This window comes from Streptomyces sp. NPDC102462 (assembly GCF_044765425.1).
In the GTDB taxonomy this organism is placed as follows: Bacteria; Actinomycetota; Actinomycetes; order Streptomycetales; family Streptomycetaceae; genus Streptomyces.
The window spans coordinates 23,473-64,140 of sequence record NZ_JBIWKB010000053.1 but is presented as its reverse complement, the minus strand read 5'-3'; the positions used below and the strand labels follow the sequence as shown (position 1 = coordinate 64,140).

Genomic DNA, 40,668 nt, shown 5'->3' with positions numbered 1-40,668 from the left:
CGCAGGGAGCAGAAGCCATCTGCAGGTGTGCGCCCAGAGCGAGCCCGCGCACACCCCAACATTGATCGGCTACACCACGGCGAGAGACGCCATCGATACCGGGCTCAAGGGGCGCGTGCTCGGGTGTGACCACGGTGAGCGTGGTGTTTGATGCGATGACCACTTCAGCTGCGACCCCCGCATCGCCGAAGGCCACAGAGGTCGTGGTAAGCAGATTCTCGCCGAAGACGGACAGGGACGTGGCGGTGAGAGGCCCCGTGCTAGGGGTTAGGGAAGTGACTTTCGGCGGGCCGATTTAGAAGAACGGCAGCGAGTTGCTCGTCTGACCCCCCGCGGTCACAGAGACGTAGTACTGGCCGGCAGGGAGTTCCGGGATCATGCAGGTGACACTCGTGCTGGTGACACTGGTCGGCGTGACTGAACCGGCGCCGAAATTGACCCTGATCACGAACGACAGCCCCGTTCCGGTGATGGTCATGGGCACAGCATGATGGCTCTGGGTTGGGCTGATCGAAGTGATGACGGGCGCCATGACGCCTCCTTTTGATTTGATGCGAGTCACGAAACAGACCGCGCAAGATCGCGGATCCACCCGCCGTCCATCAGTGGTTAGGGCCACGAACGACGCACGGCAAGTCACACCCAAGGAAGCGCAACCCGCTTACTCGGATACCTTTACTAAGTAACCAGCGAACTAATCTGTGGCCGCGGGAAGAAAATTCTTTCACCTCTCAGGGCGAGCGCATGCTGACTCGCGCCTGCAAGCGTGCACTACTGGCATTCATCGGGCAGACCGGTGTGCTCATTCACGCCTCAGCGCATAGCGCCAAACACCGGGCGTGTCGTCCCACCGCCTACGGCCAACCAGCCTTGGGCAGGGACCAGTTGACTGGATTCCCGAGGGGCCGTGTGATGGCGAAGCCGAGTTCGTGCAGAGTCCAGAAGGGGCAGCGCGTCACCGTTAGCCGACTCAAGTCCTGACGCCGCTGGTCCCCTCTCGCCTGCGGGCGGGAGGGGTTCATTCGTGCGTTCAGGGTTAGTTCAGGGCTTCGATCGCCTTGAGGACCAGGCCGCGCGCCTCAGCCCCGTACACGGCCATGCCGCGCAGCTGCTCGAACGCCTTCAGGTAGAGGGCGATCTCTGACGGCTGGGTGACGTTCACCTCCGCGGAGAGCAGTTCGACGGACACCAGCGTGTCGTCGTGCACGTCGAACGTCTCCTGCGGCCACAGCGCCCGCTCGCGCGTCCCCGTAGGGATGATGCCGAACGACACCTGCGGCAGAGCGCCGGCGGTCAGCAGGTAGCCCAGCTGGGCAGCCATCGCGTCCGTGTCGCCGAGCTGGTAGTAGAGCACGGACTCCTCGACGACGAACACGAAGCGATGCCCGGGTTGGTGAATGACCTGCGACCGTTCCAGGCGTGCCGCCGCGGCCTCTGCCCCGTCGTCGGGAACCTCCAGGAAGCGGGCGTTCATTGACAGCAGGGCCTTTGCGTAGCCCTCTGTCTGAAGCAGGCCGGGAACCAGGACAGGCGAGTAGACGCGGAGTAGTTCCGTGGCCCGGTACAGCTCGGTGTAGCTGTCCTGGAGCTTGGCGAGGCCGGTGCGGACCCGCTGCCGCCACTCACGGTACAGAGACTCTGCATGCTGGGAAGCTGCGATGAGATCTGCCGCTTGATCGACGGCCTCGGTGGCGCGGCACCACAGGCGGATGTCCGTGGGTGAGGGCGGGGTGCGGGCGTTCTCGATCCGGGACGTCTTGGCGTGGTGCCAGCCGCAGCGGGAAGCCAGCTCAGTGACCGTCAGACCGGCGTTTCGTCTCAGATCCCGCAACCGTCGCGCCACGTTCTCGCGGGCGGCCTGCGCTGAGGATGACGGAGAGATGGGCATGAGCTGGCCGTAGTGCTTTCTGTCAGTGGATCTCGTAGTGGTCGTGCGGGATAGCACGCTCCCATACCGCTTCGAACGCGTCGACGCACTGCTTGACGATGCTGGGTTCCGTCCGCAACTCCGTGTCTGGGTCTGCCCAGTTGCCGTCACCGGTGAAGTGGTTGAACAGGACGTGCGTCCCGTCGAAGATCCACAGGTCGGCGCCTGGCAGAAGCAGGTCGACGGCCTGACGGCGGGGCAGCCACCGGACCTCTTCCCCGGCCGTGACGTTGACGACGGTCCCGGCGTGCTCGTAGCGGATGTAGTCGGTGACGGGTTCGGACACGACCCGGGCGCGGCGCACGACGACGCCGCGGGCCACAGCACGGGAGATCATGTCGACCCAGGGCGCCCAGTACTCCGAGGCAGGATCGGCGTCCCGCTGGCCCGTGGTCAGCCAGGCATCGAAGTCGTCGGACTCGTCGCCGACGGCGTACTGGTCGCGCATCTCCAGGTGCACGGCGGAACGCTGGGCCGCCTCCATCAGCTCGTCAAAGCTGGGCACGTTCTGCGGCATTGCATGCCTCCCTCAGAATCGAGATCAGGCGGGCGGGGATGCGGAGGACCGCCTCGTGGTCGGGGATACCGGGTGCGTGCCCGGGCGCCGGCGTCTGGAGGCACTGGATGCGGGTGGCGTCGTCGGCGATGTAGCTCTGGAGCACGATGTCCGCGGTCTCCTGGTCCACCCAGACGGTGGGTGATCCGTTCTTGCCGGTGTCGGGGTCGATCCCGATGAACTGTAGGGGCATGGTCCTCTCCCGGGTCGTCATGGTGCGCCGTTGTGCACCAACCTCGTGCCGCGTCTGGATGGCGTCAAGGGCGCGAACGAGCCACGTAGCACGGTGAAGGCTCGTGCGCACATCCATGCACATTGCTGGCTGTGGCTATGTGCATGCTCCTAGCGTCGGCAGGCACGACGAAACCCCGGCGAGGCGGCGGGCCTCCCGGGGCACGGTCAACGCCGCTGAGGAGCGTCGACATGGCAGAGACTACGCAGACCCAGCCCACCCCCGACACCCCCACCGCCTATGGCTGGTGCACGTGGCACAAGGGCGCCGCCGACGATATCCGGCTGATCAGCGCGATCGAGCAGGGCTCCGGTCCCGGGGTGAGCCTGTTCGCCTGCGGCCCATGCCGCGACCTGTACGGCCTGGTCCCGCTCACCGACCGACCGTGAACCCCGCCTTCGCGAACGCGGTCGAGATGCTGCCCATGCCCCGCACCGAGTTCACGGCCGCGCAGCTCGACGGCACCGCCTGCCCGTGGTGCGCACAACCCCCGCAGGTGCCGCTGGGGCCCCGGCTGCGGGTGACAGAGGGGCGCCTGGACCGCTGGTTTCCGCACGCCTGCCTGCCGTGCACTCAGCGGGAGGCCGCGCGGGTGCACGCGGTCCACGTCACGGTGTGCCCGCGATGCACGCACCGCGACTACTGCCCCGACGCGCGCGCCCTGCGCTCCCTCGCGCTGGCGTCCTGAGACGCCGCCCGCCCCTGATCACCCCCGGCAACGCGACATCGCGCCCTGCCCGGGGCCGCAAGAAAGTCCTGTGAAACCAAGGGAGAATGCCCATGACGATCACCTCCGAGGCACCCATCCGGCAGGCCGTGCCGGAGTTCCTGGAGCTGGAGATCACCGGCAGGTGCCAGCTCACCTGTCCGTCCCTCTGCTACGCCAAGGCCGGCCCCACCGAGGGCCACGGCAGCATGACGGCCGACGACTGGAAACGCCTCATCAGCGAGGCCGCCGAGATCGGCGTGAAGAAGGTGCAGTTCATCGGCGGCGAACCGACCATGCACCCCGACTTCGAGGCACTGGTGCACCGCGCCCTGGCCCTCGGCCTCGCCGTCCAGGTCTACAGCAACCTGTACCGCGTCAAACCGGAGCACTGGGCCCTGTTCCAGCACCCGCGAGTGTCGCTGGCGACGTCGTACTACAGCGACTTGGCCGAGGAGCACGAGCGGGTCACCGGCCGGAAGGGCTCGCACGGCGCGACCCGCGCAAACATCATCCGGGCCGTCAAGCGGGGTATCCCGCTGCAGGTCGGCATCGTCGAGGTGTTCGAGGGGCAGCGCACCGCGCAGGCCCGTGAGGAGCTGCTGGCGCTCGGCGTCCGCACGGTGAACACGGACCGGGTCCGCAGCGTGGGCCGGGGTGAGGTCCACGTCCCGAGCACCAAGGACCTGTGCGGGCGCTGTGCGGACGGACGGGCCGCGGTCATGACCGACGGGACGGTCACCCCGTGCGTGCTGGGCCGCTTCCTGGACACCGGGAACGCGAAGACCGACGGGCTCGGCGCGGTGTTCGCCGGGAAGCGGTGGGCGGACACCGCGGCCGGCATCCCACGGCGGACGGCGTCGGCAGCGTGTACGCCCGACGACTCCAGCGACTGCGACCCGTCGAACACGGAAACCTGCGACCCTGCTTACGACTAGGACGAGAGGGCAGTGAAGCGATGAAGTGGCAACCGCCGGCCCGGCGCCTGGCGCACGAGGTCGTACGGCCGGAGTCCCGCTGGCACGCGGCCGTGGCCAGAGTGCCGCGGCACCAGTTCGTACCCCGCTGGTGGGAACCCGACGGCGAGGCGTGGAGGCTCCGCACTGGCCCCGACGACCCGGCCATGTGGCTGAAGGCCGCCTACAGCGACCAGACGCTGGTGACCCGGGTCGACGCCCACCATGCCGACAACGCCAGCGGCGGCGACGTCCTGGCCGCCGGTCAGCCGACCTCGTCGTCGACGCTGCCCAGCCTCGTCGTGCGCATGTACCGGCACGCGATGATCTCCGACCACGACCAGATCCTCGTCACCACCGGCACCGGGTACGGCACCGCCCTCGCGTGCGCCCGGCTCGGCGCCGGCCAGGTCACGAGCATCGACGTCGACGAGCACCTGGTGCAGCTCGCCACGGACCGGCTCACGCTCCAGGGCGAGACCCCGCGGATGGAGGTCTGCGACATCACGGGGCCACTGCCCGGCGAGTACGACCGGATCATCTCCACCGTGTCCGTGCGGCCCGTCCCCGTCTCGTGGCTGCGGGCCCTGCGGCCCGGCGGCCGACTGGTGACCACGATCGCCGGCACCGGGCTGATCCTCACCGCGGACAAGAACGCGGACGGCGGCGCCACCGGCCGCATCGAGTGGGACCGCGCCGGGTTCATGCGGACCCGGCACGGCGACGACTACGACCACCCCGACGAATCGGTGTGGAAGGAGGCAGGAGACGGCGCGGGCGAGGAGACGTCCACCAGCCGCTATCCGCTGCTCAACCCGCAGGATGCATGGGACGTCATGTCGATGCTGGAGCTGAAGCTCCCCGGCATCGAGTACCGGGCCCGTGACGAGGGTGGCACGCGCACGGTGTGGCTGCTGTACCCCGACGGCTCATGGGCCCGCGCCACGGCGACCGGGTTCCTCGACTCACCGGTCGTCCACGAGAGCGGACCGCGGCGTTTGTGGGCGGAGCTGGAACGCATCCGCCACCGCCTCAACCGGTCCGGCGCGCTCCCCGTCTACGGCGCCCGCGTCACCATCGCCCCGGACGGCACGACCACTCTCACCCGCGGGTCCTGGAGCGCCACCCTGTAGCCCCCACCCCCGCAGACGCCCTCCCCCGACTTGCTCCCCAGGCGGACGGGGTGAGGGCAGCAGCGCCCCCGCGGGTTGCGGGGGCGCTGCACGTTTTTGTGATCACGGTTGGGCGCTTTTCTACTCAGCCTCAAGGCGACCTCCACCGCGCCCATTGCCGCCTGTTCCCATGGGAACAGCGACCCACATCCAGCGTCATTCAGCATCATCGAACGGCATCGAATGTCATCCTTTTGTCCGCATTCGGAGCATCATTGCAGGTCACAATATGTTCAAGAATCAGGTTCGAGTCCCGTCACTCACCCTGAACGCCCAAGGGCCGACCTGAAGAACAGGTCGGCCCCTGGTGTTTCTCGCGACCATAGCCCTTGCCGCGCGATTCATACGCCCCGGAGTGCGGGCGGGGTGGTCCGCCGGCACTCCGGGGCGTCGGTGTTCAGCTTGGCCTGGACGGGGTTTCCTTGACCTGGTCGACGATCGCTCGGGTGGTGATCGCGCTGGTGAAGGTGATGGTGCCCGGCTTGATCAGAAGGTCTTCGGGGTTGCTGTTCTCGCCCTTCTGCACCTGGACCCTGCGCTGGCCGAGGAACGTGTAGGTCTTCTTGTCGAAGATCCACTCGGTGCGCTCGCCGCTGACCTCGTCCAGCCTGGCCACCGCCACCCCGTGGCGTCCGACCGCGTCGACCGCGTCGTCCACCGTGACCACGCCGGGGATCTTGGCCGCGGCCTTGTAGAGGGCGGCCTCAAGCCCGGCGGGCGGGTAGGACTCCCCGATCAGATCCCCGATCATCTCGAAGGCCGCGTGATCGGGGCTGTTGCCCTGGCCCTTGCTGTCCTCGTAGACCTTCTTGAGCAGCGCGTCGGGGTCGGTGGACAGCGTGACGAGGTCGTTGTACGCGCCCGCGCCGGCGTACGGCGAGTCCAGGGTCTCGCCTCCGTCGGGGCTGTTGCCCGGTTCGATCAGCCAGCCCTTCTTTCCGTCGGGCGACTCCCAGACCTGCCTCCGGTGCAGCTTCTCGCTGACCACGCTGTGCTTGTCGTCGACCGTCTTCACATAGGTGTCGGCCGTCGTCGACTCGATGTAGAGGTACTGGTCGTCGCGCACCTGCGGGGTGGGGGCCTTCGCGGCGGCCAGGGAGATCCGGTCGAGCAGCGTGGTGGTACCGCTCGCGCTGGCGGTGCCGATGTCGGTGGTCAGCACGGGGCCGGTGGCGACGCCGGGACCGGTATCGGCGTCCCGTCCGGTGAGCAGGCCACCGGCGGCGATCGCGCCGGCCAGGGCGCACGCCGCCACGGGCAGGACGATCGCCGGGCGCAGGAACCGGTTGCGCAGCTTTGGAGGGCGGGCGGGGGCGGTGGTGCGGTGGTCGTCGTGGACCTGGGCCATCAGGCGCTCCTTGTGGAACTGGTGGCGGCCCGCCGGCAGATCCCGCTCCACCGGTGGCAGGAGGTCTTCGGTCTCCTGCCACTCGGCCGGATGCGGTGAGGGACTGGCGTTCATCGGATTCCTTTCCGTGCGGACCGGACCGCGTTGGCGCGATCGCCTCTTACCTGTCGGGGTGGTGCGGCGAGTTCCCGTTCGTCTCCCGCCAGTTCCGCGTCGGCGAGTCCGCGCAGTCTCTTGCGAGCCCGGGACAGCCGGGAGCGGACGGTGCCGACGGGGATGCCGAGGGTGCGCGCGGCGTCGACGTACTCCATGCCCTCCCACAGGCACAGGACGAGGACCTCGCGTTCGGGGCGTTTCAGCGCGCCGAGAGCGGTCAGCGTGGCGCTGATACGACGCCGGTCGTCCACCTGGCCGGCCACCTCATCGGCATGGTCGCGGATATCGGCGGCCGCGGCGGCCGACGCGGCAGCCGCGGCCCGGTAGCGCCGGTTGCTGCGGCAGTGGTTGCGGGCGACGTTGGTGGTGATGCTCAGCAACCACGGCCGCAGCGAACCCCCTTCCGTGTCGACCTTCCCGCGCAACCGCCATGCCTCCAGGAAGGTCGCGGACATGACGTCCTCCGCGACGGACCAGTCCGCGGTCAACCGGAACGCGTGGTTGTACACCGCGCGCGCGTAGGCGTCGAAGAGGGCCGCGAAGGCGTCGGGATCCCCGGCTCTTGTCCGGGTTCGCAGATCTGTGGTCACTCCTGTCGGCTGTCCAGCACCTGATGGTGAGTTCCAGTGGCGTACATCACCTCGATACCGCCACCTCGCTGGGCCCGGCCTCACTTCAGGTGCCGGGCGAAGAACCGGGCCGCGTCGTCCGCCTCGAACCACGGGGTACCGGTGTGCCCGCCCAGATTGGCGTGCAGCGTCTTCTCCTTGGTGCCGAAGGCGTCGAACAGGTCGAGGACCGGCTGCCGTTCCATCCCTTCGTCGTCCCACTGCATGAGGAACTGCAAGGGAACGGCGACCTGCCGGGCCTCCTCGCGCAGGGTGGCGGGCACGAAAGTCTGGCCGAAGAAGGCGGCGGCCGAAATGCGCGGTTCCACCACCGCCAGCCGAATGCCGATGGCGACCATCCCGTCGTATCCGACCGGGCCGCCGATCTCGGGCAGTGTAAGGAGGGCGTCCAGGGTGGTCCGCCATTCCGGGACCGCCTTGTCGACCAGCGGGACGATGAAGGCGTCGACGATCTCGTCGACCGGCTCGCCGGCCTGCACCGCCCGGCGGAGGTCGGTGCGGAACTGCTCGTCGGCGGCGGAACGCGGCCGGTCACCGCACCCGGGGGCGTCGATGGCCGCCACCGCGAAGCCGTACTCCGCCGCGTAGTGCCGGGCCCGGCTCACCAGCCTGGGCAGCCGCTTGTGCAGGCCGCCGGGGTGGCCGATCAGGATCAGCGGGGCCGGTGCGGATCCGGGCGTCCACAGGACACCGGGGATCTCGCCGAGGGTGAATTCGCGTTCGAGGACGCCGTCGTCGAGGCGCTGTTCGGAAGTGAATCGCACGGTCGTGCCTTTCGGGAGTGCTCTGGAACGGCGCTCCCGGACGACCTATCGTCCGACCGTGACCCCGGAGGGGAGCCCCCATGTCGATACGTTCACGGGTACCACCTCCTTGTTCTCTCGCACGGCCTCCGGAAAGGTAGCAGTGGCCGCCGTGGTCCGCCAACGGGTTTACGACGGCGCGAGGAGTTCCAGAGTGTCCGCCCCGCCCCCCCGTGCACGAACCGAGCCGCCCACCGCGCCCCCCTCGGCGCAGGCCGTTCGCCGGTGCGGCTCGCCGGTGGCCGACATGGCCCGGTCCGGCGCGCTGCGCGCGTTCGTCGTGGTCACGACGACGAACGGATGACCAGTTCCGTCGTGAGGACCGCGTGCCGGCGTTCCAGGCCGCGGGAGACCGCGGGGCGGCGGTCGGCGATGTCCGTCAGGAGCAGATCGAGCATGGCGCGGCCCATCTCCTCGATGGGCTGGCGGACGCTGGTCAGCGGCGGGTCCATGTGCCGGGCGATGGCCGAGTCGTCGTAGCCGACCAGGGCCACGTCGTCGGGGATGCGGCGGCCCGCCTCGCGCAGCACCTGCCGGGCGCCGGCCGCGGTGACGTCCGAACCGGCGAACACCGCGTCCAGGCCGGGGTCGCGCTCCAGCAGCCGGGCCATCGCGCGCCGGCCGCCGCCCTCGGTGAAGTCGCCGGATTCGATGAGGAGTTCGTCCACCGGGTGGCCGGCGTCGCGCAGGGCGTCGCGGTAGCCGTCGACGCGCCGCTGGGCGCCGTACACGTCGAGGCGGCCGGTGATGTGGGCGACCGTGCGCCGCCCGCGGGCGAGCAGGTGCTCGACGGCCGAGCGGGCGCCGCCGTAGTTGTCGGAGTCGACCGAGGTCAGCGTCTCCGCCGCGGACCGCGGGCCGCTGATCACCGCGGGGATCTCCAGTTGGGCCAGGAGATCGGGCAGCGGGTCGTCGGCGTGCACGGACACCAGGAGCACGCCGTCCACGCGGTGTGCCGCGAGGTACTGGGCGAGCCGTTGCCGTTCGCGGTCGCTGCCCGCGAAGATCAGCAGCAACTGCATCTCGGTGTCGGAGAGTTCGGCGCCCACTCCGCGCAGGATGTCCGAGAAGTACGGTTCCGCGAAGAACCGGGTCTCCGGCTCGGGGACGACCAGGGCGACGGCGTCGGTGCGGTTCGCGGCGAGCGCGCGGGCCGCCGTGTTCGGCACGTACCCCAACTCGGCTACGGCCGCCTCCACGGCCGCGCGCGTGGCGTCGCTGACCCGGGGCGAGCCGTTGATCACCCGGGAGACCGTGCCACGGCCCACGCCGGCCCGTGCGGCGACCTCTTCAAGGGTCGGCCGACGGCCACTGCGCCCCCGCGTTCCGTGGCTTGCCATGGCCTCCGCCTCTCTGGACCGGCAATCTGCCTGGTGTGGAATGTAACAGCCCGGCGTGTGGACTTCGCTGTGTGCCGGTGCCGTCACGGCCCCGGCGGAGTACGCGGGAGTTAGTTAACAGGCAGATAACTGAACGCATTTCGCCGCGTCCGCTCCCTTGACACCCCCGCTCGAACCGACGACTCTTCAACTCATCACTTGTGGGAGCGCTCCCACAGTACCTGACACATACACGTCCCGCACGTTCCCCGCCCGAGCCGCAGCGAGTACGAACGGGCCCAACAGAGCAGTTGGCCGGGGGGTCGGCACGTCAGGCAACAGGAGGACTCAATGCGCACGAGTACCCGCCGGTCCCGCAGGCTGGTGGCCTTCGCGGCCGTCGCCGCGCTGACTACGGGAGTGCTGGCCGGCTGCTCCAACGACTCCGACGACGGTTCGTCGAAATCGAGCGGTGGCAACGGCGACGGCACGGGCAAGACCACTTTGACCATCGGGACCTTCGGTGTCTTCGGCTACAAGCAGGCCGGCCTCTACGACGAGTACATGAAGCTCCACCCCGACATCACCATCAAGGAGAACGTCACCACCCGCACCGACGTCTACTGGCCCAAGGTGCTCACCCGGCTCCAGGCCGGTTCCGGCACCGATGACATCCAGGCCATCGAAGTCGGCAACATCACCGAGGCCGTGCAGACCCAGGCCGACAAGTTCGTGGACCTCGGCAAGGAGGTCGACAAGTCCCAGTGGCTGGACTGGAAGCTGGCCCAGGCCACCACCAAGGACGGCAAGACGATCGGGCTTGGTACGGACATCGGCCCGATGGCCATCTGTTACCGCAAGGACCTGTTCAAGAAGGCCGGCCTGGAGACGGACCGGACCAAGCTCGCCGCGCAGTGGAAGGGCGACTGGGCCAAGTACGTCGAGCTGGGCAAGGAGTACATGAAGAAGGCGCCGTCCGGCACCAAGTTCGTGGACTCCGCCTCCTCGGTCTACAACGCGGCCCTCGGCGGCGCGAAGGAGCGCTACTACGACGACGGCGGCAACGTCGTCTGGGACAAGTCCGCGGGTGTGAAGACGTCCTGGGACGTGGCGATGACCGTGGCCACCAGCGACATGTCCGCGAAGCTGAAGCAGTTCGACAAGCCCTGGGACCAGGGCTTCGCCAACGCCACCTTCGCCACGGTGGCCTGCCCGGCCTGGATGATGGGCTACATCCAGGAGAAGTCCGGTGACTCCGGCAAGGGCAACTGGGACGTGGCGGCGGCCCCGACCGCGGCCAACTGGGGCGGCTCCTTCATCGGCGTGCCGACGGCGGGCAAGCACCAGAAGGAGGCCATCGCCCTGGCGAAGTGGCTGACCGCGCCCGAGCAGCAGGCCAAGGTCTTCGCCAAGCAGGCCAGCTTCCCGTCGACCCCGTCGGCGTACGCGAGCCTGAAGCCGGCCGCGGACACCACCGCGTACTTCTCCGACGCGCCGATCACGCAGATCTTCGCCGACTCGGCGAAGACCATCCCGACGCAGTACTTCGGCATCAAGGACCAGCCGATCAACTCCGCGCTCACCGACATCGGCATCCTCCAGGTGGAGCAGAAGGGCAAGACCCCGACGCAGGGCTGGGACGCCGCCACCAAGGAGATCAAGGACGTGCTCGGCCAGTGACCAGCTCCAAGCAGGCTCTCGCGCAGCCCGCGTCGAGTGCCGACGCCGCGCCCGGCTCCCAGCCGGGCGCGGCCCGGGGCGCTCACGGTCGCGGTGCGCCGGCGGGCGCCGACTCCTGGCGCAGCCGGTTCTACCGCTGGGACATGAAGGCGTCGCCGTACGCGTTCATCGCCCCCTTCTTCATACTCTTCGGGGCCTTCTCGCTGGTCCCGCTGCTGTACACGGCCTGGTACTCGCTGCACCATGTGCAGTTGTCGTCGCTGGACCACCAGACCTGGGCCGGCCTGGACAACTACCAGAACCTGTGGTCGTCGGACTTCTTCTGGAACGCCCTGAAGAACACCTTCACCATCGGGGTGATCTCGACCGTGCCGCAGCTGCTGGCCGCGCTCGGGCTCGCGCATCTGCTGAACTACCGGCTGCGCGGCTCGACCGTGTGGCGGGTCGTGATGCTCACGCCGTACGCCACCTCGGTGGCCGCGGCGACGCTGGTGTTCACGCTGCTGTACTCGTGGGACGGCGGCATGGTCAACTGGATCCTGCACTTCTTCGGTGTGGATCCGGTCAACTGGCGTGAATCCGACTGGGGTTCGCAGTTCGCGGTGTCCTCCATCGTGATCTGGCGGTGGACCGGCTACAACGCGCTGATCTATCTGGCCGCGATGCAGGCCATCCCGACCGACCTGTACGAGTCGGCGGCGATCGACGGCGCCAACCGCTGGCAGCAGTTCCGGCATGTGACGATCCCCCAGCTGCGGCCGACGATCCTGTTCACGGTGGTCGTCTCCACCATCGGCGCGACCCAGCTGTTCGGCGAGCCGCTGCTGTTCGGCGGGGTCAGCGGCTCCAAGGGCGGCTCCGAGCACCAGTACCAGACGCTCGGCCTGTACATGTACGACCAGGGCTGGATCATCGGCAACCTGGGCAAGGCGTCCGCGATCGCCTGGTCGATGTTCCTGATCCTGGTGATCGTCGCCGTGATCAACATGCTGTTCACCCGACGCCTGAGGAAGTCCCAATGACCACCAGTGAACTCACCCTCCCGGGCGCCGCGGGCACCGAGCGGCCGGGGCGCGGACGACGCCGGGTGATGGGCGCGGGCAAGCAACTGCACGCGGGTCCGGTCACCTATGTCGTCCTGACGGTCTTCGCACTGGTCTCGCTGGCGCCGCTGGTGTGGACGGCGGTCGCGGCCTCCCGCACCGACCGGCGGCTGGCCCAGACCCCGCCGCCGCTGTGGTTCGGCGGCAACCTGTTCTCCAACCTGCAGTCCGCCTGGGACGAGGCGGGACTGGGCACCGCCATGGTCAACTCGCTGATCGTGGCGGGCACGATCACGGTGAGCACGGTGCTGTTCGCGACCCTCGCCGGGTTCGCCTTCGCCAAGCTGCGGTTCCGGTTCTCCAACCTGCTGCTGGTGCTGACGATCGGCACCATGATGATCCCGCCGCAGCTCGCCGTCGTACCGCTGTATCTGTGGATGTCGGACCTGGGCTGGTCGAACCAGTTGCAGACGGTGATCCTGCCCAGCCTGGTGACCGCGTTCGGCACGTTCTTCATGCGGCAGTACCTGGTGCAGGCGCTGCCGACCGAGCTGATCGAGGCGGCCCGGGTGGACGGGGCGAGCAGTCTGCGGGTCGTGTGGCACGTGGTGTTCCCGGCGGCGCGGCCGGCGATGGCCGTGCTCGGCCTGCTGACCTTCGTGTTCGCCTGGAACGACTTCCTGTGGCCGATCATCGCCCTGAACCAGCAGAACCCGACCGTGCAGGTCGCCCTGAACTCGCTCGGCACCGGCTATGTGCCGGACCAGGCGGTGATCATGGCGGGCGCGCTGCTCGGCACGCTGCCGCTGCTGGTCGCCTTCCTGCTGTTCGGCAAGCAGATCGTGGGCGGGATCATGCAGGGCGCGATCAAGGGCTGACCCCACGGGCCCCGGAGCCCCGGGGGCCGGGCCGCCGCCGCCCCGGCCCCCGTGCCCCGCCCCGCCCTTCCCCGCCCCGCCCCTCCCTTTACTTCTCTTCACCACCCCACCGGTCTCCACGACCACTCGATGGGAGCGCTTCCATGCCTGAGCCCGTTACCTCCGTGAGTTTTCCTCCCGCCTTCCTCTGGGGCGCCGCGACCTCCGCGTACCAGATCGAGGGGGCGGTACGGGAGGACGGCCGCACCCCCTCGATCTGGGACACCTTCAGCCATACGCCCGGCAGGACGGCCGGCGGCGACACCGGTGACATCGCGGTCGACCACTACCACCGCTACCGCGAGGACGTGGCGCTGATGGCCGACCTCGGCCTGAACGCCTACCGGTTCTCGATCTCCTGGCCGCGGGTACAGCCGACGGGCCGGGGCCCGGCCGTCCAGGTGGGCCTGGACTTCTACCGCCGTCTGGTCGACGAACTCCTGGCCGCCGGCATCAAGCCGGCCGTCACCCTCTACCACTGGGACCTGCCGCAGGAGCTGGAGGACGCGGGCGGCTGGCCGGAGCGGGACACCGCCCTCCGGTTCGCCGAGTACGCGCAGATCGTCGGCGAGGCCCTGGGCGACCGGGTGGAGCAGTGGATCACCCTCAACGAGCCCTGGTGCAGCGCCTTCCTCGGCTACGGCTCCGGGGTGCACGCGCCGGGCCGCACCGACCCGGCGGCCTCGCTGCGCGCCGCGCACCACCTCAACCTGGCGCACGGGCTGGCCACTTCGGCCCTGCGTACGGTGCTGCCGGCCCGCAACACCATCGCGATCAGCCTCAACTCCTCGGTGGTGCGCACCGTTTCGCAGGACCCGGCGGACCTCGCGGCGGGCCGCCGGATCGACGACCTGGCCAACGGCATCTTCCACGGCCCGGTGCTGCACGGGGCGTACCCGGAGACGCTGCTGCGGGACACGGCATCGGTCACCGACTGGTCCCACATTCGGGACGGCGACCTGCGCGCGATCCACCAGCCGCTGGACGCGCTGGGCCTCAACTACTACACGCCCACGCTGGTCTCGGCGGCCGACCCGGACGCGACCGGGCCGCGGGCCGACGGGCACGGGACGAGCGAGCACTCGCCCTGGCCGGCCGCGGACGGCGTGGCCTTCCACCAGACGCCGGGCGAGCGCACGGAGATGGGCTGGACGATCGACCCGACGGGCCTGCACGAGCTGATCATGCGCTACTCCCGGGAGGCCCCGGACCTCGCGCTGTACGTGACGGAGAACGGGGCCGCCTACGACGACAAGCCGGACCCGGACGGCCGGGTGCACGACCCGGAGCGCATCGCCTATCTGCACGGCCATCTGTCGGCGGTCCGCCGGGCCATCGCGGACGGCGCGGACGTACGCGGCTACTACCTGTGGTCCCTGATGGACAACTTCGAGTGGGCGTACGGCTACGAGAAGCGCTTCGGCGCGGTGTACGTCGACTACGCCACGCTGGAGCGGACACCGAAGTCGAGCGCGCGGTGGTACGGACAGGCCGCCCGGTCCGGCGCGCTGCCGCCGACGGACGGCGTCTGACGGCGCGCTCCGCCGGTTGCGCCGTGATGGGTGGTCGGTCTTCTGCGGCAGCGTCGTGGCTGGTCGCGCCCACGCGGCGGAGCCGCACATCGATACAGCCCCGCGCCCCTTTGGGGAGCGCTGTCGAACCGGCGCGCTACTTCGCCGGGCCCGCTCAGGGTGTGAACGGGCGGGTGAGGCGGTCGTAGCGGTTCAGGAAGTGGAAGCGGGCGGATGCGGCGCCGTAGAGGAAGCTTGCGTCGGTGTCGTCGAGGGCGTGGGCGGTGTCGAAGCGGATCGGCTTGGCGACGCCCTGGACCGGAGTCCGGAACAGGCGTTCCGCGACCTGGCCCCGGGTGAGGTCTGGGCCGCCGCCGAGCGCGTCCAGGGTGCGGGCGATCAGGACGACGGCGTCATGGGCCTCGGCCGCCCACCGTGCCGGATCGGCGCCGTAGCGGTCGCGGTGGGCGGCGGTGAAGGCGCGGGCGGCGGCGGTGTTCATCGACCGGGGCTCGGCGTAGGGCGCGGCGAGGACCCAGCCGTCGGCCGCCGCGCCCGCCGCGTCCAGGAACGCGCCGCGCAGCACGGGCTCGACGGCGACGCGGGCACCGGTGAACCCGGCCCCGTGCAGCGCGCGGGCGCAGGCGGCGGCCCGGGTGGGCGAGGTGCCGGCGTAGACGACGGCATCCGGCCGCGTCGCCAGCGCGTCGGCGACGACCGCGCGGAAGTCGGTCCGGTCCGCGGCCACCGGGTGCCGGGTCGTGGCGCCGCCGCCGGGCGGCAACGCGGCCATCATGCGCGCCAGTTCGCGGCCCGCCGGCCCGGCGGCCAGGTCCTCCACGACGGCGGTGCGCCGGGACGGACGGGCCTGGGTGAGATAGACGGACAGCGGCAGGCCGAGCGCGTCGTCGCCGACCCGGGTCACGCACAGGGAGCGCACCTGGGCCGTGTCCCGCGCGGTGGGGGTCGCCGAGACCAGCAGCGTCGGCAGATTGTGGGCCCCGTACACCGGCGCCGCCGCGTGCACCGCCGTGGCGGTGCTGGGACCGAGCACCGCGAGCACCGCCGGGTCGGCGGCCAACAGCCGGGCCGCGCGGGCTGCCTCGTCGGCCCGCTGCCCGCCGGCGACGGCCCGTAGCGCGAGCCGGAACCGGATGCCGGTGCCCGCGTTGTGCGCGGCGACGGCGAGCCGGGCGCCGCGCTCCTGGTCGGGGCCGATGCCGTGCAGGCCGATGGTGTGCTCGGGCGGTGCCGTGCCGCGGCCCGTGCCGTCGCGCAGCAGCAGGACGGCCGCCCCGGCGCCCCCGGCGAGCAGCGCCCCGCCCGCCGCCGCGCCGACGGCCAGGAACCGGCGGCGGCCGGGCACGGGGACGTCCTCGGCGCCCGCTGGGCCCGCGGTGGCTTCGGGCGTCCTCGGGGGCGGGTCCAGTGCCTGGGCGGCGCGCGCGGCCACCAGTCGCACCAGTGCGGGCGGCAACCAGTCACCGGGGTCGGCGAGTTGCCCGCTCTCACGGGGGTCACGGCGGCTGCCGGCGGCGGCCAGGGCCGCGCTCAGGTCGGGTGCCGTGGGCCGGCGGGCCGCGTCCTTGGCGAGACAGCCGGCGACGGCGGCGCCCGCCGGGCCGGGCAGCCGGTCGAGTCCGCGGACGTCCGGCTCCTCGTGGACGGTGCGGTAGAGCACGGTGGCCGGGTCGCCGCCGCCGAACGGGGGCCGGCCCGAGGCCGCGTACACCAGGGCGCAGCCCAGCGAGAACACATCGCTCGCCGGGCCGACGTCGTCGCCGTAGGCGCGGGTCTGTTCCGGGGAGAGATAGCCGGGGGTGCCGATCACCGCGTCCGGCGCGGTCAGCGCGGTGGCCCCGCCGCCGCGGACGATGCCGAAGTCGATGAGGTGGGGCCCGTCCCGGCCGAGGACGATGTTGCCGGGCTTGACGTCCCGGTGGACCAGCCCGGCCGCGTGCACGTCGGCCAGCGCCTCGGCGATGCGCTGCCCGAGGGTGAGCACGGCGCGCACGGGCAGCGGGCCGTGCCCGGCCACCGCCTCGGCCAGGGTGGGCCCGGGCACGAACGCCGTCGCCAGCCACGGTTCGCGGGCCTCGGGGTCGGCATCGGTGACCGGCACCACCCAGCGGCCCCGCACCCGGGCGGCCAGCCGGGCCTCGCGCCGGAACCGGGCCCGGAACTGCGGTTCGGCGGCATGCTCGGCGCGGATCACCTTGAGCGCGACGAGCCGCCCGCCCCGGTTGCGCGCCAGGTACACCACGCCCATGCCGCCCGCGCCGAGCCGGGCCAGCAGCCGGTGCCCGCCGACCGTGGCGGGGTCGTCCGCCGTCAGTGCCCGCATCGCGCCCGCCTCAGGTGAGCGGCACCGGGCCGACGTACCGCCAGCGTCCGCCGGACACCCGCAGATGGCTGAGCCGGCCGCCCTTGAACGTGCCGTCCTTCTCGAAGGCGTACGTGGCCGCCGCCCCCTTGTAGTCGGCCGTGCGCAGGGCCGCGGCGAGTTCACCGCGGCTCGGCCGCCGCCCCTTGCTCCGCTCGACGGCGGTGAGCCGGTCGATGACGAGGCGGGCGACGTCATGGGCCTCGACGGCCCAGATGCCGGGGGCGGCGCCGTAGCGCTCGCGGTACGCGGCGGCGAAGGTCCGCACCGCGGGGGCGTCCGGGGCGGCGAACGAGGTGAGGGCCTGCCAGCCGTCGGCGGCCTCGCCCGCGCGGGCGGTGAAGGCGTCCGTGGCGGCGGGGGTGTCGAGGAACCGCGGCCCGTCGAAGCCGCGTTCGGCCAGCGCCCGCGCCACCAGCGCGGCCCGTTCGGCGGTGCCGGTGTAGTAGAGGCCGTCGATGTCGTGGGCGAGCAGGTCGGAGACGACCGCGGCCGGGTCCGGCGCTGCGGCGGGCACGATCCGCACGTACGGGTCGAGCTTGAACCCGGCGGCCATGCGGTACGCCAGCTGGACGGGTTCCCGGCCGGTGAGTCTGCCCGCGCGGTCCATGAGCACGCCGGGCCGCTTGGCGCCCAGGCCGGCCAGCGCGGCGTCGGTGAGATAGCCGCCGACCATGTTGGCCGGGGTGCAGCGGAAGTAGACGCGCGGGTCGAGGACCTGGGCGGAGTCCGGTGCGGACAGGCACAGCTCGGACACCGTCAGCAGGGGCAGCCCGGCGTTCTCGTACGACGCCAGACAGGCCGCGGCGGAGGTGAAGCCGGTGGGGCCGAGCACGGCGAGCACATCGCGGTCACCGGTCAGCCGGCGGGCCGCCGCCCGCGCACCGGCCGTGCCGCCCCGGTCGTCCACGGACTCGACGGTGAGCGTGAAGGGTCTGTCCGCGCGGGAGTTGAACGCGTCGACGGCGAGCCGCACCGCCCGTTCCTGGGCCCGGCCCGCGGCCCGCTGCGGCCCGCTCAGATCGGCCTGGACGCCGATCGTCCAGCGCCGGCCGGCCGGTGTGCCGGGCCGTTCGCCGCCGTCGCGCAGCGCCGCCCACAGCGCGCTGCCGCCGCCGGCCGCGACGAGCACGGCGCCGCCCGCCGCCAGGGACAGCAGCCGCCGCCGGGAGGTGCCGCCGCGCCGCGCGGCATCCGCCTCGGTGGGCTCCACCTCGGGCAGCGCCAGCAGCCCGGCGGACCGGTCGGCGATCATGCGGACGACGGGTGCGGGCAGCCAGTCGGCCGGGTCGGCCAGGGCGTCGTCGGCGGGGGCGTCGCCGGCGAGGCCGGCGGCGGCCTCGGCCGGCGTGGGCCGCTCGGCGGGCTCCTTGGCCAGGCAGCGCGCCAGCAGCGCGCGCAGCCCGTCGTCCTCGACTCCGTCCAGGTCGGGCCGGTCGTGCACGGTGCGGTACAGCAGGGCGTCGGCCGCACCGGTGCCGAAGGGGAGGCGTCCGGTCGCCGCGTACGCGAGGACGCAGCCCAGCGAGAACACGTCGCTCGCCGGGCCCGTGGGCCGGGCCTGTGCCTGCTCCGGGGAGAGGAAGCCGGGCGTGCCGACGACCACGCCGTCCGAGGTGAGCGCGGTCGCCCCGGGGGCGGTGGAACGGGCGATGCCGAAGTCGATCAGGCGGGGGCCGTCGAGGGCCAGCAGGACGTTGCCCGGTTTGACGTCCCGGTGCACCAGGCCCGCGTCGTGGACGGCTTCGAGCGCCCGCGCCAGCACATGTCCGAGCACCCGCACGGCCGGCACCGGGAGCGGTCCGCACGCCGCGACGGCCTCGGCGAGCGAGGGGCCGGGGACGAACGCGGTCGCCAGCCACGGCGCCGTGGCCTCGGGGTCGGCGCCGGTCACCCGTACCACCCAGGGGCTGCGGGCCTGCCCGGCCGCGGCCGTCTCGCGCCGGAACCGCTCCCGGAACTCGGGGTCGTCGGCGTACTCGGCCTTGATCACCTTGACGGCGGCGAGGTCCCCGTCGGCCGTGCGCGCCAGGTACACCACGCCCATGCCGCCGGAGCCGAGCCGTCCGAGCAGCCGGTGGTCGCCCAGTCGGGAGGGGTCGGAGGGCAGCAGTCGCTCCATCACGCGCCTCCCCGGCCACCGGACGCGGTGGGCGCGGGCGCGCCGGCCGGGCGGGCGATCGCGTCCTTCACGTTCCGCAGCATCCGCGTGAAGTACGTCTGGACCAGGTCCACGGACGCGTCCCGCGCCCGCTCCGTGCCGCCGCACAGGGACGCGCTGACGACGACCGGCCCGAAGGTGGCCTGGATCCACCAGTACGGGCGGGGGCCGCCGCGCGTCTCACCGACGCACCGGCCGCTCTCGATCAGGGAGTCGTCGCTGTAGGTGTTGTTTCCCTCACCCCAGGCGTACGTGGACGAGGTCAGATCGGTCAGCCTCTCGCCGGCGCCCAGGGTCTGCTCCGGGCACTGGATGGCCTCCTCCTGCATCCGGGCCTGCTCCCAGGCGGCGTCGAGCGTCGTGCGGTGCACGGTGACCTCCGCCGACAGCCGCAGCCCGGCCGCGCCGTCGGCCCCCGGCACCTCGAAGTTCCGCCGCAGGTTGGCCAGGACGTCGCCGCGCAGTGCGGCGCGGCGCCAGGCGCAGTCCTCACCCAGCACGGCCCAGGTACCCGGGTCGCTCTCGTACGGCGTGCCGCGCCGGGCCCCGTCGCCGACGGTGCCCTCGTCGGCGATCACCCGGCGGATCAGCGCACGCGCGGCCCCGGGGGTCGCCGGCAGCTTCGCCGGGTCGGCCCGCTGTGTCGGGCCCTCGGCGGATGCCGTCGCGGAACCGCTCGGCGCCGCGCCGCCCTCGGCCGCGCGGGACGCCGACGGCCGGCCGGTCGCCGAGGGCTCGCCGGACTCCGTGCACCCGGCCAGCAGCAGCCCGCACACGACAGCGGCGGCGCCGCTTCGCAAGGATCTCCCCCACCACACAACGCCCCATTATCCCCGTGGACTTCGCGGCCGTCAGTACGTTCCGATCAGGACCGCGGAAATATCGGCGCCCCGGCCGGGTGGGGGGATGCCGGCCGGGGCGCCGCCCCCGTGTCCCCAAAAGGGCCTCGGGTCGGGCGGTGGTGAAGGGGTTCGGGTCAGCGGTAGGCGGCGAACGCCTTGGAGAAGGCGAACGGGTCCTGGACGATCGAGCTGCATGTGGCGTCGGCGGTGGGCTTACTGCCGCCCGCGCACTGCTTGTCGCGGGTCGCGGACCACATGGACAGCCCGCCGAGGCCCTTGGACCTGGCGAAGTCGACGAGCTGAGCGGCGTCGTCGACCGTGAAGACCTCGGAGGAGACGTCGTTGACGCCGATCATCGGGGTGACCGCGACCGCCTGCCACGCGGCGCCGTCCGAGAGGCCGAGCACGCTCTTGATCTGCGCCTGTGTCGCGGTCGCCGCCTGCTCGGCGTAGTCGCCCATGTCACCGCTGTACGCGGGGCCGTAGTCCATCGCCATGATGTTCACGGTGCCGATCCGCACGCCGTTGGACCTCGCGTCGGCCAGCAGGTTCACGCCGTCCTGGGTGAGGCCCTCGGGCATCACGGGCAGCGTGAAGGAGACGTCGAGGCCGGGGTGCCGGGCCTGGAGCCGGGCGATGGCCTGGGCGCGCCGGGTGTTGGCCGCGGTGTCGGGCAGTGCCCCGCCCTCCACGTCGAAGTCGACCTTCGTGAGCCCGTACGCGTCGACCACCTTGCCGTACGCCGCCGCCAGCGCGTCCGCCGAGGAGCAGGTCGTGGCCAGTTCGGAGCCGGAGGCGCCGCCGAAGGAGACCCGGACGTCGCCGCCCTCGGCGCGCAGGGCGCCGATCTGCGCGGCGACGCCGTCGCCCGACAGGTCCGTCACGCCGCCCCACTTGGGGGTGCAGCCGCCGCCGTCGGTGACGAAGGCGAGGTTGTAGTCCTTCACGCCGGTCGCCGCGGCGCTCGCCGACAGGTCGAAGGCCGGGTACAGGGAGGTGTCGACGTACGGGGCGAAGCCCGCGCCGGCGGCCGCGCCGGTGCCGGCGCTCCCGGACGGGGACGGGCTGCCCGTGGCGGTCGGGGTCGTCTGGTCCGGGGAGGACGGCGTCGCGGTCGGGGTGGGTGCGTCGCTCGGGCGGCCGCTCGGCTCGGGCGTCGCGGCGCCGTCCGCCGAGCACTTCGCCCCGCCGATCAGACAACCGGTGGGGTCGGCGGTGCCGTTGACCACGAAGCCGACGGTGAGCGATGCGCCGGCCGCCAGGCCGTCGGTCTGCCACCTGGGCGGCTTCACCGTGACATGCCGGCCGTTCACGCTCGACTCACCGTTCCACAGGGAGCCGAGCTTGGTGCCGGCCGGCAGGTCGAACTCCAGCGTCCAGTCCCGCTGCGGCCCGCCGCTGTTGTTCGTGACGACGTACTGCGCGGTGTACCCCGTCGACCAGTCGCTGGTCCTGGTGTACGCGGCGCCGACGCCGGCCGCCTGCGCGGTGCCGGTGAGCAGGACGGCACCGCCGGCGACCGCGGCAGCCGCCAGGAGACCGCCCAACGCCTTGTGCCTGCCTCTGATCCTGCGCCGGTGCGTGCTCATGCGCGTGCCTGCCTTCACTGTTCGCGGGGGGTGGGTGCGGCAGCACGCTAGCGAGCCGGAATCGGGCAAAGCACTTGATCCGGGCGGGCGTTGGGGTTCTTAGGGTGCGCTTAAGGAAGGGATCGGGGACGGTTAAAGGTCGAGGCCGGCAGCGGGTACGGGCGGGGGCGTGTCAGTGCACGGCCGGGCGTCTGCGGCGGCGGACCGCGCCGCGGTGTCCTCGGCGCACCGGTTCCCGCCCGGCCAGCTGGATCCAGAGGCGCACCTCGGTGCCGCCCAGCACCGACGAGCCGATCCGCACGTCACCGCCGGTGGACTCGGCGAGCCTGCGCACGATGTCCAGGCCCAGTCCGGTCGAGCCGTCGCTGCCGGAGCCACGGCCGCGGGCCATCGCCGCCTCCGGGTCGGGTATGCCGGGACCCGCGTCGGACACCAGCACGATCACCGCGTCCTCGCCGTTGTGCACGTCGACCGCGAAGGCCGTGCCCTCGGCGGTGTGCCGGAAGACGTTGCCGAGCAGCGCGTCGAGCGCGGCGGCCAGGTCGGCGCGGGCCACCGGGATGCGTACCGGACGCTCCACCCCGGCCACCCGCCACTTGCGGCCCTCGTCCTCGGCGAGCGCGGACCAGAACGCCATGCGCTCCCGGACGACCTCGGCCGCGTCACAGCCCGCTCCCGGCCCGGCCGCGGCCGTCTGCGGCTTGGCGTCCCGTGCGGTGCGGATGATGGTGTCGACCTCGCGCTCCAGCTGTTCGACGGCGGCCCGGGTCTGGTCGGCGGCGGGCCCCTCGCCGAGCGAGGCCGCGTTCAGCCGCAGCACGGTCAGGGGCGTGCGCAGCCGGTGGGACAGGTCCGCGGCCAGTTCCCGCTCGTTGGCGAGGAGTTGGACGACCTGGTCGGCCATGGAGTTGAACGCGACCGCGGCCAGCCGCAGTTCGTTCGGCCCGTCCTCGGGCACCCGCGCCCCCAGCTTGCCCTCCCCCAGGTCGTGGGCGCCCTCGACCAGCCGCTGCGCGGGCTGCACCATCCGCACGCCGAGCCGGTCGGCGACCGCGACCGAGCCGAGGACCAGGGCGACGCCGACCGCGGCGAGGACGCCCCAGGCGGTGCCGACGCCCTTGCCGACGTCGGAGTCGGGGACGAACACCTCCACCACCGCGATGGCGCCCGAGCTGAGCGCGACCGGCTGGAGCAGTGTCGAACCGCCCGGCACCTCGGTGGTGGAGGCGCGGCCCAGTCGGCGCACGGTGCCGATGTCCCGGTCGGCGGCGCGCTGCCGGCCGATGTCGACGGCGGCGGTGCCGTCCACGGCCGGTATGTGCACGGCCATCCCGGAGTCGGAGCCCGCCGAGGCCACCACCCGCTCCAGCTTGCCCCGGTCGGTGGTGATGGACAGCGCGGGGGCGAGGGCGGCGGCCTCGCGCTCCGCGTTGGAGAAGGCGCGGTCGCGGGCCATCTCCTTGATGACCAGTCCGAGCGGCACGGCGAAGGCGACCACGACCATCGTGGTGACCGCGAGACACACCTTGACCAGGGCCCACCTCATGGCGCGGACCCCCCTCCGGGCGGCTCCAGCTTCACGCCGACGCCCCGCAGGGTGTGCAGATAGCGCGGCCGGGCGGCGGTCTCCCCCAACTTCCGGCGCAGCCAGGACAGATGGACGTCGATGGTCTGGTCGTCGCCGTACGACTGCTGCCAGACCTCGGCGAGCAGTTCCCTGCGGGGTACGACGACGCCGGGCCTGGCGGCCAGGAAGGCGAGCAGGTCGAACTCGCGGCGGGTCAGGTCGAGCCGTACGCCGTCCAACTCGGCCTGGCGGCGCAGCGGATCGACGCTGAGACCGCCGACGCGCAGCACGGAGGGCGGCGCGGCGCCGGCCAGGGCCGCGCGGGACCGGCGCAGCACGGCGGCGATGCGCGCGGACAGGTGGTCGACCGAGAACGGCTTGGTCAGATAGTCGTCCGCCCCCGCGTTCAGCAGCCGGACGATTTCCGCCTCGTCGTCCCGGGCCGTGGCGATGATCACGGGTACGTCGGTGATGCCGCGCAGCATCTTCAGGGCCTCGGACCCGTCCAGATCGGGCAGTCCGAGGTCGAGGATGACCACGTCGAAGCGGAAATGGGCGACCTCGCGCAGCGCCTCCAGTGCCGTGCCGACGCTGCGCACGGTGTGCGAGGCGTCGGTCAGGTGCCGGATGAGCGCCGAGCGTACGAACTGGTCGTCCTCGACCACGAGCACACTTGCCATGCGCCGCACCGTACGCCATGCGGCCCACGCGGTCCGGGGCCTGTGGACAACTCCCGCCGGGTGCGGTCCGTGGGGCGGGTGGGGCAGTATGGCCGACGATGCGCAGAGGACTCGTACACGTACTGGCGTGGTCGCTCGCCACGGGCGCGGCGGTCACGCTGTCGTGGTGGGGTGTGCACACGGTGATGGCGGGGACCGCGTACGACCCGCCCCGCGCCCTGCCCATCACGGCGGCCGACGCGACCACGCAGGGCGCGAAGCCGCTGGTGCCGGCGACCGCACGGCCGCCGTCCCCGTCGCGGACGCCCGCTCGGCAGCCGTCGGACACGCCTTCCGCGCGGCGCACGCCGGCGCCCGCCCGTAGCGCGCCGAGCAGTCCCGCGCCGTCGCCGTCCCCCACCGCCTCCGGCCGGGTCAGGGGCTACGACACCGACGGCGGGCGTGCGGTGTTCGACCTCGGGGAGACGAGCGCGTCCCTGGTCTCGGCTACCCCGGGCACGGGGTGGTCGATGCAGGTGTGGAAGACGGAGAGCTGGATCCGCGTGGAGTTCACCCGCGGCGCGGACCGGGTGTCCGTGTTCTGCACATGGCACGACGGCCCACCCCGCGTGGAGATCGGCACCTACTGAGCCCGGTCCGCTTCGACCGCAGGGGTCAGTGGAAGGCCGATGGGGGTGGGGGTGGGGAGGCTGTTGCCGCCGCGTCCGTGACGGGGGTGGCGCCGCCGGTGAAGTCGGTGAGCGGCTTGCCGTGTTCGACCCGGCCGGGGTGCGGGTCGGAGGCGGTACGGCGGGTCAGTTCGGCGATCGGCAGCGGGCGGTCGGCGGCGACCAGGACCGCGTTGCCGAACCGTTTGCCGCGCAGCACCGCCGGGTCGGCGACCAGCGCGACCTCGGCGAACCGGGCGGCTGCGGTGGCGATCTGGCCGCGCAGATGGGCGAGCGGCGGGCCGTCGGTGAGGTTGGCGGCGTAGACGCCGGTGGGGCCCAGCGCGCGGCGGACCTCGTCGAGGAATTCGGTCGAGGTGAGGTGGGCGGGGGTCCGGGCGCCGCTGAACACGTCGGTGACGATGAGGTCGGCCCAGCCGTCCGGGACCTTGGCGAGGCCCGCGCGCGCGTCCGTGGAGCGCATGCGGATCCGGGCGGCCGGGTCCAACGGCAGCCGTCTGCGTACGAGTTCGACAAGGCGTGCGTCGCGTTCGACCACCTGCTGGGTGGAGCGGGGGCGGGTGGCGGCGACGTACCGGGCGAGGGTGCAGGCGCCGCCGCCGAGGTGTACGGCGCGCAGCGGCTTTCCGGGCGGTCCTGCCAGATCGACGACGTGTCCGAGCCGGCGCTGGTACTCGAAGGAGAGATGGGCGGGGTCGTCCAGGTCGACATGCGACTGCGGGGCCCCGTCGATCAGCAGCGTCCAGGCCCGTCCGCGGTCCGGGTCGGGTATCAGCTGTGCCAGCCCGCCGTCGACGCTCTCCGCGACGGCGTCGGCGGCCGCCGACCCGCGCCGAGAATTCCTTGCCCTGCCCACCCCCTCATTCTCGCAGCCGCCGCACACGCCCACCGACCACGGACACGACGTCCACGCAGACCCCGCCCGAGCCGGCCGGTGCGCCCGCACCAACCGGCCCGGTACGCGCGCCGCGAGGGGCCCGGCACGGACGACGCGATAAGCCCGGTGCGCGCACCCTCACCACGAGTGCGCGCCGCGACAAGCCCGGTACGGGTGACGCGACGGGGCCCGGCACGGGCGTCCGGCGGCCCGGTGCGGGCGACACGACAGGCCCGGTGCGCGCACCCTCACCACCAGTGCGCGCGCCGCGACAGGCCCGGTGCGGGCGTCCGGCGGCTCGGTGCGGGCGGCGCGGCGTCCGAAGTCGCGTGGGCCGCGTCGCGCGCCCGGCCACGGTGCCTCCGGCGGGCGGACCGGGGTCGGTCCGAAGGCAGGCCCGGCCCGGGGTCCGGCCGAAGGCCGCCCGCTGCGGTCCACGGGGGCCGCAGCGCGGGCGGCCGACCACGCAAACCGGCCCCGACGGCGGAGCGTTCAGCGGCAGCTGTCCGCCGCCTTGATCAGGCGGGCCGCCTCTCCGAGGGCGTGACGCAGCACCGTCGGGTCCGTGGCGGGGTCGGCCTCGCCGGGCGGTACGAGCCAGTCCGAACCCTCCACCGGGGGCTCGGGATTCAGGCTCAGGCCGCGCCCGTCGGTCTCGGTGCAGGTGCTGCCCGGGACGTCCCAGGCGGCCGCCGTGCCGGGCGGCACGAGGAAGCCGAGGGTGCCGCCCCCGTCGTCGTGCAGCACGGGGCCCACGCCGTCCGCGGCCCCCCGCCGCAGGATGTCCACGGCCTCCAACCCCTGCCGGGTCGGCACCGTCACGAGGTCGCACGCCGCTCGCGACGAGGTACAAGGATCGTTGCTCCGGCTGGTCTCCATCCCGGCCTCCACCACGCAGCCTCCTGCAGTCCACCCGGTTCAACGCGGCAGAGCGTCAACAGCTACGCGCAAGTCCGCCGCAAAGGATGGCAGTTCATGGCAGATCGTGGGGCAGATATCCGATTTGTAGCCAAACACTGCGTGGCGGGACCGTCACAACCGGTACGTTCTTGCTCGCCGGAACAGGATGCCACACGCACAACTCACCTCGGATCCGGCATGGTTCGACGGTTCGCAGAGAGGACCCCCCGGCCATGGCGTCGTCAACGGTGACCTCGTCACAGCCCGACCGCCCAACGCGGCCGAACCTCGCCTTCCGGCGCCTGCGCGGCCGGCGTTCACCCGCCGAGTTCGCGGCGCTGGTACGGCGTGCCGCTCGCGAGATCGGTGAGCGGGTGAGCTGTGACGCGCGCTACGTCGGCCGGGTGGAGGCGGGTGAGATCCGCTGCCCGAACTACGCGTACGAACGGGTGTTCCTGCACATGTTCCCCGGCCGCACGCTCGCCGACCTCGGCTTCGCGCCCCGGTCGTCCGTCCGCGGACGCGGGGCACGCCCGGCCGGGGACGCGGCACCCTCGCGCGGCACCGACCCGGTGCCCGCCGCGGGTGCCACGGGGGCGGCCGTCGAGCCGTATGACACGCAGGACCCGTACGACACGCACGAGAACCACGAGAACCACGAGGAGAGCGACGTGCTGCGTCGCGCATTCATGACCGGCGGGGGCGCCACGGTGGCCGCCGCCCTGGGGCCCTTCGGCCTCACCATCGACGCCGCGGCCACGCCCGCGGACCGGCCGCCGCGGCGCGCCGGATCGGCGGAGGCGGCCGCGCTCGAAGAGGCCGTCCGCCGGATCCGGCTGCTGGACGACCGGCACGGCGCCGACGGCCTCTACCGGCGCGCGGCGGCCCCCCTGCGCGCCGCGTACGCGCTGCTGGACGCCGGTGCGACCCGGCAGGCCTCGGCCGACCGGCTGCACTCGGGCGCCGGTGAACTGGCCATCTCGGTGGGCTGGCTGGCGCACGACTCCGGCCGTTTCGACGACGCGCGCTCGCACTACGCGGAGGCGCTGGCGACAGCCCGGGTGACCGGGGACCCGGCCCTGGAGGCGCACGCCTTCTGCAACACGGCGTTCCTCGCCCGGGACGCCGGACGGCCGCGGGAGGCGGTGCGGGCGGCGCAGGCCGCGCAGCGGGCGGGACGCCCGCTCGGCTCCGCGCGCCTGATGTCGCTGCTCGCGCTGCGCGAGGCGGGCGGCTGGGCCGGGCTCGCCGACCGCACCGGCTGCGAACAGGCGCTGGCCCGGGCACATGCCCTCTTCGCGCGGGGCCGCTCGGACGCCGACCCCGAGTGGATGACGTTCTACGGAGAGGCCGAACTGGAAGGGCTTGAGGCCCAGTGCTGGTCGACGCTGGGCGACTGGCCGCGCGCGGCCCGGCACGCGCGCCGCGCGGCCCGGCTCCAGGACCCGCACTTCACCCGGAACATCGCCCTGTACACGGCGGAACTGGCCGACGACCTCGCGCGCGGGGGCCTGCCCGACGAGGCCGCGCAGGCCGGGCTTCGGGTCCTGGAGCTGCTGGACCAGGTCCAGTCGTCCCGCATCCAGACGATGCTGGCCGGGACGGCACGCGTGCTGCTGCCGCACCGCGGGGCCTTCGGGGTCTCCGAGTTCCTGGAGCGGCACGCCGCACTGCCGCGCGGTGTGTGACGGCGCTCACTCGGCGAGGTGCCCCTGGTCGTTCCAGCTGTCGATCGCCGGTTCGCCGTACGCCCAGCCGAGGACCGACAGGGACGTGGGGTTGAGGCGGATGCGTGCGGCGAAGTCCAGGGGCAGGCCCAGCCACCGCGCCCCTATGGAGCGCAGGATGTGCCCGTGGGCGAAGACCAGGACGTCGCGGTCCACCGACCGGGCCCAGGCGACCACCTCGTCCGCGCGGGCCGTCACCTCGGCCGGGCTCTCCCCCTCGGGCACGCCGTCGCGCCAGATGAGCCAGCCCGGGCGTACGGCCTGGATCTCGGCGGGGGTCATGCCCTCATAGGCGCCGTAGTCCCATTCCAGGAGCGCGTCCCAGGCATCGGCCCGCTCGCCGAACCCGGCGAGTTCGCAGGTCTCACGCGCGCGTGCCAGCGGGCTGGTGCGCACCTCGGCCCCGGGCAGGCCGTCCAGGGGCGCCCGGTACAGCCGTTCGCCGAGCAGCTTGGCGCCCCGGCGCCCCTCCTCCAGGAGCGGCACGTCGGTCCTGCCGGTGTGCTGGCCGGACAGCGACCACTGTGTCTGTCCGTGCCGGGCCAACAGGATGCGCGGTGCCATGAGGGGGCCTTTCGGGACGGGCGGCGGGAGGCCGCCGAAGCGGAACCCGTCCATCATCGCGCACGCCCGGCAGGGGCAACCCGGCGGGCGATCACAGCGTCTTTGAGGGCTGGAACGCCCCCCGCACGGGCGGACCACGTACACCGTAAAGTGGCACGGTCGGCCCGCGGGGCGCCGCGCGGGAAGAGGGGGAGGGCGATCGGATGCCGCAGACCGAGACACCGGGCACCGGGGTGCTCTCGCGGTTCCGGCTGCGGTGGTGGACCGAACTGCCGCTGATCCTGCTGGTCTACGGCTGCTACTCGGCCGGCCGGCTGCTCGCCCGGGGGGACGTCTCGACCGCCGTCGACCACGGGCTGGCGATCCTGCGCATCGAGAAGTTCCTGCGCATCAACGCCGAGCATCCGCTCAACCGACTGTTCACGCGCGAGGCGTGGCTCGGTGTGCCCGCCGACTTCTGGTACGCGTCCCTGCACTACCTGGTCACGCCGGTCATCCTGATCTGGGTCTTCCGGTTCCGGGCCGCCCACTACCGCGCGGCCCGCACCTGGCTGATGACGTCCACGTTCATCGGCCTGATCGGCTTCACCCTGCTGCCCACCTGCCCGCCCCGGCTGCTCTCGCCGGAACACGGCTTCGTCGACACGATGGCCCAGTACAGCTCCTACGGCTGGTGGGGCGGCCAGGCCAGCGCCCCGCGCGGTCTTGGCAGCATGACGAACCAGTACGCGGCCATGCCGAGCCTGCACGTCGGCTGGTCGCTGTGGTGCGGGGTGATGCTGTGGCGGTACGGCGGCACCCGCTTCACCAAGGTCCTCGGCGTGGCCTACCCGCTGCTGACCACCATCGTGGTCATGGGCACCGCCAACCACTATCTGCTGGACGCGGTCGCGGGCGCGGTCGTGATGGGCGCCGGGCTGCTGCTCGCGCCGTATGTAACGCGGACCGTCGCCGCGGCGCGGGCCCGTCTCACGCCGGCCGTGGCCCAGGCCCAGAACGCGCTGCGGGCCAGGACCGCCCCGGCCGCCCCCGCCGTCACGGGCCGCTCCGGTGGCGCTGGTTCCCCGATTGTCGGTGGCGGATGCCAGACTTCGACGGGTGAACGATTTCCACGGCAGCGCGAGGATCGGCTCGGGTCCGGAGCCGGGCCGGACGGCTCCCCCGGGGACGCGGGAGACGGCCGTCAGGACTGGGACGTCCCCCACCCCGGCGAAGTCGAGAGTCTGGGGAAGACTCGCTGAACTGCGCGGCGGCCCCGACGTCCCGGCCAAGGCGCTGGACGCGCGCGCCCTCGCCGCGCTCGCCGCGAACCCGGGCTGCCGCAGGCGGGCGATCCTGGACGGCGCCGGGATCGACAAGACCGCGCTGGCCGAGGCGCTGGGCGCGCCGGCCGTCTTCGGGCAGTCCCAGTTCGCCCTGACCCGGGGCAACGCCTTCGAGGCACGGGTGAAGGCCGACAACGGCGCCGAGCTGCTGCGGCTCGTGCACACCGCGCTGGATCCGGCCGCCGAGCCGCCGCGGGATGCCGCCGTCCCCGACCTGTCCGCGATCGGCCCCGAGGGGCGCACGGCCCGTACGGCGCTGGCCCTGCGCGAGGCCACGGCCGCCCCTGGCACCTGGACGCTGCTCGACCATCCGATGCTGGCGCTCGACGTCGCGGGCTCCGCCACGTACCTGGAGCCGGACGCGGTGGTCGTGCACCCGGACGGCAGCTGGTCCGTCGTGGAGATCAAGTCCTTCCCGATCCTGGACGGCGCGGCGGACCCGACGAAGGTGGGCGCCGCCGCCCGGCAGGCCGCGGTGTACGTGCTGGCCCTTGAGGAGGTCGCCGCCCGCCTCGACCCGGTCCCACGGGTCCGCCACCGGATCCTCCTGGTCTGCCCCAAGGACTTCTCCAACCTGCCCGCCGCCTGTGCCGTCGACGTCCGCAAGCAGCGCGCCGTCACCGCCCGCCAGCTGGCCCGGCTCACCCGCATCCAGGACATCGCCGACGCCCTGCCCGAGGGCACCTGCTTCGCCCCGGACCGGCCCGCCGCCGAGCTGACGGCCGCGGTCGAGTCGGTGCCGGCGACGTACGCGCCCGAGTGCCTGGCCGCCTGCGAACTCGCCTTCCACTGCCGGGCACGCTCCCGCGCGGCCGGTGCGGTCACCGCACTCGGCCGTCCGCTGCGCGCCGAGCTGGGCGGTCTGGCCACGGTCGAGGACGTGCTGTCGGCGGCCCGGGGCGCGAGCGGCGACCCGGACGACCCGGCGGTCGCCGCGCTGCGCCGGGCGGCGGCCCTGCGCGCGGAGGCCCTGCGCGCGGAGGCCCTGCGCGAGGCGGCAGCGGGCGAGGCGGCGCCGGGCGAGTCGGCGCTTCCCGGAGCGCGGGCCGGCCGGGAGGTGGCCCCTTGTCGCTGATCGCCGCCCTCGGCCGGCTGGAGGCCGTGAGCTGCGGCCGGGCCCGGCCCGCCGCCACCGTGCGGCACCGTCACCTGTCCGACCGGCCCCTGGTGTTCGTGCCGCTGACCACCGCGGGCGAGGCCGGTGCCCCGCTCGGCGCCCTGGTCGGCACCGACCGTGCCGCGCCCCGGCTGCTGGTCGTGCCGCAGCCACGCGACCGTGACCTGCGCTTCGCCTTCTTCGCCGAACTCGCCGACATCGTCCTGCCGTACCTCGACGGGTACGCCGACCGGGTCGAGGACGCCGAGCGCACCGAGACCGACCCGGAGACCGGCAAACGGGTCAAGGTGGTCACGGAGCTGTGCGCGGACGCGCCCCAGCTGATCGTGCCGAGCCGCGCGGGCGTCGACTTCGTACGGCTGCTGGGCCGCTCCACGCGCTTTCGCCGCACGGCCGAGCAGGATCCGCAGGCGCCGTACCCGGCGCCGCCGCGGGTGCCGCTGCTCGGCCGGTGGCTGACCCACTTCGGGGAGCGCGCCCGGGTGCCCGGCTCCTCGCTGCTGCTCGCGCTGACCGACGTGCTGGCCCGGCACTGGTCGACCGGCCAGTCCAGCCTGGAGGACCAGCACCTGGGCGCGCTGCTGGCCTGGATCGATCCGCCCGACGGCGTCTCGGGCGCCACGGCGGCCGAGCGGGTGGAGCGGGCGCGGGACACCGCAGGGCAGTTGCTGTACCCGCCCGCGGGCCCCGCCACCGACCCGGCGTTCGACAACCGGCTGCTGGCCCCCGCCATCGAGCGCCACCACCGCGCCCGCACGGCCCTGGCCGCCGCCGAGGACGGTCTGCAGGCCGACGCGCGGCTCGGCGCGGTCACCGCGGCCGAACGGGAGATCCACGCCCTGGTCGAGAGCCGTACGCGGCCCACCTGGGACGCCGTGTGGCGCGGCCTCGACCTGCTGCGGGCGCTGCCCGAGGGCGCGCATGTCGAGGAGCGGTGGACCCGGGACCGGTGGTCGTTCACCGGCCACCGCGACCGGGTGCGGGCCGGCGAGCCCCCGCAGCCGCGCCGCGACGACGCGGTCACCGCGGCGAACAAGCTGGCCGCGCGCGAGCGCGAACAGGCCCGCCTAGAGGCTCAGGAAGCGCTCGACGACCCGCTGGTGATGGCCGGCCGGCGGCTGGCCGGGGAGGCGTTCGCGGGCGAGGTCACGGATGTGGTCATGGCGTACAGCGAGGGGAAGCGGCCCAGTCCGCGCCCGCTGGTCACCGTCTGCACGGACGACCGGCCGCACCTCGGGGAGCGGGCGAAGGCGTACCGCTCCCTGGGCGGCAGACCGCAGTCGGCGGAGTTCGTCGGATACGAGGGCGAGGGGCTGATCGTGCTGCGGATCCTGGACAAGATGGGCCGCGGCAAGGAGCCCGAGGCCGGGTCCGTGCCGGAGAAGGGCGACCGGCTGTGCTTCACGCTGTTCGAGCACGACCAGCGCGGCGGGGCGAAGCTGCCCGACCCGGAGCAGACCCCGTGGACACACGGCGGGCCGCCCGGCGAGGCCGTGCCGGAGGCCGCCGATCCCGTCACCGAGGAGGACGCGCTGTGACCGCGGTCAGCACGGCGGGCGCCTTCGACCCCGGTGCCGCCGCGGCCCGGGCCACCGAGGCGATCCTGAACGACACCCTGCACGGCGAGCACCGGGGCGTGGTGGTCGACTCCCCGCCCGGCGCCGGCAAGTCCACGCTCGTGGTCCGTGCCGCGCTCGAACTCGCCGACGCCGGGCGGTCGCTGATGGTGGTCGCGCAGACCAACGCGCAGGTCGACGACCTGGTCCTGCGGCTCGCCGAGAAGAACCCCGAGCTGCCCGTTGGCCGGCTGCACAGCAGCGACGCCGACCCCTACGACAAGGCGCTGGACGAGCTGCCGAACGTGCGCACGTCGGCGAAGGCGGCGGACCTGACCGACGTTCCGGTGGTGCTGTCCACGGCCGCGAAATGGGCGCACGTCACGGTGGACGAGCCGTGGCGGCACGCGATCGTCGACGAGGCGTACCAGATGCGCTCGGACGCGCTGCTCGCGGTGGCCGGGCTGTTCGAACGGGCGCTGTTCGTGGGCGACCCGGGCCAGCTGGACCCGTTCGCGATCGTGGGCAGCGAGCAGTGGGCGGGGCTGTCGTACGACCCGTCGGCGTCCGCCGTGACGACGCTGCTCGCGCACAACCCCGAACTGCCGCAGCACCGGCTGCCGGTGTCCTGGCGGCTGCCGGCCTCGGCGGCGCCCCTGGTCTCGGACGCGTTCTATCCGTACACGCCGTTCCGCAGCGGCACGGACCACGGCGACCGCGGGCTCGCCTTCGCCGTGCCGTCCGACGGCTCGGGACCCGACCGGGTGATCGACGAGGCGGCGGCCGCGGGCTGGGGCCTGCTGGAACTGCCCGCCCGGCACACACCGCGCACGGATCCGGAGGCGGTGCGGGCGGTGGCCGCGGTCGTGCGCCGGCTGCTGGACCGCGGGGGCGCGGCGACCTCCGAGCGCGGTACGGGGCCGGTCCCGCTCACCGCGGGCCGGATCGCCGTCGGCACGGCCCACCGGGACCAGGCGGCGGCGGTACGGGCGGCGCTGGCCGAGCTGGGCGTGGCCGACGTCACCGTCGACACGGCGAACCGGTTGCAGGGCCGGGAGTACGACGTGACCGTGGTGCTCCACCCGCTGTCCGGCCGCCCCGACGCCACCGCCTTCCACCTGGAGACGGGCCGCCTGTGCGTGCTCGCCTCCCGGCACCGGCACGCCTGCATCGTGGTGTGCCGGGCGGGCGTGGCCGACCTCCTGGACGAATACCCGTCAACCGACCCGGTCCAGCTGGGCACGCTGGTCAAGTTCCCGGACGGCTGGGAAGCCAACCACGCGGTACTGGCCCACCTGACAGAACACCGAGTCCCCTGGCAACCCTGACAGGCCGCGGTAGCGGGACCTGCACAGGCCGCAGCGTTGGACGTGCGGTCTCTTCTGGGCGGCGGGCCAGGAAGGCCAGGCGTCGGCCGAGGACCCGGTTGGCGTTGCGGGGCTTGTTCGTGCGCCACAAGGGCGCGTGGCGCTCCGCGTGCGGTCCTGACCACCCTGGGCGAGGGGTGAAAGGTGGCCGTTACGGGGTCGTGGGGGGCGGGGGAGAATGGAGGAGGTGCAGCCTGAGAGGCGGCCCAGGAAAACATATGAGGAGGACGAGACATGGCGGAGCCCACGCCGCGTCGGAACGAACCGCGGCTACGCCCCGCGCCCCTGCTCTTCGAGCCCGTGGCGGCGGTCGCCGATCCCGAGCACTTCTTCGACCTGGAGTCGATGGACGACCCCCGGGCCCTGCTGGCGCGCGCGACCGAGCTGGCCCAGGCGTTCCGTGCCGCCGCCGACCGTGCCGTGGAGTACCAGGCCATCGCGGCGGCCCAGCTGGCCGACCCGCGCCGCTTCGACCGGCTGACGCCCGCGGACATCGCCGAGCGTGCGGAGTGGACCGAGGACTACGCCAAGAAGATGGTGGAGTTCGGCCGGGACCTGATGCGCGGGGCCGACGCCGAGGGCCGCGGCACCGCCGATCCTGTGTGACGCACAGGCGACGACGGGCCGGATGTCACCAACCCCTCACCACTCCGTCGCCATCCCCGCACCACGGCATATGCCAGGTGGCAAGATACTCCCTCCTCCATCCTCCCGTCCTGAATTTCCGCAACTCACAGCGACGGAAATTTCACCGACGGTAGATCTAGGGGCCATGAGCAGCACACGCAAGGTCACCACCGACGGCGCCGCCTGGCTCGCCTCCGCAGGAACGTATCCGCGCAGCACCCTCGCACTGTGGGAGGAGCGGCCCGACGCCCCGCTCGTCCTGCCCTGCGGCACCGCCTTCGACGTGGTGAACGCACCGGCGATCTTCGGTCGCCGGATGCTGGACCGGCTGTGGGCCGAGGGCCAGGGGTCCGGGCCGGTCGCGGTCCTCCGGGGCCGGGTGCTCCTGTTCGCCGCCCCGGGCACGGCCCAGCGCCTGCCCTCGCTGCTGGCCTGGGAGGAGTGGGGCTCCCGTGGCCGCACCTGGGGCGTGCCGCCGCTGCTGTGCCACGGCACCGGGGACGCGGTGACCGTGCCGGCCCTGCGCGCCCCGGACGGCGAGGAGTCCGCCGCCCGTGACGGCTCACGCTGGCTGGTCGCCCCCGGCGCCCGGCACCCGTGGCTGCCCGGCCCCGAGGTGATGCTCTGGGCGGCGGTCCGGGCGGCCCGGGAAACCGTGCGGATATCGATTTTTCCTCCCGCCGACCAGGGTGCTAAGGTCTACGACGTCAGCAGGCGCCGCTAGCTCAGTTGGTTAGAGCAGCTGACTCTTAATCAGCGGGTCCGGGGTTCGAGTCCCTGGCGGCGCACGACGACGATGGCGAGGCATGTTCGCATCAACCGCGAACCCCTCGCCATCTCTGTTTCCGCCACGGCCGTCCCGCACAACGCACGGTCACCCCGCACAACGCGCCCCGCCCGGCACGCGCCGCGGGGTCTCTTCGTCCGGTTCAGCCCTTGACCTTCGGTGTGATCTTCACCGTCCAGGCGCCGGACACCGTCCGGTCCTCCACCTCCACCCGGACACCGTCCCCCGGCACCGTGAAGGTCTCGCCGAGCGCGACCGGGGCGTCGGCGAGCGGCGGGTAGACCGAACCCTCCCAGCATGCCTCGGTGCCCGGATGGGCGTCCACGACCTCGATCGGGCCGCCTCCGGAAGCCGCACCGCTGTGCACCCGGTACACCAGCACACCCTGCCGGCAGACCCCGTGGTCGCTCCCGGCGGGCCCGCGCGCCTCGACGGCCAGCGCGCTGTCGGCCCCGGTGCGCACGACGGCCAGCTTCACCCCGCCGCCCAGGCCGAACGCCGGCGACCCGGCGGCCCCGGCGTCCGGCGGCTCCCCGGCGGCCAGCGGCTCCAGAGTCAGCCGGGTCGGCCCGGCCCCCCGTACGCACACCACCTGGCGGGGATCCAGCCAGCCCAGCTTCCACTTGTGCCAGGCGAACAGGTCGGGCGCCAGCCCGAACTGACTTCCCATCAGGTCCCAGTCCCCGACGTAGGTGTCCCAGTCGCCCTTGCCGTCCACCGGACGGTGGTAGAGGTCCGGCAGGTCGAAGACATGCCCGGTCTCGTGCGCGAGGACCAGCCGGTCCGGCGGATGCTCCTCGAAGACCGTGACGACCCGGCGTACGTCCGTGTCGTCCACCCGCACCGGGGTGTCCAGGTTGACGACCTTCGTCGCGTCGGAGTCCACGCCGGGCGCGTCCGGATCGGCCACGAAGTAGACGATGTCGTAGCGCGAGAAGTCGACGTCCGGGTCGGCGACCGCGAACGCGTCCCGCAGATAGGCGGCCCGCTGCGCGGCGCTCCAGTCACGCCTTATGACGTACGACGTCGAGGGGCGCGGCATGCGGATCCAGCGCTTCAGCGGATGCGGGCGCAGAGTGAACCTGCCGTAGGAGACCTGTTCGAAGAAGCGGCTGGTGGCCGGGAAGTGGTCGGCGGCCAGTTCGGCGGGCGTGCTGCGCGGGGCCGAGTCCGGGAAGGAGAGGAACACCAGCACGGCGTCGAGCGGGCGGGTGGGGCGCGGATAGGCGGAGTTCCAGGTGTCCACTCCCTCGGAGTGGTGCGCGTCGGTCCGGTGCAGGGCGCACGGCGTCGTGGAGAACGGTTCGGCCACCGACGGAACGGTGAGGATCGACGTCGCGGCGAGCGCCGACATCGTGGTGAACACGGCGGCGGCACTGCGCAGATGGGGCGGCAAGGGGAGACCTCCGGGTGCGGTTGCTCGGACACCGCACCCAGCGTGTGGGATTTTGCTGCGCTATGCCCTGTTTGTCTGCACCAGAAGAGTGAGTACCCGTCACACCCTCGAATGGCCGACGCCTCAAATCACTCACGGAACGTCACAAGCGGTCGCGGGCCCTAAGAACTCGTCCAGGCACGGGCAGAAACGATCTGTCGGAACCGTGGGTCGATCGGGGACACTGGAAGTCGGCTGGAAGGCCCTCGGGCCAGCCTCTATGATCGGCACACTTTCCTGCACGGACAGAGATCGAGTGGCACTGCGGGAGCGAGCGGTGAGCGGAACGTCCGAAGGGCCGACGCCCGCGGCAGACCTCGACCGGTCCGCCGTCACAGAGAGTGACAACAGTATGTCTTCGGGTGCGCGGCGACCGACCGCCGGATCGCCGGCACAGGCCTACCACTCCGTCTTCGCGGCGGCCCCGCTGTCCATGGCGATCGTCGACCGCGACGGCCGGGTGGTCAGCGCCAACGACGCGTTCGGCGCGCTGCTCGGCATCGACGCCGCCACGCTGACCGGACGGGTCGCGGCCGACCTGGTCGACCTGACCTCCGACGCCCGCGCCTGGCACGCCTACCGCGAGGTGCTGCGCGGCCGGCAGGCGAAGCTGCGCTGCACCCGGCGGCTGAAACAGCGCGACGGCCGCGCGGTGTGGGCGCAGGTCACCGTCACCCCGCTCGGCGAGTCCGAGCACGGCGTCCTGCTCTCCGTCGCCGACATCAGCGCCCGCCGCGAACTCCAGGCCAGGCTGCGGCACTTGCAGATGCACGACCCGGTGACCCGGCTGGCCAACCGCACGCTGTTCTTCGAGCGGCTGACGGCCGCGCTGGAGGCGGACACCTACGAGCAGGGCGGCACCGGCCGGGTCGGACTGTGCTACCTGGACCTCGACGGCTTCAAGGCGGTCAACGACACCTTCGGCCACCGGGTCGGCGACCGGCTGCTGGCCGCCGTCGCGGAACGGCTGAACCAGATCGCGGACGAGGCCGGGAGCGGGCGGGCGGCCACCCCGCTGGTGGCGCGGCTCGGCGGCGACGAATTCGCCCTGCTCGTCGAGGACTCGACGGGCACGGACCAACTCGCCGAGCTGGCCGAGTCGGCACTGACCGCGCTCCGCGCCCCCTTCGACCTCGCGGGCCGGCGGCTGTCACTGACGGCCTCCATCGGCGTGGTCGAGCGGCACACGGCCGGCACGACGGCCACCGGCCTGATGCAGGCGGCCGACACCACCCTGTACTGGGCGAAGGCCGACGGCAAGGGCCGCTGGACGCTGTTCGACCCGGAGCGCAACGCGCACCGGATGACCCGGCAGGCCCTCTCCTCCGCCCTGCGCCCCGCCATCGACCGCGGCGAATTCGCCCTGGAATACCAGCCGTTGGTGGGCATGGAGGACGGCCGGCTGCGGGGGGTCGAGGCGCTGGTCCGCTGGCACCACCCGCAGTTCGGCACGCTGACGCCGAATCGGTTCATCGGACTCGCCGAGGAGGACGGCTCGATCGTGCCGCTCGGCCGCTGGGCGCTGGTCACCGCCTGCCGCCAGGCGCGCCGCTGGCAGCTGGACCACCCGGACGAGCCGCCGATCTTCGTCAGCGTCAATGTGGCGGTGCGCCAGGTCTGGGACTCCGACCTGGTGGCCGATGTGGCGGACGCCCTCGCCCGCACGGACCTCGCCCCACACCTGTTGCAGCTGGAGCTGACCGAGTCGGCGGTGATGGGATCGGCGGGCCGCCCGCTGGAGGCCCTGCAGGCGCTGAGCGACATGGGGGTGCGGATCGCCATCGACGACTTCGGCACCGGCTACTCGAACCTGGCGTATCTGAGCCGGCTGCCGGTGTCGGTCCTCAAGCTGGACGGCTCGTTCGTGCGCGGCTTCCAGTACGACGACCCCGGCGACCGGCCGAATCCGGCCGACGAGGTCGTGGTCGAGGCGATGATCCAGCTGGCGCACCGGCTCGGGCTCACGGTGACCGCCGAGTGCGTGGAGACGTCCGCGCAGGCGACCCGGCTGCGGCACATCGGCTGCGACACCGGCCAGGGCTGGCTCTACTCCCGGCCGGTGCCGCCCGACCGCATCTCCGAACTGCTGGCGACGCAGTCCTACGCGGTGGGCAACCCGTAGGCGTCCGCGATCAGTTGGTACGAGCGCAGGCGCAGATCGCCGCTGTGCGCGTGCGAGGTGAGCATCAACTCGTCGGCGCCGGTGCGCTTGTGCAGCGCGTCCAGTCCGGCGCGCACCTCGTCGGCGCCGCCGTGCACGATGTTGCCCGTCCAGGACCGCACGAATTCCTCCTCCATCGGGCTGAATTCATGCTTCTCGGCCTCTTCCGGGTCCGGGAACAGGCCGGGGCGGCCGGTGCGCAGCCGGACCATGTTCAGCGCCATCGCCCGGGTCTGCCGGCGTGCCTCCCGCTCGTCGTCCGCGGCGAGGGCGGAGACGCCGATCAGGGCGTAGGGCTCGTCCAGGATGTCGGAGGGCCGGAAGTTCTCCCGGTACAGGTCGAGGGCCGGGATGGTGTTCTGCGCGGAGAAGTGGTGCGCGAAGGCGAAGGGCAGGCCGAGCAGGGCCGCGAGGCGGGCGCTGAAACCGGAGGAGCCGAGCAGCCAGACGGGCGGGCGGTGCGGGGACTGGACACCGCCGGGCGCGGTCGCCTGCACCGGGCCGGGAACGGCGTGGATACGGCGGTAGGGGTGGCCGTCGGGGAAGTCGTCGTCCAGGAACCGGGTCAGCTCCGCGAGTTGCTGCGGGAAGTCGTCGGCGCCCTCGTTCAGGGTGTCGGTGCGGCGCAGCGCGGCGGCGGTGGCCCCGTCGGTGCCCGGCGCGCGCCCCAGGCCCAGGTCGATCCGGCCCGGCGCCAGCGCCTCCAGCGTGCCGAACTGCTCCGCGATGACCAGGGGGGCGTGGTTGGGCAGCATCACCCCGCCCGAGCCGAGCCGGATCCGTTCCGTGTGGGCGGCGAGGTGGGCGAGGATCACCGCGGGCGAGGAGGAGGCGACGCCCGGCATGGAATGGTGCTCGGCGACCCAGTACCGGTGGAAGCCGCGTGCCTCGGCGAGCCGGGACAGCTCGACGGCGGTGCGCAGCGCGTCGGTGGCGGTGCTGCCCGTCCCTACGGTCACCAGGTCCAGTACGGAGAGGGGGACGGGGGCGGTCCCCTGCGCCGTCCCCCGGATCTCGTCTGCCGCCACGGTGTTGCCTCCTGAGTGTCGCCGTGCGATGTCCTCCGGAGGTTAACGGGAGGGGGGCTCCGGTTTATTCCCGGCCGCCGTGTGTCGGTGGCTCCGGGTGCCCCGGCCGCGGTAGGTCCATCGGGTGCGGGTGGGTTGTGGCTGATCGCGCAGTTCCCCGCGCCCCTTCGGGGGACATCCGCCGTCCATTGGGTGCGGGGGCGTTGTGGCTGGGCGCGCGGTTCCCCGCGCCCCTTCGGGGGCATCCGTCGTCCGTCGGGTGCGGGGGCGTTGTGGCTGGGCGCGCGGTTCCCCGCGCCCCTTCGGGGGCATCCGTCGTCCGTCGGGTGCGGGGGCGTTGTGGCTGGGCGCG

At 72.9% G+C, this 40,668-nt stretch carries 37 protein-coding genes and 1 tRNA gene; 18 read left to right on the top strand and 20 right to left on the bottom strand.

Annotated elements, in window-relative coordinates:
• The 5 genes from ACIRFL_RS33735 to ACIRFL_RS33715 form a co-directional block, all read right to left on the bottom strand.
• The coding region (locus tag ACIRFL_RS33735; protein WP_404036204.1) for an IPT/TIG domain-containing protein at window positions 1-295 on the bottom strand (295 nt) is incomplete at its 3' end.
• Window positions 296-532, bottom strand: coding sequence for an IPT/TIG domain-containing protein (locus tag ACIRFL_RS33730; protein WP_404036193.1), 237 nt, complete (start codon window positions 530-532; stop codon window positions 296-298).
• A gap of 504 nt (window positions 533-1,036) precedes the next feature.
• On the bottom strand, window positions 1,037-1,888 hold the full coding sequence (locus tag ACIRFL_RS33725; protein ID WP_404036190.1) for a helix-turn-helix domain-containing protein: 852 nt from the start codon (window positions 1,886-1,888) through the stop codon (window positions 1,037-1,039).
• 22 nt (window positions 1,889-1,910) lie between these two features.
• Complete coding sequence (locus tag ACIRFL_RS33720) at window positions 1,911-2,444, bottom strand: DUF6879 family protein (protein ID WP_404036187.1); 534 nt, start codon at window positions 2,442-2,444, stop codon at window positions 1,911-1,913.
• Window positions 2,419-2,676 (bottom strand): hypothetical protein, encoded by a 258-nt coding sequence (locus ACIRFL_RS33715; RefSeq protein ID WP_404036184.1) that lies wholly within the window; start codon window positions 2,674-2,676, stop codon window positions 2,419-2,421. Before ACIRFL_RS33715 ends, ACIRFL_RS33720 begins: the two co-directional genes overlap by 26 nt.
• A 230-nt stretch (window positions 2,677-2,906) precedes the next feature.
• Between ACIRFL_RS33715 and ACIRFL_RS33710 the strand changes: the two genes are divergently transcribed.
• From ACIRFL_RS33710 to ACIRFL_RS33695, 4 genes are all read left to right on the top strand, one after another.
• A complete protein-coding gene (locus tag ACIRFL_RS33710; RefSeq protein WP_404036181.1) occupies window positions 2,907-3,104 on the top strand; it encodes a hypothetical protein in 198 nt (65 codons plus the stop codon).
• Window positions 3,101-3,403: a hypothetical protein gene (locus tag ACIRFL_RS33705; protein ID WP_404036179.1), complete on the top strand. Its 303-nt coding sequence runs from the start codon at window positions 3,101-3,103 to the stop codon at window positions 3,401-3,403. The genes ACIRFL_RS33710 and ACIRFL_RS33705 overlap by 4 nt, the downstream gene beginning before the upstream one ends.
• 92 nt (window positions 3,404-3,495) lie before the next feature.
• A complete protein-coding gene (locus ACIRFL_RS33700) occupies window positions 3,496-4,359 on the top strand; it encodes a radical SAM protein (RefSeq protein ID WP_404036177.1) in 864 nt (287 codons plus the stop codon).
• A 20-nt stretch (window positions 4,360-4,379) separates the two neighbouring features.
• Window positions 4,380-5,510: a protein-L-isoaspartate(D-aspartate) O-methyltransferase gene (locus ACIRFL_RS33695; protein ID WP_404036174.1), complete on the top strand. Its 1,131-nt coding sequence runs from the start codon at window positions 4,380-4,382 to the stop codon at window positions 5,508-5,510.
• A 436-nt stretch (window positions 5,511-5,946) separates the two neighbouring features.
• Here ACIRFL_RS33695 and ACIRFL_RS33690 read toward each other — a convergent pair whose 3' ends face one another.
• The 4 genes from ACIRFL_RS33690 to ACIRFL_RS33675 form a co-directional block, all read right to left on the bottom strand.
• Complete coding sequence (locus ACIRFL_RS33690; RefSeq protein WP_404036172.1) at window positions 5,947-7,011, bottom strand: CU044_5270 family protein; 1,065 nt, start codon at window positions 7,009-7,011, stop codon at window positions 5,947-5,949.
• Window positions 7,008-7,643: an RNA polymerase sigma factor gene (locus ACIRFL_RS33685; RefSeq protein ID WP_404036168.1), complete on the bottom strand. Its 636-nt coding sequence runs from the start codon at window positions 7,641-7,643 to the stop codon at window positions 7,008-7,010. Before ACIRFL_RS33685 ends, ACIRFL_RS33690 begins: the two co-directional genes overlap by 4 nt.
• Window positions 7,644-7,723: 80 nt before the next feature.
• A complete protein-coding gene (locus ACIRFL_RS33680) occupies window positions 7,724-8,446 on the bottom strand; it encodes an alpha/beta hydrolase (RefSeq protein WP_404036165.1) in 723 nt (240 codons plus the stop codon).
• A 323-nt stretch (window positions 8,447-8,769) separates the two neighbouring features.
• Window positions 8,770-9,825: a LacI family DNA-binding transcriptional regulator gene (locus ACIRFL_RS33675; RefSeq protein ID WP_404036162.1), complete on the bottom strand. Its 1,056-nt coding sequence runs from the start codon at window positions 9,823-9,825 to the stop codon at window positions 8,770-8,772.
• A gap of 330 nt (window positions 9,826-10,155) precedes the next feature.
• Between ACIRFL_RS33675 and ACIRFL_RS33670 the strand changes: the two genes are divergently transcribed.
• The 4 genes from ACIRFL_RS33670 to ACIRFL_RS33655 all read left to right on the top strand — a co-directional run bounded on the left by ACIRFL_RS33670 (window position 10,156) and on the right by ACIRFL_RS33655 (window position 14,976).
• Entirely contained in the window at window positions 10,156-11,484 is a 1,329-nt protein-coding gene (locus ACIRFL_RS33670) for an ABC transporter substrate-binding protein (RefSeq protein WP_404036159.1), read from the top strand.
• Window positions 11,481-12,506 carry a carbohydrate ABC transporter permease gene (locus ACIRFL_RS33665; protein ID WP_404036156.1) on the top strand — a complete coding sequence of 342 codons (1,026 nt, stop codon included), beginning with the start codon at window positions 11,481-11,483 and terminating at the stop codon, window positions 12,504-12,506. The genes ACIRFL_RS33670 and ACIRFL_RS33665 overlap by 4 nt, the downstream gene beginning before the upstream one ends.
• Entirely contained in the window at window positions 12,503-13,405 is a 903-nt protein-coding gene (locus ACIRFL_RS33660) for a carbohydrate ABC transporter permease (protein ID WP_404036153.1), read from the top strand. Before ACIRFL_RS33665 ends, ACIRFL_RS33660 begins: the two co-directional genes overlap by 4 nt.
• 143 nt (window positions 13,406-13,548) lie before the next feature.
• Window positions 13,549-14,976: a GH1 family beta-glucosidase gene (locus ACIRFL_RS33655; protein WP_404036149.1), complete on the top strand. Its 1,428-nt coding sequence runs from the start codon at window positions 13,549-13,551 to the stop codon at window positions 14,974-14,976.
• Window positions 14,977-15,130: 154 nt separating this feature from the next.
• Here the strand turns inward: ACIRFL_RS33655 and ACIRFL_RS33650 are convergent, their stop codons facing one another.
• The 6 genes from ACIRFL_RS33650 to ACIRFL_RS33625 all read right to left on the bottom strand — a co-directional run bounded on the left by ACIRFL_RS33650 (window position 15,131) and on the right by ACIRFL_RS33625 (window position 24,177).
• Window positions 15,131-17,299 carry a bifunctional serine/threonine-protein kinase/ABC transporter substrate-binding protein gene (locus tag ACIRFL_RS33650; RefSeq protein WP_404036146.1) on the bottom strand — a complete coding sequence of 723 codons (2,169 nt, stop codon included), beginning with the start codon at window positions 17,297-17,299 and terminating at the stop codon, window positions 15,131-15,133.
• Between the two features lie 10 nt (window positions 17,300-17,309).
• The gene (locus ACIRFL_RS33645; RefSeq protein ID WP_404036143.1) at window positions 17,310-19,460 is read right to left on the bottom strand and encodes a bifunctional serine/threonine-protein kinase/ABC transporter substrate-binding protein; all 2,151 of its coding nucleotides are present in this window, start codon (window positions 19,458-19,460) and stop codon (window positions 17,310-17,312) included.
• Window positions 19,460-20,299: a hypothetical protein gene (locus ACIRFL_RS33640; RefSeq protein ID WP_404036140.1), complete on the bottom strand. Its 840-nt coding sequence runs from the start codon at window positions 20,297-20,299 to the stop codon at window positions 19,460-19,462. Before ACIRFL_RS33640 ends, ACIRFL_RS33645 begins: the two co-directional genes overlap by 1 nt.
• A 176-nt stretch (window positions 20,300-20,475) precedes the next feature.
• On the bottom strand, window positions 20,476-21,930 hold the full coding sequence (locus tag ACIRFL_RS33635; protein WP_404036138.1) for a cellulose binding domain-containing protein: 1,455 nt from the start codon (window positions 21,928-21,930) through the stop codon (window positions 20,476-20,478).
• A gap of 172 nt (window positions 21,931-22,102) precedes the next feature.
• Window positions 22,103-23,476, bottom strand: a complete 1,374-nt coding sequence (locus ACIRFL_RS33630) for a sensor histidine kinase (protein WP_404036135.1) — start codon at window positions 23,474-23,476, stop codon at window positions 22,103-22,105.
• Entirely contained in the window at window positions 23,473-24,177 is a 705-nt protein-coding gene (locus ACIRFL_RS33625) for a response regulator transcription factor (RefSeq protein ID WP_404036132.1), read from the bottom strand. Before ACIRFL_RS33625 ends, ACIRFL_RS33630 begins: the two co-directional genes overlap by 4 nt.
• A gap of 98 nt (window positions 24,178-24,275) precedes the next feature.
• Here ACIRFL_RS33625 and ACIRFL_RS33620 point away from each other — a divergent pair, with 98 nt between their 5' ends.
• Window positions 24,276-24,806 carry a hypothetical protein gene (locus ACIRFL_RS33620; protein WP_404036129.1) on the top strand — a complete coding sequence of 177 codons (531 nt, stop codon included), beginning with the start codon at window positions 24,276-24,278 and terminating at the stop codon, window positions 24,804-24,806.
• A 25-nt stretch (window positions 24,807-24,831) separates the two neighbouring features.
• On the opposite strand, the gene ACIRFL_RS33615 is transcribed toward ACIRFL_RS33620, so the two are convergent.
• Together ACIRFL_RS33615 and ACIRFL_RS33610 are read right to left on the bottom strand one after the other, a co-directional pair.
• A complete protein-coding gene (locus ACIRFL_RS33615) occupies window positions 24,832-25,701 on the bottom strand; it encodes a spermidine synthase (RefSeq protein WP_404036127.1) in 870 nt (289 codons plus the stop codon).
• Between the two features lie 513 nt (window positions 25,702-26,214).
• Window positions 26,215-26,601 (bottom strand): hypothetical protein, encoded by a 387-nt coding sequence (locus ACIRFL_RS33610; RefSeq protein WP_404036123.1) that lies wholly within the window; start codon window positions 26,599-26,601, stop codon window positions 26,215-26,217.
• Between the two features lie 254 nt (window positions 26,602-26,855).
• Here ACIRFL_RS33610 and ACIRFL_RS33605 point away from each other — a divergent pair, with 254 nt between their 5' ends.
• Window positions 26,856-28,310 carry a hypothetical protein gene (locus ACIRFL_RS33605; RefSeq protein WP_404036120.1) on the top strand — a complete coding sequence of 485 codons (1,455 nt, stop codon included), beginning with the start codon at window positions 26,856-26,858 and terminating at the stop codon, window positions 28,308-28,310.
• Window positions 28,311-28,316: 6 nt separating this feature from the next.
• Here the strand turns inward: ACIRFL_RS33605 and ACIRFL_RS33600 are convergent, their stop codons facing one another.
• Window positions 28,317-28,913 (bottom strand): histidine phosphatase family protein, encoded by a 597-nt coding sequence (locus ACIRFL_RS33600; protein WP_404036117.1) that lies wholly within the window; start codon window positions 28,911-28,913, stop codon window positions 28,317-28,319.
• Window positions 28,914-29,116: 203 nt separating this feature from the next.
• On the opposite strand from ACIRFL_RS33600, the gene ACIRFL_RS33595 reads away from it, so the two are divergent.
• From ACIRFL_RS33595 to ACIRFL_RS33565, 7 genes are all read left to right on the top strand, one after another.
• Window positions 29,117-30,154, top strand: coding sequence for a phosphatase PAP2 family protein (locus tag ACIRFL_RS33595; protein ID WP_404036114.1), 1,038 nt, complete (start codon window positions 29,117-29,119; stop codon window positions 30,152-30,154).
• Entirely contained in the window at window positions 30,039-31,313 is a 1,275-nt protein-coding gene (locus tag ACIRFL_RS33590; RefSeq protein ID WP_404036201.1) for a hypothetical protein, read from the top strand. Before ACIRFL_RS33595 ends, ACIRFL_RS33590 begins: the two co-directional genes overlap by 116 nt.
• Entirely contained in the window at window positions 31,304-32,893 is a 1,590-nt protein-coding gene (locus ACIRFL_RS33585) for a hypothetical protein (RefSeq protein WP_404036111.1), read from the top strand. Before ACIRFL_RS33590 ends, ACIRFL_RS33585 begins: the two co-directional genes overlap by 10 nt.
• Window positions 32,890-34,239: an AAA domain-containing protein gene (locus tag ACIRFL_RS33580; RefSeq protein ID WP_404036109.1), complete on the top strand. Its 1,350-nt coding sequence runs from the start codon at window positions 32,890-32,892 to the stop codon at window positions 34,237-34,239. The genes ACIRFL_RS33585 and ACIRFL_RS33580 overlap by 4 nt, the downstream gene beginning before the upstream one ends.
• 273 nt (window positions 34,240-34,512) lie before the next feature.
• On the top strand, window positions 34,513-34,884 hold the full coding sequence (locus ACIRFL_RS33575; RefSeq protein ID WP_388719011.1) for a hypothetical protein: 372 nt from the start codon (window positions 34,513-34,515) through the stop codon (window positions 34,882-34,884).
• Between the two features lie 166 nt (window positions 34,885-35,050).
• The gene (locus ACIRFL_RS33570) at window positions 35,051-35,629 is read left to right on the top strand and encodes a bifunctional DNA primase/polymerase (RefSeq protein ID WP_404036106.1); all 579 of its coding nucleotides are present in this window, start codon (window positions 35,051-35,053) and stop codon (window positions 35,627-35,629) included.
• Window positions 35,620-35,693 (top strand) — tRNA-Lys (locus ACIRFL_RS33565). The genes ACIRFL_RS33570 and ACIRFL_RS33565 overlap by 10 nt, the downstream gene beginning before the upstream one ends.
• Window positions 35,694-35,834: 141 nt before the next feature.
• On the opposite strand, the gene ACIRFL_RS33560 is transcribed toward ACIRFL_RS33565, so the two are convergent.
• Window positions 35,835-37,046, bottom strand: coding sequence for a M6 family metalloprotease domain-containing protein (locus ACIRFL_RS33560; protein ID WP_404036198.1), 1,212 nt, complete (start codon window positions 37,044-37,046; stop codon window positions 35,835-35,837).
• 358 nt (window positions 37,047-37,404) lie between these two features.
• Here ACIRFL_RS33560 and ACIRFL_RS33555 point away from each other — a divergent pair, with 358 nt between their 5' ends.
• Window positions 37,405-39,249 carry a putative bifunctional diguanylate cyclase/phosphodiesterase gene (locus ACIRFL_RS33555; RefSeq protein ID WP_404036103.1) on the top strand — a complete coding sequence of 615 codons (1,845 nt, stop codon included), beginning with the start codon at window positions 37,405-37,407 and terminating at the stop codon, window positions 39,247-39,249.
• Here the strand turns inward: ACIRFL_RS33555 and ACIRFL_RS33550 are convergent.
• Window positions 39,228-40,316 (bottom strand): LLM class flavin-dependent oxidoreductase, encoded by a 1,089-nt coding sequence (locus tag ACIRFL_RS33550; protein WP_404036100.1) that lies wholly within the window; start codon window positions 40,314-40,316, stop codon window positions 39,228-39,230. The genes ACIRFL_RS33555 and ACIRFL_RS33550 overlap by 22 nt on opposite strands.
• Between the last annotated feature and the right edge of the window lie 352 nt (window positions 40,317-40,668).

What these genes read in the sequence shown, in the direction of transcription:
- ACIRFL_RS33630 (WP_404036135.1), bottom strand. Translation starts at nt 23,476, where the DNA reads ATGAGGTGGGCCCTGGTCAAGGTGTGTCTCGCGGTCACCACGATGGTC.
- ACIRFL_RS33725 (WP_404036190.1), bottom strand. Translation starts at nt 1,888, where the DNA reads ATGCCCATCTCTCCGTCATCCTCAGCGCAGGCCGCCCGCGAGAACGTG.
- ACIRFL_RS33695 (WP_404036174.1), top strand. Translation starts at nt 4,380, where the DNA reads ATGAAGTGGCAACCGCCGGCCCGGCGCCTGGCGCACGAGGTCGTACGG.
- ACIRFL_RS33625 (WP_404036132.1), bottom strand. Translation starts at nt 24,177, where the DNA reads ATGGCAAGTGTGCTCGTGGTCGAGGACGACCAGTTCGTACGCTCGGCG.
- ACIRFL_RS33675 (WP_404036162.1), bottom strand. Translation starts at nt 9,825, where the DNA reads ATGGCAAGCCACGGAACGCGGGGGCGCAGTGGCCGTCGGCCGACCCTT.
- ACIRFL_RS33575 (WP_388719011.1), top strand. Translation starts at nt 34,513, where the DNA reads ATGGCGGAGCCCACGCCGCGTCGGAACGAACCGCGGCTACGCCCCGCG.
- ACIRFL_RS33570 (WP_404036106.1), top strand. Translation starts at nt 35,051, where the DNA reads ATGAGCAGCACACGCAAGGTCACCACCGACGGCGCCGCCTGGCTCGCC.
- ACIRFL_RS33600 (WP_404036117.1), bottom strand. Translation starts at nt 28,913, where the DNA reads ATGGCACCGCGCATCCTGTTGGCCCGGCACGGACAGACACAGTGGTCG.
- ACIRFL_RS33620 (WP_404036129.1), top strand. Translation starts at nt 24,276, where the DNA reads ATGCGCAGAGGACTCGTACACGTACTGGCGTGGTCGCTCGCCACGGGC.
- ACIRFL_RS33700 (WP_404036177.1), top strand. Translation starts at nt 3,496, where the DNA reads ATGACGATCACCTCCGAGGCACCCATCCGGCAGGCCGTGCCGGAGTTC.
- ACIRFL_RS33650 (WP_404036146.1), bottom strand. Translation starts at nt 17,299, where the DNA reads ATGCGGGCACTGACGGCGGACGACCCCGCCACGGTCGGCGGGCACCGG.
- ACIRFL_RS33710 (WP_404036181.1), top strand. Translation starts at nt 2,907, where the DNA reads ATGGCAGAGACTACGCAGACCCAGCCCACCCCCGACACCCCCACCGCC.
- ACIRFL_RS33730 (WP_404036193.1), bottom strand. Translation starts at nt 532, where the DNA reads ATGGCGCCCGTCATCACTTCGATCAGCCCAACCCAGAGCCATCATGCT.
- ACIRFL_RS33715 (WP_404036184.1), bottom strand. Translation starts at nt 2,676, where the DNA reads ATGCCCCTACAGTTCATCGGGATCGACCCCGACACCGGCAAGAACGGA.
- ACIRFL_RS33655 (WP_404036149.1), top strand. Translation starts at nt 13,549, where the DNA reads ATGCCTGAGCCCGTTACCTCCGTGAGTTTTCCTCCCGCCTTCCTCTGG.
- ACIRFL_RS33610 (WP_404036123.1), bottom strand. Translation starts at nt 26,601, where the DNA reads ATGGAGACCAGCCGGAGCAACGATCCTTGTACCTCGTCGCGAGCGGCG.
- ACIRFL_RS33690 (WP_404036172.1), bottom strand. Translation starts at nt 7,011, where the DNA reads ATGAACGCCAGTCCCTCACCGCATCCGGCCGAGTGGCAGGAGACCGAA.
- ACIRFL_RS33635 (WP_404036138.1), bottom strand. Translation starts at nt 21,930, where the DNA reads ATGAGCACGCACCGGCGCAGGATCAGAGGCAGGCACAAGGCGTTGGGC.
- ACIRFL_RS33645 (WP_404036143.1), bottom strand. Translation starts at nt 19,460, where the DNA reads ATGGAGCGACTGCTGCCCTCCGACCCCTCCCGACTGGGCGACCACCGG.
- ACIRFL_RS33595 (WP_404036114.1), top strand. Translation starts at nt 29,117, where the DNA reads ATGCCGCAGACCGAGACACCGGGCACCGGGGTGCTCTCGCGGTTCCGG.
- ACIRFL_RS33660 (WP_404036153.1), top strand. Translation starts at nt 12,503, where the DNA reads ATGACCACCAGTGAACTCACCCTCCCGGGCGCCGCGGGCACCGAGCGG.
- ACIRFL_RS33720 (WP_404036187.1), bottom strand. Translation starts at nt 2,444, where the DNA reads ATGCCGCAGAACGTGCCCAGCTTTGACGAGCTGATGGAGGCGGCCCAG.
- ACIRFL_RS33670 (WP_404036159.1), top strand. Translation starts at nt 10,156, where the DNA reads ATGCGCACGAGTACCCGCCGGTCCCGCAGGCTGGTGGCCTTCGCGGCC.
- ACIRFL_RS33560 (WP_404036198.1), bottom strand. Translation starts at nt 37,046, where the DNA reads ATGTCGGCGCTCGCCGCGACGTCGATCCTCACCGTTCCGTCGGTGGCC.
- ACIRFL_RS33605 (WP_404036120.1), top strand. Translation starts at nt 26,856, where the DNA reads ATGGCGTCGTCAACGGTGACCTCGTCACAGCCCGACCGCCCAACGCGG.